This window comes from uncultured Rummeliibacillus sp., assembly GCF_934216135.1.
Classification (GTDB): Bacteria; Bacillota; Bacilli; order Bacillales_A; family Planococcaceae; genus Rummeliibacillus.
Window position 1 is genome coordinate 57,672 of the sequence record NZ_CAKQBI010000012.1, and the last position, 55,150, is coordinate 112,821.

General features: G+C 33.8%; 56 protein-coding genes (1 of these 56 running past the window's edge). 15 read left to right on the forward strand and 41 right to left on the reverse strand.

All coding sequences use genetic code 11. From position 1 onward, the window contains the following. Together Q0977_RS09725 and Q0977_RS09730 are read right to left on the reverse strand one after the other, a co-directional pair. Window positions 1–1,330, reverse strand: partial view of an RNA degradosome polyphosphate kinase gene (locus Q0977_RS09725; protein WP_299513163.1) — the 5' portion only. It extends 782 nt beyond the left edge of the window; the window shows 1,330 of its 2,112 coding nt (coding positions 1–1,330); it begins with the start codon at window positions 1,328–1,330; its stop codon lies off the left edge, out of view. A gap of 3 nt (window positions 1,331–1,333) precedes the next feature. Then, a complete protein-coding gene (locus Q0977_RS09730; RefSeq protein WP_299513166.1) occupies window positions 1,334–2,872 on the reverse strand; it encodes a Ppx/GppA family phosphatase in 1,539 nt (512 codons plus the stop codon). A 144-nt stretch (window positions 2,873–3,016) separates the two neighbouring features. On the opposite strand from Q0977_RS09730, the gene Q0977_RS09735 reads away from it, so the two are divergent. After that, entirely contained in the window at window positions 3,017–3,487 is a 471-nt protein-coding gene (locus tag Q0977_RS09735) for a YkyB family protein (RefSeq protein WP_299513169.1), read from the forward strand. A 67-nt stretch (window positions 3,488–3,554) separates the two neighbouring features. Here the strand turns inward: Q0977_RS09735 and Q0977_RS09740 are convergent, their stop codons facing one another. From Q0977_RS09740 to Q0977_RS09760, 5 genes are all read right to left on the reverse strand, one after another. Further along, window positions 3,555–4,460: a chemotaxis protein gene (locus tag Q0977_RS09740; RefSeq protein ID WP_124217593.1), complete on the reverse strand. Its 906-nt coding sequence runs from the start codon at window positions 4,458–4,460 to the stop codon at window positions 3,555–3,557. Window positions 4,461–4,530: 70 nt separating this feature from the next. Beyond that, window positions 4,531–5,841: an MFS transporter gene (locus Q0977_RS09745; RefSeq protein WP_299513173.1), complete on the reverse strand. Its 1,311-nt coding sequence runs from the start codon at window positions 5,839–5,841 to the stop codon at window positions 4,531–4,533. 262 nt (window positions 5,842–6,103) lie between these two features. Then, on the reverse strand, window positions 6,104–6,964 hold the full coding sequence (locus Q0977_RS09750) for an NAD(P)-dependent oxidoreductase (protein WP_119414694.1): 861 nt from the start codon (window positions 6,962–6,964) through the stop codon (window positions 6,104–6,106). Window positions 6,965–7,251: 287 nt separating this feature from the next. Beyond that, window positions 7,252–7,431 (reverse strand): aspartyl-phosphate phosphatase Spo0E family protein, encoded by a 180-nt coding sequence (locus tag Q0977_RS09755; protein WP_119414693.1) that lies wholly within the window; start codon window positions 7,429–7,431, stop codon window positions 7,252–7,254. Window positions 7,432–7,522: 91 nt separating this feature from the next. Further along, window positions 7,523–7,711: a hypothetical protein gene (locus tag Q0977_RS09760; RefSeq protein ID WP_119414692.1), complete on the reverse strand. Its 189-nt coding sequence runs from the start codon at window positions 7,709–7,711 to the stop codon at window positions 7,523–7,525. Between the two features lie 260 nt (window positions 7,712–7,971). Between Q0977_RS09760 and Q0977_RS09765 the strand changes: the two genes are divergently transcribed. Beyond that, entirely contained in the window at window positions 7,972–8,163 is a 192-nt protein-coding gene (locus Q0977_RS09765) for a DUF2187 family protein (protein WP_119414691.1), read from the forward strand. Window positions 8,164–8,520: 357 nt separating this feature from the next. On the opposite strand, the gene Q0977_RS09770 is transcribed toward Q0977_RS09765, so the two are convergent. Then, the gene (locus Q0977_RS09770) at window positions 8,521–8,967 is read right to left on the reverse strand and encodes a MarR family winged helix-turn-helix transcriptional regulator (protein WP_119414690.1); all 447 of its coding nucleotides are present in this window, start codon (window positions 8,965–8,967) and stop codon (window positions 8,521–8,523) included. 80 nt (window positions 8,968–9,047) lie between these two features. Continuing rightward, entirely contained in the window at window positions 9,048–10,517 is a 1,470-nt protein-coding gene (locus tag Q0977_RS09775; RefSeq protein WP_299513179.1) for a PAS domain-containing sensor histidine kinase, read from the reverse strand. A 268-nt stretch (window positions 10,518–10,785) separates the two neighbouring features. Between Q0977_RS09775 and Q0977_RS09780 the strand changes: the two genes are divergently transcribed. After that, window positions 10,786–12,534 (forward strand): B12-binding domain-containing radical SAM protein, encoded by a 1,749-nt coding sequence (locus Q0977_RS09780; protein WP_299513182.1) that lies wholly within the window; start codon window positions 10,786–10,788, stop codon window positions 12,532–12,534. Window positions 12,535–12,618: 84 nt separating this feature from the next. Here the strand turns inward: Q0977_RS09780 and Q0977_RS09785 are convergent, their stop codons facing one another. Continuing rightward, window positions 12,619–13,968: a TrkH family potassium uptake protein gene (locus Q0977_RS09785; RefSeq protein ID WP_124217589.1), complete on the reverse strand. Its 1,350-nt coding sequence runs from the start codon at window positions 13,966–13,968 to the stop codon at window positions 12,619–12,621. A gap of 231 nt (window positions 13,969–14,199) precedes the next feature. Further along, window positions 14,200–14,994, reverse strand: coding sequence for a TerC family protein (locus Q0977_RS09790; protein ID WP_299513187.1), 795 nt, complete (start codon window positions 14,992–14,994; stop codon window positions 14,200–14,202). Window positions 14,995–15,506: 512 nt separating this feature from the next. Here Q0977_RS09790 and Q0977_RS09795 point away from each other — a divergent pair. Next, entirely contained in the window at window positions 15,507–15,632 is a 126-nt protein-coding gene (locus tag Q0977_RS09795; protein WP_255416296.1) for a hypothetical protein, read from the forward strand. An 89-nt stretch (window positions 15,633–15,721) separates the two neighbouring features. Here Q0977_RS09795 and ahpF read toward each other — a convergent pair whose 3' ends face one another. From ahpF to Q0977_RS09825, 6 genes are all read right to left on the reverse strand, one after another. Then, the gene (ahpF, locus tag Q0977_RS09800) at window positions 15,722–17,278 is read right to left on the reverse strand and encodes an alkyl hydroperoxide reductase subunit F (RefSeq protein ID WP_119414763.1); all 1,557 of its coding nucleotides are present in this window, start codon (window positions 17,276–17,278) and stop codon (window positions 15,722–15,724) included. Window positions 17,279–17,541: 263 nt separating this feature from the next. Continuing rightward, window positions 17,542–18,105 (reverse strand): alkyl hydroperoxide reductase subunit C, encoded by a 564-nt coding sequence (ahpC, locus tag Q0977_RS09805; protein WP_119414685.1) that lies wholly within the window; start codon window positions 18,103–18,105, stop codon window positions 17,542–17,544. A gap of 553 nt (window positions 18,106–18,658) precedes the next feature. Next, window positions 18,659–19,744 (reverse strand): SDR family oxidoreductase, encoded by a 1,086-nt coding sequence (locus tag Q0977_RS09810; protein ID WP_119414684.1) that lies wholly within the window; start codon window positions 19,742–19,744, stop codon window positions 18,659–18,661. A gap of 291 nt (window positions 19,745–20,035) precedes the next feature. Continuing rightward, window positions 20,036–21,610 carry a peptide chain release factor 3 gene (locus tag Q0977_RS09815; protein WP_119414683.1) on the reverse strand — a complete coding sequence of 525 codons (1,575 nt, stop codon included), beginning with the start codon at window positions 21,608–21,610 and terminating at the stop codon, window positions 20,036–20,038. A gap of 434 nt (window positions 21,611–22,044) precedes the next feature. Next, complete coding sequence (locus Q0977_RS09820) at window positions 22,045–23,523, reverse strand: UDP-N-acetylmuramoyl-L-alanyl-D-glutamate--2,6-diaminopimelate ligase (RefSeq protein WP_299513198.1); 1,479 nt, start codon at window positions 23,521–23,523, stop codon at window positions 22,045–22,047. 17 nt (window positions 23,524–23,540) lie between these two features. After that, on the reverse strand, window positions 23,541–24,596 hold the full coding sequence (locus Q0977_RS09825) for a M42 family metallopeptidase (RefSeq protein WP_119414681.1): 1,056 nt from the start codon (window positions 24,594–24,596) through the stop codon (window positions 23,541–23,543). Window positions 24,597–24,701: 105 nt separating this feature from the next. On the opposite strand from Q0977_RS09825, the gene Q0977_RS09830 reads away from it, so the two are divergent. Beyond that, complete coding sequence (locus Q0977_RS09830) at window positions 24,702–26,279, forward strand: nitrogen regulation protein NR(II) (protein ID WP_299513203.1); 1,578 nt, start codon at window positions 24,702–24,704, stop codon at window positions 26,277–26,279. Window positions 26,280–26,320: 41 nt separating this feature from the next. On the opposite strand, the gene Q0977_RS09835 is transcribed toward Q0977_RS09830, so the two are convergent. Continuing rightward, a complete protein-coding gene (locus tag Q0977_RS09835; RefSeq protein ID WP_233548016.1) occupies window positions 26,321–27,712 on the reverse strand; it encodes an aldehyde dehydrogenase in 1,392 nt (463 codons plus the stop codon). Window positions 27,713–27,858: 146 nt separating this feature from the next. On the opposite strand from Q0977_RS09835, the gene Q0977_RS09840 reads away from it, so the two are divergent. Together Q0977_RS09840 and Q0977_RS09845 are read left to right on the forward strand one after the other, a co-directional pair. Beyond that, complete coding sequence (locus tag Q0977_RS09840) at window positions 27,859–28,014, forward strand: hypothetical protein (protein ID WP_164489552.1); 156 nt, start codon at window positions 27,859–27,861, stop codon at window positions 28,012–28,014. Window positions 28,015–28,118: 104 nt separating this feature from the next. Next, window positions 28,119–30,287, forward strand: coding sequence for a YhgE/Pip domain-containing protein (locus tag Q0977_RS09845; RefSeq protein WP_299513209.1), 2,169 nt, complete (start codon window positions 28,119–28,121; stop codon window positions 30,285–30,287). A gap of 892 nt (window positions 30,288–31,179) precedes the next feature. Here Q0977_RS09845 and Q0977_RS09850 read toward each other — a convergent pair. The 5 genes from Q0977_RS09850 to Q0977_RS09870 form a co-directional block, all read right to left on the reverse strand. Further along, the gene (locus Q0977_RS09850) at window positions 31,180–32,178 is read right to left on the reverse strand and encodes an inorganic phosphate transporter (RefSeq protein WP_119414678.1); all 999 of its coding nucleotides are present in this window, start codon (window positions 32,176–32,178) and stop codon (window positions 31,180–31,182) included. Between the two features lie 11 nt (window positions 32,179–32,189). Continuing rightward, window positions 32,190–32,810 (reverse strand): DUF47 domain-containing protein, encoded by a 621-nt coding sequence (locus Q0977_RS09855; protein ID WP_119414677.1) that lies wholly within the window; start codon window positions 32,808–32,810, stop codon window positions 32,190–32,192. Window positions 32,811–33,191: 381 nt separating this feature from the next. Further along, complete coding sequence (locus Q0977_RS09860; RefSeq protein WP_119414676.1) at window positions 33,192–33,767, reverse strand: histidine phosphatase family protein; 576 nt, start codon at window positions 33,765–33,767, stop codon at window positions 33,192–33,194. A gap of 96 nt (window positions 33,768–33,863) precedes the next feature. Further along, a complete protein-coding gene (locus Q0977_RS09865; protein ID WP_119414761.1) occupies window positions 33,864–34,667 on the reverse strand; it encodes a thermonuclease family protein in 804 nt (267 codons plus the stop codon). Between the two features lie 144 nt (window positions 34,668–34,811). After that, window positions 34,812–35,357, reverse strand: coding sequence for a phosphatidylglycerophosphatase A (locus Q0977_RS09870; RefSeq protein ID WP_119414675.1), 546 nt, complete (start codon window positions 35,355–35,357; stop codon window positions 34,812–34,814). Between the two features lie 105 nt (window positions 35,358–35,462). Between Q0977_RS09870 and Q0977_RS09875 the strand changes: the two genes are divergently transcribed. The 3 genes from Q0977_RS09875 to Q0977_RS09885 all read left to right on the forward strand — a co-directional run bounded on the left by Q0977_RS09875 (window position 35,463) and on the right by Q0977_RS09885 (window position 37,220). Next, window positions 35,463–36,185 carry an esterase family protein gene (locus Q0977_RS09875; RefSeq protein ID WP_299513216.1) on the forward strand — a complete coding sequence of 241 codons (723 nt, stop codon included), beginning with the start codon at window positions 35,463–35,465 and terminating at the stop codon, window positions 36,183–36,185. Between the two features lie 87 nt (window positions 36,186–36,272). Then, window positions 36,273–36,791, forward strand: a complete 519-nt coding sequence (locus Q0977_RS09880; RefSeq protein ID WP_124217585.1) for a YjcG family protein — start codon at window positions 36,273–36,275, stop codon at window positions 36,789–36,791. Window positions 36,792–36,794: 3 nt separating this feature from the next. Beyond that, window positions 36,795–37,220, forward strand: coding sequence for a GNAT family N-acetyltransferase (locus Q0977_RS09885; RefSeq protein WP_119414673.1), 426 nt, complete (start codon window positions 36,795–36,797; stop codon window positions 37,218–37,220). Between the two features lie 123 nt (window positions 37,221–37,343). Here the strand turns inward: Q0977_RS09885 and Q0977_RS09890 are convergent, their stop codons facing one another. The 7 genes from Q0977_RS09890 to Q0977_RS09920 form a co-directional block, all read right to left on the reverse strand. After that, window positions 37,344–37,631 carry a hypothetical protein gene (locus Q0977_RS09890; RefSeq protein WP_124217584.1) on the reverse strand — a complete coding sequence of 96 codons (288 nt, stop codon included), beginning with the start codon at window positions 37,629–37,631 and terminating at the stop codon, window positions 37,344–37,346. Window positions 37,632–37,705: 74 nt separating this feature from the next. After that, window positions 37,706–37,951: a stage VI sporulation protein F gene (locus Q0977_RS09895; RefSeq protein ID WP_299513229.1), complete on the reverse strand. Its 246-nt coding sequence runs from the start codon at window positions 37,949–37,951 to the stop codon at window positions 37,706–37,708. A gap of 11 nt (window positions 37,952–37,962) precedes the next feature. Further along, window positions 37,963–38,112, reverse strand: a complete 150-nt coding sequence (locus Q0977_RS09900; protein ID WP_119414670.1) for a YjcZ family sporulation protein — start codon at window positions 38,110–38,112, stop codon at window positions 37,963–37,965. A 65-nt stretch (window positions 38,113–38,177) separates the two neighbouring features. Further along, window positions 38,178–38,543, reverse strand: coding sequence for a stage V sporulation protein AE (spoVAE, locus tag Q0977_RS09905; RefSeq protein WP_119414669.1), 366 nt, complete (start codon window positions 38,541–38,543; stop codon window positions 38,178–38,180). A 9-nt stretch (window positions 38,544–38,552) separates the two neighbouring features. Beyond that, window positions 38,553–39,557 carry a stage V sporulation protein AD gene (locus Q0977_RS09910; protein ID WP_124217583.1) on the reverse strand — a complete coding sequence of 335 codons (1,005 nt, stop codon included), beginning with the start codon at window positions 39,555–39,557 and terminating at the stop codon, window positions 38,553–38,555. After that, the gene (spoVAC, locus tag Q0977_RS09915) at window positions 39,557–40,012 is read right to left on the reverse strand and encodes a stage V sporulation protein AC (RefSeq protein WP_124217582.1); all 456 of its coding nucleotides are present in this window, start codon (window positions 40,010–40,012) and stop codon (window positions 39,557–39,559) included. The genes Q0977_RS09910 and spoVAC overlap by 1 nt, the downstream gene beginning before the upstream one ends. Continuing rightward, window positions 40,012–40,419 (reverse strand): YhcN/YlaJ family sporulation lipoprotein, encoded by a 408-nt coding sequence (locus Q0977_RS09920; RefSeq protein WP_124217581.1) that lies wholly within the window; start codon window positions 40,417–40,419, stop codon window positions 40,012–40,014. The genes spoVAC and Q0977_RS09920 overlap by 1 nt, the downstream gene beginning before the upstream one ends. 132 nt (window positions 40,420–40,551) lie before the next feature. Between Q0977_RS09920 and Q0977_RS09925 the strand changes: the two genes are divergently transcribed. Then, window positions 40,552–41,076 (forward strand): CotY/CotZ family spore coat protein, encoded by a 525-nt coding sequence (locus Q0977_RS09925; protein ID WP_119414665.1) that lies wholly within the window; start codon window positions 40,552–40,554, stop codon window positions 41,074–41,076. 158 nt (window positions 41,077–41,234) lie between these two features. Here the strand turns inward: Q0977_RS09925 and Q0977_RS09930 are convergent, their stop codons facing one another. The 6 genes from Q0977_RS09930 to Q0977_RS09955 form a co-directional block, all read right to left on the reverse strand. After that, the gene (locus Q0977_RS09930; protein ID WP_119414664.1) at window positions 41,235–41,630 is read right to left on the reverse strand and encodes a hypothetical protein; all 396 of its coding nucleotides are present in this window, start codon (window positions 41,628–41,630) and stop codon (window positions 41,235–41,237) included. Between the two features lie 51 nt (window positions 41,631–41,681). Then, the gene (mgtE, locus tag Q0977_RS09935; protein ID WP_119414663.1) at window positions 41,682–43,055 is read right to left on the reverse strand and encodes a magnesium transporter; all 1,374 of its coding nucleotides are present in this window, start codon (window positions 43,053–43,055) and stop codon (window positions 41,682–41,684) included. A gap of 256 nt (window positions 43,056–43,311) precedes the next feature. Continuing rightward, window positions 43,312–44,211, reverse strand: coding sequence for an RluA family pseudouridine synthase (locus Q0977_RS09940; protein WP_119414759.1), 900 nt, complete (start codon window positions 44,209–44,211; stop codon window positions 43,312–43,314). Continuing rightward, a complete protein-coding gene (locus tag Q0977_RS09945; protein WP_119414662.1) occupies window positions 44,211–45,017 on the reverse strand; it encodes an NAD kinase in 807 nt (268 codons plus the stop codon). Before Q0977_RS09945 ends, Q0977_RS09940 begins: the two co-directional genes overlap by 1 nt. After that, window positions 45,014–45,694, reverse strand: coding sequence for a GTP pyrophosphokinase family protein (locus Q0977_RS09950; RefSeq protein ID WP_119414661.1), 681 nt, complete (start codon window positions 45,692–45,694; stop codon window positions 45,014–45,016). Before Q0977_RS09950 ends, Q0977_RS09945 begins: the two co-directional genes overlap by 4 nt. A 21-nt stretch (window positions 45,695–45,715) precedes the next feature. Further along, window positions 45,716–46,105, reverse strand: a complete 390-nt coding sequence (locus Q0977_RS09955; protein ID WP_299513253.1) for a hypothetical protein — start codon at window positions 46,103–46,105, stop codon at window positions 45,716–45,718. A 209-nt stretch (window positions 46,106–46,314) separates the two neighbouring features. On the opposite strand from Q0977_RS09955, the gene Q0977_RS09960 reads away from it, so the two are divergent. The 4 genes from Q0977_RS09960 (at window position 46,315) to Q0977_RS09975 (ending at window position 49,187) form a co-directional block, all read left to right on the forward strand. Next, complete coding sequence (locus Q0977_RS09960; protein WP_299513256.1) at window positions 46,315–46,908, forward strand: CYTH domain-containing protein; 594 nt, start codon at window positions 46,315–46,317, stop codon at window positions 46,906–46,908. Next, window positions 46,909–47,772 (forward strand): lytic transglycosylase domain-containing protein, encoded by an 864-nt coding sequence (locus tag Q0977_RS09965; RefSeq protein ID WP_119414658.1) that lies wholly within the window; start codon window positions 46,909–46,911, stop codon window positions 47,770–47,772. It abuts the gene before it with no gap. Between the two features lie 201 nt (window positions 47,773–47,973). Beyond that, window positions 47,974–48,372 carry a globin gene (locus Q0977_RS09970; RefSeq protein WP_119414657.1) on the forward strand — a complete coding sequence of 133 codons (399 nt, stop codon included), beginning with the start codon at window positions 47,974–47,976 and terminating at the stop codon, window positions 48,370–48,372. Continuing rightward, window positions 48,369–49,187: a DsbA family protein gene (locus Q0977_RS09975; protein ID WP_119414656.1), complete on the forward strand. Its 819-nt coding sequence runs from the start codon at window positions 48,369–48,371 to the stop codon at window positions 49,185–49,187. The genes Q0977_RS09970 and Q0977_RS09975 overlap by 4 nt, the downstream gene beginning before the upstream one ends. 563 nt (window positions 49,188–49,750) lie before the next feature. Here Q0977_RS09975 and pepF read toward each other — a convergent pair. The 5 genes from pepF to Q0977_RS10000 all read right to left on the reverse strand — a co-directional run. Next, entirely contained in the window at window positions 49,751–51,568 is a 1,818-nt protein-coding gene (pepF, locus tag Q0977_RS09980; RefSeq protein WP_299513266.1) for an oligoendopeptidase F, read from the reverse strand. 64 nt (window positions 51,569–51,632) lie between these two features. After that, window positions 51,633–52,841, reverse strand: a complete 1,209-nt coding sequence (locus tag Q0977_RS09985) for a competence protein CoiA (protein ID WP_367269468.1) — start codon at window positions 52,839–52,841, stop codon at window positions 51,633–51,635. Window positions 52,842–52,985: 144 nt separating this feature from the next. Next, a complete protein-coding gene (mecA, locus tag Q0977_RS09990; protein WP_119414653.1) occupies window positions 52,986–53,639 on the reverse strand; it encodes an adaptor protein MecA in 654 nt (217 codons plus the stop codon). Window positions 53,640–54,022: 383 nt separating this feature from the next. Continuing rightward, window positions 54,023–54,418 (reverse strand): transcriptional regulator SpxA, encoded by a 396-nt coding sequence (gene spxA, locus Q0977_RS09995; RefSeq protein ID WP_119414758.1) that lies wholly within the window; start codon window positions 54,416–54,418, stop codon window positions 54,023–54,025. Window positions 54,419–54,935: 517 nt separating this feature from the next. Continuing rightward, window positions 54,936–55,150: hypothetical protein (locus Q0977_RS10000; RefSeq protein ID WP_299513269.1), on the reverse strand; the 215-nt coding region annotated here is incomplete at its 5' end.

The window sequence follows — 55,150 nt, forward strand, 5'->3', positions numbered from 1 at the left end:
TATGCATCCCGTAAATCACTAAACAACCTGCTTGTTCTAATTCTTTCGCCCAATGTACATTATTTTCTTCATCAAATCTTGCTTTCAGCTCAACTAAAACAGTCACTTGTTTACCATTTTCAGCTGCTTGCTTCAAGGCTTGGATAACAGGTGAGTTTCCACTCACTCTATATAAAGTTTGTTTAATCGCAAGAACTGTTGGGTCAACAGAAGCTTCTGTTACAAAGTCGACAATTGGCGCAAATGACTCATATGGATGATGGAAAAACAAATCTTGTGTCAATGCCTTTTCAAATAGATTCTCGTCGGATTGCAAATCTAATGGCGCTTGTGGGATAAAGCTCTCATACTCTAAATACTCTCTTCCTTCACTGATTGCCTTACAAAAAGAGAATAAGAATGTTAAATCTAAAGGGCAATCTACACTATAAACATCTGCTTCCCAATCTTCTAAAACTTTCAACAAATATTGTAAAACATCTTGATTCATCTCGCCTGAACGGACTTCGATTCGGCTAACAGCCCCCCATTTTCTCTTTTTTAACTCTTTTTCAATTTCAACAAGAAGGTCCCGTGCCCCTTCTTCATGAATTGTTAAATCTGCATTTCTTGTCAACCGAAAAGACTGAACAGATTTCACTTTATATCCCAAAAATAGTTTATCGATATTTGAAATAATTACATCTTCTAATAGAACTCCACGAATTTCATCTTTGGCAGTAGGAAGCTGGATAAAGCGTTCTAATACAGATGGTACTTGTACGACTGCTATTTTTTCTCGAAATTCAGGTTCAGCTCCTTCATGCTCTAACTGCACGATTAGATTCATCGTTTTACTTAGTAATGTCGGAAAAGGTCGATATGCATCTACTGCTACAGGTGTTAATACAGGAAAGATAATCTCTTCAAAGTATTCATTCAAAAACAATTCTTGTTCTTTATTTAGTTTCTCTTTTTTCTGTAAGTATACTTTTTCTTTAGGAAGTTGCTTTAATACCAAATCTTTATATACTTCTGTTTGACGAGCAACTAATGCTTGTGTACGTTCTAAAATTAGAGCCAATTGTTCTTTAGGTGTAAGCCCTGACTTATTTTCTGATTTATGAAAACCAGCTCTAACTTGATCTTGCAATCCAGCTACTCTAACCATAAAGAATTCATCTAAATTAGAACTAAAAATAGCTAAAAATTTTAATCGCTCTAATAATGGATTATTTGTATCCTCTGCTTCTTGAAGAACTCGCTCATTGAACGCCAGCCAGCTAAGCTCACGGTTATTATAATATTGTGGTTTTGCAATTTCTGTATAATCTATTTTTGTAGCTTCCATACCTTAACCTTCCCCTTCAATAAAATGTAAGTTAACATCCTCTATAAAAAGTTTATCAATATGTTTTTTCTGCCGGTTTACTTTATAGATTTCTGCTAATGCACTTCCTTTTGTATAGATGAATACATCAATTATTTGTGCATTTCGCCTAATAACTACGTCCTTTACAATTTTCCGTTTAGATGCATTTAGTGCATAGACGAACTTCAGTAGGGACCCTAGTCCTTGAATTTGCTTTAACTCATCTTTTGTAAACCACGACAAGAATGGAGCAGCATATCTTCTAAAGTCCTCTTTGTTTTTATATGAAGCTAATAACGCTAAACGTATCCGATCTTTATGATTTAAACCATCAATTGAACGATTAGACAGTAAATAAAATGTATGTTGGCTCGCTGAATCTGCTTCAATATATTCCCCTAGATAAAATAATTTTGCAGCTTGTTTTAACATCGCCAAGCTTTCATTTGAAAACTGTAAAATACTAAATCGGCAAAATTCTTGATATACTTTTTCGCAAAGTGACGTAAAATATTCATTGTTTTCTTTAGACTTTCCAAATTCTTCCGCCAAAAATTTCACATTGTATTCTGAAACATGATGTTTGTCAAAAGCTTTCGGGTTCTCCTTTATTATTTTTTCGATTACTAGACCTTCTCTAAGACCTTTACGGCTAAACTGAAAAATTGGACTTTCTACAACATCCATCAATGCTTGAAAAACTTCTAGTACCGGCGCAATGATATCCGCTCGATCACTTGATAAACCATCAAGTTGTTTTAACTCTTCGTAACTTAGTCCAGCAATTTTCACTCGAATCTCATCAAAATCCTCTTTTTTCATTTTATATTGATGAATACCAGAAATAGGATAGCCCTTTTTATGTTGGTCTATTTTAGCCATATTACGTGCGCTTCCACCAATTCCAATAACAGGTAGACTAATCCCTTGTAACCACTTTAAAGAAGAAAACTGTTCTTTTGCAAACTGGTAAATGCTATTTCGTTCCTCACTTGATAATGTATCGTCTTTCATAAACTGCTGTTTTAACGATACAGAACCAAAGGGAAAACTATACGAATACATAAGCTCTTTATCTTTATAAAGCGTAACCTCCGTACTCCCTCCCCCCATATCGATCGTAACTGCAGATGGTGTTGATAACGAATACACAACAGCTAAGTAACCATAGAAAGCTTCCCGTTCTTCAGACAATAACCTAATATCAATGCCAATCTCCTTTTTTATCTTCATAAGTATATGAGGTCCATTTGTAGCTTGGCGAACCGCAGCTGTTGCAGTTGCTAGAACATTGGTTATACCATAGTCATGTAACATCATTTTAAATGTATCTAGAACATTTAGTAACTTTTCGATACCATCATTAGATAATTGACCATTGGCCAATAAATAGTTTCTTAATCGAGCAACAACTTTAATATTTTCGATTTCTTTTAATCCACGCTTTACATCATACTTGTACAACACTAGTCTAATTGTATTTGAACCAATATCAATAACAGCTATTTGATCATTTTTCACTAAATCACATCCTTTGTTTTCAACACTCTCTATATACATCGTGGTGTAATATTGGTATCATAGTATATTATAGATTGAATGGTCAGAATCTTCCCACATTCAATATTACTTATTATTTTCTTATAAAAGAAAGGTAGGTTTTCTATGAGTAATCAGCATAAAGATATCGAAATTGCTACTGCTATTTATACGGTAAATAAACATGCAAAAACCGCTCTCGACAATCAACCACTTTACACATTAAAACGCCTAGCTCTAGAGAAAATGATTCATACTGGTCATGCCAAAAAGTTAGGGCTGCATTTTGTAAAAAATCCACGTTATAGTCAACAACAATCCGCTGTAGTGATAAAATGTGCTGATTATTATTTCCACACATTACCGAAAAAAGAAGACTTTAAAAAACTACCACACTTAGGACATCTTGATGACACATATAGAAACCCTCGCAGGAAGATGAGTCTCAATTTAGCTAAGAGCATATTAAAGGATTTTTTAGATTTAGAATGTTCTGAACAATCAACAAATAAATCTAGACTAACACCTAGAAAAATTTACGAAGAAAAAAGGAAACACGAAAGATTTAAAAAAAACAGTTATTTTTACGGGCATTAATGTAATGTTATTACAGAAAAACCGGAATCCGCTAAATGCTGATATCCGGTTTTTCACTTATAACTTATTATAGAATATATTCATCCACTTTTAGTATTAACTCCGCAATCTCTGGTTTACTTATTTGATCTTCAGCACCGACTTCTTCACCTTTATGGCGTAAATCATCTGTAATTAGGCTTGAGAAAATAATGATTGGTAATTTTTTTAAGATTGGATTTGATTTTACTTGTCTTGTTAAGTGATGTCCATCCATTTGTGGCATTTCAATATCTGTCACCATCAACTGTACGTAATCGCTGATATTATCTGTTTTATCGGCAATACTCAATAGATAATCCAATGCATCTTTCCCATTTTCAAAAAACTCAACATTTACATATCCAGCTTCATGCATTGTATCATGCAGTAATTTACGTAAGAGCGGTGAATCTTCTGCAATAATAATTTTCTTTTCTGAGCGCTCTCTTTTCCCCAGTTTCTTTACAGATGCTATATTTATACCTGAATCAGGATTAATATCAACCATAATTTTCTCAAAATCTAACAACAATAACATGAAGTCATCTCGTTTAATGACACCAATCACTTGTGAATTACCGCCTTGATAGATTTCTGTTGGTTTTTCAATTTGGTCCCATGAGAATCTATGAATTTGAGTAACATTATCTACATGAAAAACAACACGTTGTCTATTAAATTCTGCAACAATATATTTTTGTTGCTCGCTGTAGGCTGTATTCACTAATCCCAAAACTTTCTTCATATCCACAACTGGCAATACTTCACCACGTAATTGTATAATACCTTCTACATGTGGGTGTGCATGAGGAATGAACGTTACAGGTATTGGTTGGATAATTTCTTTTACTTTAATAACATTAATTCCAAATTTATTTGAACCAACTTCAAATTCAACAATTTCAAGTTCGTTTGTTCCACTCTCTAGTAAAATCCCCTTATTCTCATTCATTCATTTACCCTCCTGAAAAACTACTACTTTATTACTTTAATTGTATCATAATTGAATGATTGGTCATATATCAATTCGTGACATTCGTCCGAACTCTTGTATGGAATATCAATCCGATTATTGTCATAACGATTAAAGTAGCCAGTGCAATCCTACTTGCAATCGTCCCGCAATCCTTTAGTAATAAAGTCACAGTCCCATAAATAGCTGGTCCGATAATAGAGGACACTTTTCCTGAAAAAGCAAACAGCCCAAAGAATTGTCCTTGTTTATCTTTTGGCGATAATTCTATGATTAATGTTCTGGAAGTAACCCACATTGAGCCTAAAGAAATACCAAACAAACTTCCAGCAATCCAGAACATCCATGGCTCTAGTGCTAGTACAGCAATGCTTAATGCCACGATCATCAAGAGCGATACCCAAGTAACAGCAGGTTTAGCTCCAATTCTTTTCGTTATATAACCAAATAGAAAAGATCCTATTATTGATGAAACTGTAGACACTAAGTATAGTAGTATAAACTCACTAGATGTAAATCCGACTATTGCTGTTGCATAAATAGCCATCATAGCAATGGTTGTAGCAATAGCATCATTTATAAAAAAATAAGCAATCATGAAAGTAAATATCGCTTTATATTGCTTCATATCTTTGAACGTTGCAATAATTTCTCTGTAGCCCTCGAAAAATGAACCACTTTTTCTTTCACTTTTAGCAATTGGATGGTCTTTATTGAAGAAAAAAATAGGCAAAGAAAAAAGCAAATATAAAACGGCTGTTGGTATAAACGCATTGTGAAACTGAGAGTCACCAACATAAAGGTAAATAAGTAGTCCGAATAACGTCCCTAAATAGCCAATTCCTACTCCAAATCCAGAGATTAAAGGCATTTCCTCTTTTGTTCCTAAATCGGGCATCATAGCATCATAAAATACTAGACTAGAGTTGAAAAAGAATTTAGCGATTACAAAACTAACAACTACTAAAAATAAAGTAATAGGAATGCCATCCTTCGATAATCCTAAATTTATGAAACTAAAAACCCCCATCAAAAAGGTGAAAAGGATTGAAATGGAGGCAAATAAAACGATAAATTTCTTTTTCTTACCTGTACGGTCAATCCAAACTCCAAATAGCGGTGAGAAGATTACTAAGAAAAAGCTTGCGATGGCATTCGCATAGGATATAAAAGTACTAGCAACTTGTTGCTTTACTTCATCAGTACCAAGTGTTTCATCCATGTAAAAAGGGAAAAAAATTGTATTAATATTCGAAGAGAAAATGGTGTTTGCAAAATCATAAAACGCCCATGACAAAATAGGTAACGATAAAAACATCGCAATCGTACTACGCGAATTTTGTGATCGAAATTGATTCATCTTCTTTCCTCCTTCTCTCACATTTATAATATTCCATCTATAGATGAAAAATCCTATTTCATCCATATTCTTAACAATGTTTTACACAACTGAATTTCACAATTCTATTTCTTTATTTTTTCTATAATCTATAGAACAAAATCTATTTAAAAAATAAAAAGCCACAAAAGTTTTTACGATAAGTAAAATTTTCGTGGCTTTGTTTTAAGTATTCTTCTAGTAATTGTTCTCTACTAAGGTGACGCTTTCACACTGCTCCAAATTACTTGTAAAAGTCAATTAAAGCTTGCGTGCCATTATTGTCATAACCTCTAGCAGATAATTCATCATACATTTTTTTTGCTAATGCAAGCCCAGGTAGCTCAAGTTTCATTATTTCAGCTTCCTCTAAGGCAATACGCATGTCTTTTATAAAATGCTTTATATAAAATCCAGGTTCTAAATCTCCCTTTACCATCCGTGGTGCTAAATTACTTAATGACCATGATCCTGCAGCACCTGCAGATATGGATTCTAACATGGTATCTATATCTAATCCAGCTTTCTTTCCATATGCTATGGCTTCACAAACCCCTATCATATTCGTTGCAATAGCAATTTGGTTGCACATTTTAGTATGTTGTCCTGCTCCTGCTTGTCCTTGATATACGATATTATTTCCAAATACCTCAAGTAAAGGAATTACTTTTTCAAATACGCTTTTTTCTCCCCCTACCATGATTGATAGCGTACCGTTTTGAGCTCCGATATCCCCTCCAGAGACTGGCGCATCAAGGGCATCTATTTGCAAAGATTTTGCATGATCTGCAATTTTTATCGCTAATGTTGGTTGTGAAGTCGTCATATCAATAACAATTGCTCCAGGCTTAGCCATAGCGAAAATACCTTGATCTCCAAAATATACATCTTCTACATCTTGTGGATATCCGACCATAGTAAAAATCACTTCTGATTCTTTCGCTGCTTCTCCTGCTGTGCTAAACCATTTTGCACCTAACTGGATTAAAGACTCTGCTTTTGCCTTTGTACGAGAATATATATGTACCTCATGACCTGCGGCTAATAAATGCTTAACAATGCTAGCACCCATCACACCTGTACCGATAAAACCAATTGATGACATAAAGAACCCTCCAATGATATAGATACTATAAAAAGAATTTTCTGATTTTTAAAAGTGTTTCCTTTAAAAATTCCCTAACAACATTCATATTATATCATGACTTTTTAGCAAAATTTTTGTTATATGGCAAAAAAAGAGCAGATACAGTCTGTATCTGCTTTAGAAAGGGGGAAATGAGATTGTTACTGTGTTCTTTAGTACTATTCCACCCTTTAAAATATTTATACCTTAATTTGAAGAAATAAATATCTAGTTTTATGGTTAGAACGGTTCAATGTTTTATCACATCAATTTTTTATAGTATAATCATTAAATTTTTTATTATTTTGCATTTGATAATCATTTAATAATTGATCTAGCTTTTTACTTAAGCGGATGGTTTCAACATTTGAAAAACCGTTCTCAATTCCAGAGCGAATCATTTTCTCTCTTGTTTTTTCCAACTTTTTTAAGATGGATTCAGACATACACCATCCTCCTTTCAGTAAAATTCATGTTCATTATTATACTATTATTTCCACTTTTTCGGATATGAAATTTCCGACATTATTCGACATGTTAACTTCTTGCTTCTTTTAAATATACATAAACAATATTGCCATTTTGATGAGCAATTCCTCTAAAGTGTTTGAAATCCTCTCTTTTAACAAGTTCTTCTCTAAGCTCATAAAATTCATGTTTATCAACTCTAATTTCTTGAATTGTACCGTTTTTAAGCTCTTCAAGTTTATTTTTATAATCATTCATAGTAAAGACTTCCTTTTTCCTTTGTTTATTTTTACTGTGCTTATATTATTCCCCTTTTCATTCAGCCATTTTATCCTTTTTATCCTGATTTACGTATGGATATTTATCTGTTTAACCATAAATGTTTAAAATAAAGAACAATCATTCATATAAAATTCAATTTCAAAAATAAAATTCATCTTCTATACATATATTACTTTACTGTTGAACAAATTTAAGGCAAACTGTAAAGTATTAGAAAATGAAAGGGGCTGAATTTTATGAAAATAGCTGAAGTTGGAAATATCATTGAATTTGGTGATGGTCTTCAAGGAATCGTTGAAAAAGTTAATGAAAACTCAGTAATTGTTAATCTTACTTACATGGAGAATTTTAACCAATTCGACATGGAAGAAAGAACTGTAGTAAATCATAAACGCTATAAAATTTTAGCAAACGCTGCCGAAAAATAGCGAAAAAATCTACGTCATACATACTATCTCATCATCAGCTCGATTAAATTCGTAGAGATTATTTATAGCAAAAACCAGTATGCTACCTGTTAAACTAATAGGTAGCTTTTTTTGGTGGATTCTACATACTCCGTTATAAACTAACGAAAAAAATCTAAAATTCATTATCGTATTGCAATTTTTATATTTTTTATTTGTGGACTAAGAAATATAATACCTTATTATTCCTATTATTACCACTTAAAAGAATTTTAAACTTAATTCCTCTTAGTTAACATTTTCATGGAAACCATATAATTACTTTTATAGCTCAATAAAAAACGAGTGATGATTTTATCTTCATCACTCACTTTCATTTTAATACGATAAATCCTTAATGGATAATCCGAGTTTTTTTAATAATTCGATTGCTTGATCCTTTTCTTCGGGAGATAAAGCACTCGTTAAGTTATACAACTGCTGTTCGTGTCTTGGAAAAAGCTCGTCCATAAATTTGCTACCTTCATCTGTAATCTCTGCATATGTAATACGACGATCAGATGGACAAGATATCCGAGCTAAGTATCCACGTTTCTCCAATTTATCTATTACATATGTAATAGAACCACTTGCCAACAATATTTTGCTACCAATTTTTTGAAGTGGTTGTCGACCTTTATGGTAAAGTAATTCCAATACTGCAAATTCAGTTGGGTTTAAGCCATTTTCTTGGAAGAATTGATTCGTACATTCATGAATTGCCTTATTTGCTCTTGAAAGAACAATAAACAATTTTAATGATTGTTTCACTTCTTCTGTTGCCATAATATTCATCCTCTATATTCTTTATGTTAATTAAAAATAATTATAGCGATACATCAGAAGCTTTGTCAAAGAAGCATTCCTCAAACTGGATAATAGAGATTTTTCTGAACTTGTAAATTGCTAAAACTCATTTTTTCTTCAGCTACTTGGCTTTTTTCGTTTTTAACCACAACAGGAAATACGATTTCAAAAGTTGTTCCTTCTCTTTCTTTACTTGTCACGAAAATTTCCCCATTATGTTCCTCTACCGTCTTTACAACAAATGGTAACCCTAAACCCGTACCCTCTGGTTTTGTTGTGTAAAATGGCATGAAAATATTTTGCAATTGTTGCTCAGACATTCCAGTTCCTTCATCTTGAACAGTGATTGTTACTTGTTTTTGATAATCATAGCTACAATTAATCTTAATACTCCCTCCAGTAGGCATTACTTCTATTGCATTTTTTAGTAAATTAATAAATACTTGTTTCATCTTATGTTTGTTTCCTAAGATATGATCTTCACCTAAGTTACTTTCTTCAAACTCTATACGAATATTATGGATTAATGCTTGAGGCTGCATTAACTCTATTGTTTCCTTAAGCAGTTCTCTAATGGAAATAACATTCATTTCATAGTCTCCAGGCTTAGAAAGGTTTAGAAATTCATTTACAATGTTTTCGATTCTTTGAATTTCACTGTCAATAACAGACAAATAGCGTTTATTTTCATCAGTTGCAGTCATTTTCATCAAATCTGTAAAACCTTTTAGCGAAGTCATCGGATTCTTAATCTCGTGTGCGATACTTGCTGCCATCTCACCAATCATTTGGAGTGTTTGCTGATGTTCTATTTGCTTAATCATCATTTTCTTCTCAGTTTCATCACGTAAAATGGTAAGGTGAATATCTGCTAAACAATCATAATTGCTCATTAGTTGGACATAGCGAATGCCTTCTTTTGTTGGTACCTGAATGGTCACTTCAGCTTTCCCAGTATCAAATAATTTCTTGAAAAAGCGTCGAATTTTATTTCTATCCTTTGGAAATAATGTTAGAAGTATCTTTGCGTATTGTCCTATAAATCCTTTACTCGTTATGTTAAGAAGTCTTTCAGCCATTTCATTTATTTCTATGATTTTACCTTCTTTATCTGTTAAGATAAAGCCGTTTCCAGGTTGATCAAATACTCGTTTATATTTTGTTTCGATATCATAATGTTTTTCAATTTTAGAAGGTGCTTCTGAATAATGAAAGCATAGTAAAATCCAATCGTATACATCTGAATAGTAGCTAGTTACTTTCATATCCTCAATTTTGTAGTAAATCGTATCAATTGTCATTTTCTCAGCTATATACGAATGAGTTTTAGCATTTTCAATCATCTTTTTCCATGTTTTAAGGGATTCTATACTAAACCAACTAGTTATATTAACATCTTCTTCGATTTGTAATAGATTTAAAGCTAAGTCATTTGCATACAGTACATGATATCTATGATCCAAAATTACGATTGGTTCTTCACAATCTTCAAACGAAAAATCAAAAGCTTGAAAAATTTCCCTAGTCATGTAGATAATCACCAAGCCCTTCTTTTTTAATCAACATAATATGAATCTTGTCCAAAAACTATGACAATCTTTTTAACTTCATTATAATAATAATGTCTGTATATATATTTGTTCTAATATTCAGATTATTCCACAACTTTCCTTTATTTAGAATAGGAATTTTTACTTATTGTATATTTAAATTGTATCTTATCTATTATTCTAATAGTTTGATGTAAAATATTCAATATATTACCACAATAACTTTTTTGATAGGAGCTTCATTTTCATGAACATTGTACTTGCAACATTAAACGCCAAATATATCCATACAAATCTTGCTATAAGATATTTAAAATCTTACGCCCAGCCTGAATATGACGCTGTTTTAGCTGAATATACGATTAAAGATCCCACTTTCAATATCGTATCAGACCTTTATCAAAAAAAGCCAGATATTATCGGATTTAGTTGTTATATTTGGAATATTGAGGAAACCGTACGTATTATCCATATGATTAAAAAAGTAAGTCCTAACACGAAAATTGTACTAGGGGGTCCAGAGGTATCCTACGATGTACATGACTGGCTTCAAAGAATAAAAGAAATTGATTACATCATTATGGGCGAAGGTGAATTATCATTTAAGCAATTACTTCACTATTTCCACGGTAAACTACCACTTGAGGAAGTACCCGGGATTGCATATATGCGCGATGAAAAAGTCATTATTCATCCAGCTGCACCTAAAATAGATTTGCGTAATTTGCCAAGTCCTTTCCGTTTCGAAGAAGATGTACATCATATTCCAAAACGTATTGCTTATATTGAAACAAGTCGCGGTTGCCCATTTAATTGCCAATTTTGTTTATCTTCCATCGAAGTAGGAGTACGTTACTTTAATCGCGAAAAGATTAAAGATGATATACGCTACCTAATGGAACACGGCGTCAGAACAGTGAAATTTGTCGACCGTACTTTTAATATAAGTAGAAGTTATGCGATGGAGATGTTCCAATTTCTAATAGATGAACATAAGCCAGGAGTAGTATTTCAATTTGAAATTACAGCTGATATTATGAGACCTGAAGTTATTCAGTTTTTAAATGAGAACGCACCAAAAGGTCTATTCCGCTTTGAAATTGGGATCCAGTCGACAAATGATTTAACAAATGATTTAGTAAAGCGTAGACAAAATTTTGCCAAATTATCACGAACTGTGAATATGGTAAAAGAAGGTGGAAAAATCGATCAGCACCTTGATTTGATCGCTGGATTACCTGAAGAAGATTATATGAGTTTCCGCAAAACATTTAACGATGTATTTGCAATGAGACCTGAAGAACTTCAGTTAGGCTTTTTAAAATTATTACGTGGTACTGGTCTTCGTTTACAAGCAAAACAATACGGTTACCAGTATGTCGATATGGCACCATACGAAATTTTTTCTAACAATGTACTATCCTTTGAGGATATCCTTCATATTAAACAAACGGAGGATATTTTAGAAAAGTATTGGAATGATCATCGTATGAATGGAACGATTGAATTTTTAGTTACCGATGTATTTGATACTGCATTTGACTTTTTCCAAGAGTTCGGAACATATTGGGATGAAAAAGGGTGGTCTCGTATTGGACATCAGCTAGAAGATTTGTTCACCCGATTGCTGGACTTTTTAGAACAACGTGGTAATGCACCTATTGATATCGTCACAAATTTGATGCAGCTTGATTATTTGAAGGCTCAACAATTCCAACCTCGTAAAATTTGGTGGCAACATCGAGTACTTGAGGATAATTCGAAACAAATTTTTAAAGCATTACGAGAAAATCCAGAAATTGCTGGAGAACAATTTGCCGAAATGAATCTTTGCGAAAAGGATTTATACAAACACACGCTTCTAACTCCATTTAATATTGATTATGAAGCATATCAAAAAGGGACAATTAAAAAGCAAAAAGGATATTTACTCACTTTCTTCCGTAAAAATGGTTCACCCTACTTTGCTACAATCGAAGCAGCTAAGTTTGAATAATGCTCTAAAATCTTTAGAAATGAACTAGCCGTAAAATGCAAAAGAGGAAAACTCTTAGTTTTAAACTAAAAGTTTTCCTCTTCTTTATCCAATAATAACTCGTTCTTTTGGATAGTGGAAATTCGTTTTTTCAGGTTTACCACCGATGAAGTATAAGAAGGAAATAATGCCGACCCTTCCAACAAACATTAAAATCATCATGACAACTTTTCCAATCCCTGATAGATGCTCTGTTAGCCCAAGAGACATCCCACAAGTACCAAATGCAGATGTAATTTCAAAAAGAATTTGCATTAATGTTGCATGTGGCTCTGATAACGATAAAATCATTGTAGCTAAAACTACTAAGAAAGTTGACAAAATAATGACTACATAAGATCGAAAAACATCAATCACATGAATCTCACGATGGAAAATTTGAATATCCTGCTTATTTCTCGCAAAGTTAATCAAAAATAGAATAGCAATAGCAAAGGTAGTTGTACGAATACCACCACCTACAGAACTAGGTGATGCCCCGATAAACATTAGAGCACTTAAAAATATGTCTGTTGCCTCGTTAAAATCAGTCACATCGATTGTTGTAAGCCCTGCTGAGCGGGCTGAAACAGAATGGAACATTGCTGTAAATAACGCTTCATGCCAACTCATTCCTTTAAACGCATGAAATGACTCTAATAATAAAATAACTAAAAAACCGATTACAAATAATATCGCATAAGTTGAAGTAGTTATTTTTGTAAACAGTGAAAATTTAAAATGTCTGTTTTTATTTGATAAAAAATTTTTCACTTCGATTAATACCGGAAACCCTATGGCCCCTAACGCAATCATAATCATATTAATTAGTTGGACAAAATAGTCATGTCGAAACGGCTTTAAGGAGTTTCCTGTAATATCAAATCCACCATTAGTCGTTGCTGATATTGCTGCAAACACTCCATTGTAGAGCGCTTCTTTAAACGTTCCAAAATATTGTGTAAAGTACAAAGTTAAAATCATTGCACCTACTATTTCAATTGTTAGTAAAATTTTTATAATTTCTTTGATTAAATGTACAACACCTGAAAGATTGTATTGGTTGTGATCTACCATGATTAATTGTCTTTCACGAAGTCCTATTTTTTTCCCAAACAAGAGCCATGTAAAGGTACCTAGTGACATAATCCCTATTGCTCCAAGTTGCATGATTAAAGACAACATAACAATTCCAAATACAGAATAGGTATCTGATATATCAACAACTGTTAACCCTGTAACACTTACTGCACTTACAGCTGTAAACAGGCTATCTAATAGAGATACGTGCACACCTTCTTGATGAACACCTGGTAATATAAGAAGGATAAAAGAAATAGCAATAGCGATGAAATAGTAAGAAACGATCGCTTGGAATGGCGTTGAACGCTTATTTAAATCTTTAGCTGTACCCATAATATCGATCCTTTCACTCTAGAAACCAACATACAAACTATTGTATTGAAAAATCAACAAAAAAGAAAGAGAGTTATAATATTTGTCATATTTCGTCGTATATCTCTTACATATAATTTACCCTATTTTCCATAAAAACATCCTACCCTTGTATTTCAGAATAGGATGTCTTGGAGATATATTTTAAATATAATAACTTGTAAGGTATTTCCTACATGGACAAAAATAGATTTATTTCTCGATTTTTGTGACTTCCTGAAGCTCTTCTTTCTTCTCCTTTTTCTTGTTCCGAACACTAGTAAAGTAACCGCCTAGTGCTAATAACACTAGAATACTCCAGAAGATGCTTTTCCAAAGAGCTGAGTGTGGGAAATGCTCATCTAAAAAACCAACTTTCGGATGTGCCAATGTCATCACCGTTAGTTTAACACCAACCCAACCAACTATAAGAAACGCTGCAGTTTCAAGAGATGGGTAAGATTGTAATAAGCGAACAAACCATTGTGCAGCAAAACGCATAATGATTAAACCAATAATACCGCCTAAGAACATGACAGCAAACTGACCGCCATTAATACCACCTATATGAATACTTCCTAATTCCGGCAATGTTACAGCTAGTGCAACTGCAGCTAACATGGAATCAATTGCAAAAGCTAAATCTGCCAGTTCTACTTTAACAACCGTTGTCCAAAAACCTGATGTTTTTTTCTCTTTCCCGTGCTCTTCTTCCCCATCTTTGTGTTTACGCATATCATAAATATGTTTAAAACTAATAAATAGTAAATAGGCTGCTCCCAGTGCCTGTACCCACCACCAGTTAACTAAAAAGGTGATTAAAAACAATGCTGCAAACCTCAAAACAAAAGCACCTAGTAAACCGTAAAATAACGCTTTTTTCTGTTGTACTTTTGGTAAATGTTTAACCATAACAGCCATAACTACAGCGTTATCTGCAGCTAGTAACCCCTCCAAAATAATGAGTACTAAAAGCACCCAACTATATTCCAAAATAATCGATTCCATCCAATTTCCTCCTTTTCAACAAAAAATAAAAGACCTCTGCCTCTAAAAGGCAAAGGTCTCGCTTAGCAATTGTTAAAGTAATAATTTGCTCTCATACCCGATGACAATTAAGTCATGTAATGACGACTATGAGGTAGGTTTCCCTATAGCTACTCCCCTTTGACAATAACGTCAAAAGTGTATTTGTTTGTAAAACTAGTATATCTAATTAGGATCTAAAAGTAAACTAAATTATTTGTCCAATGATTAGAAAGAATCCTGTCAGTTAGCCTATTCACTAACGCACTTTGCCAAGTATTTGTTGTTTAGACTTCCATTGTATGACTATAAGAATTTGTTTGATTCCTCAATAAAATGTTGTGAACAAACTGTGAAAGTATAAAAAAGGGCTTGCCATTTATAGAAATCCTAGTAGAATAAGAATCATAAAACATGTTATATAACAGATTGGTGAAAAACAGGGGAAATAATTATTGTTTTAATACACAGTAAATAAAAAGGAGAAATGAAATATGTGGGTAGTTACTATTTTTAATAATATCAACGACATTTGTATGTTTGAGTACACTAATAGAGAAGCAGCAATAGCAAAAATCGAAGGCTTAGAAAATGCCATTTTATCTTATACAAATTACTAAAAATCTTTAATTGTCTACTTTAAAGAAAAAACAAAAATGCCCTCAACAGAGATCAACACTCTGGGGGCATTTTTTATCATTAAAAGAGACTAAGCTTGCGCTAGCTCTTTAACATTGGAACGAATTAAATAGTCGGCAGCACCAAGTGCGGCAGTAGCACCAGAGCCAATGGAGATGACAATTTGTTTATAAACTGTATCCGTGCAGTCTCCAGCCGCAAAAACACCTGGCATATTTGTTGCGCCGTGTGCATCTACAATAATTTCATTCATTTTATTAAGTTCTAAAGTACCTTGTAAAAATTCTGTATTAGGTAATAGACCGATTTGAATGAACACACCATCTAATGCAATGTGATGTTCCTCATTTGTTTGACGGTCAACATAAGTTAAACCATTTACCGTTTTATCACCTGTAATTTCCTTTGTTAAAGCATTAGTTAAAATCGTTACATTTGGTAAACTACGTAGTCTTTCTTGTAAAACAGAGTCAGCCTTAAGCTCTGGACTACGTTGTAATAATGTTACATGATTCACAATACCAGCTAAATCGATAGCTGCTTCAACGCCAGAGTTACCTCCACCAACAACTGCCACATCTTTTCCTTTAAATAATGGCCCATCACAGTGTGGACAATATGCTACACCTTTTGTCTTGAATTCTTGTTCTCCTGGTACACCTAGTTGACGATAACGAGCACCTGTTGAAAGGATCACTGTTTTACTTTTTAGGACGCCACCATTTTCTAATGTTACCTCTACTAAATCGCCTTTTGATATTTTTGCTACACGTTGGTCTTTCATGATTTCAACAGGATAAGTGGCTACATGTGCCTCTAAACTTGCTACAAAAGCAGGACCTTCTGTTTCTTTAATGCCAATAATATTTTCGATGGCTAAAGTATCATTTACTTGACCACCAAAACGTTCTGCTACAAGGCCTGTGCGAATCCCTTTACGTGCCGCATAAACAGCTGCGCTTGCTCCAGCAGGACCTCCACCAACAACTAGAACATCAAATGGTTCTTTCTCATTAAATTCAGTTGGGTCAGATGTTGCACCTAATTTATTTAAAATTTCTTCAAGTGACATACGACCACTTTCGAAAAAGTCACCGTCTGCATAAACAGTTGGAACACCCATAATATCTTTTTCCTGTACTTCAGATTGAAATGCGCCGCCCTCAATCATTGTGTGTGATATATTTGGATTTAACACTGACATAATATTCAAAGCTTGAACAACATCTGGACAGTTATGGCATGTAAGGCTGACATATGTTTCAAAATGAACAGGCTTTGTAATAGCTTGAATACGTTTGATTGTTGAATCTTCCACTTTTGGAGCACGACCTGAAACTTGTAAAAGAGCTAAAACGAGTGAATTAAATTCATGTCCAAGTGGTACACCCGCGAATACAACTCCCGATTCCGCAGAACCAGCCTTATTGACGCTAAAGCTTGGTGTGCGCTCTAATTGTACATGTTCAATAGTAATACGAGATGATAATTCAGCAAGCTCGTTAACAAGTTCTAGCATTTGCTTTGAAACTTTATCATCCCCTGCACTCACCTTTAATACTAAATCGCTCTCTAGAAGTGCAAGTAACTGTTTTAATTGACCTTTAATATTCGCATCTAATGCCATGATCATATTGTCGTTCAAATCGTTGTGCTCGTACCTGTTTTGCAACCTACCATCAATGCAAACATACAAGTCACACATAATTTATTCTCGAAACGACAACTTTCTCACCTCTATTTTCTGATTACACAGAGAACCATGTGTCTATTTTCATCCTCTTATAAATAGAGCGACAAATACTTAAAGAAGCCTTAGTATTTGCCGCCTGCTTAGTTATATTGTTATGAAGTTACATAAGTGATTCTGGAAGAATCAAATAAATCGAATTAGATTTTACCTACTAAGTCGATTCCAGGTGTTAAAGTTTCGCCGCCTTCTTTCCATTTAGCTGGGCAAACTTCACCTGGATGATTACGTACATAAGTAGCTGCTTTGATTTTATCGATTAATTGAGAAGCGTTACGACCGATACCATCGTTATTGATTTCCATTGTTTGAACAATGCCGTCTGGATCGATTAAGAATGTAGCACGTTGAGCAAGACCAGCTTCTTCATCTAATACATCGAAGTTACGAGAAATTGTGTGGTTAGGGTCACCAATCATTGTATATTCGATTTTAGAAATTGCTTCTGAATGATCATGCCATGCTTTGTGAGTGAAATGAGTATCTGTTGATACAGAGTAAACTTCAGCACCAAGAGCTTTTAGGTTAGCATATTCATTTTGTAAATCTTCTAATTCAGTTGGGCATACAAAAGTGAAATCTGCTGGATAGAAGCAAAGTACAGCCCATTTACCTTTTAAAGTTTCTTCTGTAACTGTTTTGAAGTCACCATTTTGGAATGCTTCTGCAGTGAATGGTAAAATTTCTTTGTTGACTAATGACATAATCAAATTCCTCCTTAGGCTTTCTTTTATCAATAATTACTTCTTAATTATAATAATTATTGTTTACGTTTACATTATTATACGAAAAAAACTTTCTGTCAACTCTTTTACCTTATACAGTCAACTTTCTTGTTAACACCTCAGAACATTATTTTATCAACATTTTGAATTGACTTACTTATAATTCCACCTTTTTAGCAACACAATATTAAAAAGTAAAAAAAATATACTTTATGTATATAGAATTCCCTAAAATAAAGAATTTTATGTATTAAAAAAGAGCCACCAAATTATTTCTTATTTAAGAAGCCAAAATCTTTTCTTTTTTTCATTTAAATTTAACATTTCTCAAGTTGACGATAAAATTAAGGGAGAATCTGTCTTGAATAAGGAAGAAAAAAGTCCATTAATTTTAGGGTGAGGAATTTCAAATGAAATAAACCATACAAGTTGGATAGGTACAGGAGAACTGCACATAAAAGCCTGAATAATTCAGATCACCATCTGTGGGATTGAAGCAAACTAAAAAACTCCCACTGATGGGAGTTTTATTCTATCTAATTTCAATATGAAAGTCTTTGTTATGTTTATTTTCTTCGTAATATTTTATCATAATGGGAATACTCTTAATAAAGTCTGCACATTCAATACCCGAATTTTTCAACAATTTATTTGCAACAGTTGTATCAAAATTCGCATTCCATGTTAAATAATCGAGTGACTCATACTCAACGCCCAACTTTTTTCGAATAGCATGTATACTTAATGATGCTTGGGCAAGGGATAACGGAATATGCCCCCTAGGTGTTTTACCTGTAATCTCTTTTACAAAAGCACGATACACCTCTTGAACTGGATGCGGATTTGGATCTGTTAAATGTACCGTTTTTCCTTTTGCTTCCTCTATTTCACTTAGATATACAGCTGCACGATAGATATAATCTACAGGAACAACATTAATAAGAGAAGTAGAGTGGCCTATATAAGGTATTATAGGTAGTTTTTTTAAACGATCAATCATATTGACGATAAAATAAGGTCCATCAAATTTAATCGTTTCTCCTGTTTTTGAATTTCCCCAAACAATTCCCGGTCGGATAATTGTTACTGGGAGATTACTTTTCAACTGATCGACTAATAATTCTGCCTCGAACTTTGTTTCTTCATAAAAATTCTTAAAGTTATTTGGACGTATAAGTTCTGTTTCTAATAAGTTTCCTTCACGAGTTCCTGCAACATAAGCTGTACTAAAATAGACATATCGTTTTAGTTTCGGTAGACTCTCTACAAAAAGATTCATCATTTCAGTACCATGTACATTTACTTTCCAGGCTATTGGACGAGGGACCGCCAAATCATAGATTGCAGCTAAATGCCACACAACTTCTACCTGTTCCTGTAACATAATAATTGTTTCATCACTTAAATCTAATTGTGGTAAAGTGATATCCCCCTCAATAATTACAATCTCCTTATCAGGGAATTTTGATAAAATACTTTTTTTCTCTTGTTGAGCTTTTTCTAATTGTGTAGCTAAAACAATGGTATAAACACGATCATAATTGTAATTTTCAAATGCCTCACGAATAATCCTACTTGCAATAAATCCCGGAAATCCTGTAAAAAATGCTGTTGTCATTTATTTACCTTCTTTCTATCTATTGAAATAAGAATGGTATCAATTCAAAATTAATTACTTTTATACCTCTATAGCTTTTCAATATTCTCTTTACTCCACCATAAGTAAAGAGAATATTGAAACTTTAATTCTATAAATCTACTTTTATATAATCATAATAAAAATTATATTTTTTTACAAATATTTCATTAAATAATTCAAAACAAATAGTTGTAATTAAAACACAAAAAGAAGGCCCATAAATGAATAATTCATTCATAGACCTTCTCAAAATTTCAATTAAATTATTTTTTACAATAAACTATATAATTTAATATCAGGGTTTTTATCATGGAACCAACGCATTGCAAATTCATTTTCGAATAAGAATACATAGTTACCAAATCGATCATGGACTAGTGTACTTCGTGGACCTGACATGGATTCTTTAACATCTTCTTCATTTTCAATCCAACGAGCCATTTTATTGCCAATTGGTTCCATACGAACTTCAACATTATATTCGTTTTTCATACGATTTTCGAAAACTTCAAATTGTAATTGTCCGACAGCACCAAGAATGATATCTTCTGTGTGCAATGTCTTATAGTATTGAATAGCCCCTTCTTGTACAAGTTGCTCAATACCTTTATGGAAGTGTTTAGATTTCATAACGTTTTTCGCTGTTACACGGACAAATAATTCTGGTGTAAACTGTGGTAATTTTTCAAATTGGAACGTTTTTTTACCACCTACAATCGTATCACCGATTTGATAGTTACCAGTATCGTATAAACCTATGATATCTCCTGCAACTGCTTCATCTACTGTTTCTCGATCATCTGCTAAAAACTGAGTAGATTGCGTTACTTTGAATGATTTATTTGTACGCGTTAATGTAACATTCATACCACGTTCGAATTTACCTGAAACAATTCGAACAAAAGCAATGCGGTCACGGTGTGCTGGATTCATATTGGCTTGAATTTTAAATACAAAACCTGAAAATTCATCATCTAAAGGTTCTACCAAAGATTCTTCTTCTGTTAAGCGAGGTTGTGGTGTTGGTGCAAATTGCAAATAAGTTTCTAAAAATGTTTGAACACCAAAGTTTGTTAATGCAGAACCGAAGAATACTGGCGTAAGTTCACCTTTAATAATTTTTTCCTTTGAAAAATCATTTCCCGCTTCATCTAATAACATAATATCATCCATTGCTTGCGTGTAATAAGATGATTTTTTCATTTCATGGTCAACAGCAAGCTCACCATTTTCATCTAAAGGTAAGAATCGTTCATCTTCTTCAGTACGGAATTGTTCAATACGTTTGTTATAGCGATCATAAATTCCATAGAATTCTTTCCCCATACCAATAGGCCAGTTCATGGCATAAGCCTGAATTCCTAAAACTTCTTCTAATTCTTCAATCAATTCAAGTGGTTCTTTACCTTGACGGTCTAATTTATTGATAAAAGTAAAAATAGGAATCCCACGCATACTACAAACTTTAAATAATTTTAAGGTTTGTGCTTCAATCCCTTTTGCAGCATCGATAATCATAACCGCGCTATCTACAGCCATTAATGTACGATAAGTATCCTCAGAGAAATCTTGGTGCCCTGGTGTATCCAAAATATTCACTCGACATCCGCTATAATCGAATTGCATAACAGATGATGTTACAGAAATCCCACGTTGTTTCTCAATTTCCATCCAGTCAGATGTTGCAAATTTACCAGTTTTTTTGGCTTTTACAGTACCTGCATCACGAATAGCGCCACCAAAGTATAATAATTTTTCAGTCATTGTCGTTTTACCAGCATCCGGGTGGGAAATGATTGCAAAAGTACGACGTGCTAATATATCTTGTTCAAGTTTCGAACTCATGTTTTTTAACTCCTTTATTCAATCCTTATGTTTATGGGGTGCATAATTAGCCGTTAAAAATTGTAATGCTTTTAGACTTAGTTAATACAAAAGTCTACAATTTCCAACATAGGCTTTAAATTAGAAATCCAAGTTGAACTATTTACACCGGATATCACATTCCTTAATCATGATTATTTTTTAATCGCTATTGAGTCAATATTAAATTATATAAAAACCGAACATTTAATCTTTAAATCAGGTTATTATTTACTCTTTCGAACTGAATATCGATTTATGAAATGCACTCGTTTATCTATTTTGAACAATTATTTTTATCTTCAAAACTTAACTTTTCAATTATAACAAAAAAAGTGGGGATAGTAATACCCCCACTTTATCAATTAGTATATTTTAAATAATTCTTTTTCATAAATATAAGGAAACTGTTCGAATCATTTGGAAATATTAAATTTCACTCTAGCTGCTTCTAACGCAATTTCAGCGTCACTATGAGGATATTTTGTATTCCCAATAATTTGATAATCTTCATGTCCTTTACCAGCAAAGATAATCATATCTCCTGGCTCAGCAACTTCTACTGCATAGCGAACTGCTTCTGCACGGTCACCTATACATTTATATTGATCATGTTGCATACCTTTTTCAAGGTCATTCATAATACTCTCATATTCTTCATAGCGTGGGTCATCAGTTGTTAATATAACATAATCTGCACGTGAAGCCTCTTTTGCCATATCTGGTCGTTTTGATTTATCACGGTTACCACCTGTTCCGATTAAGAAAATCATTTTCTTTTTCTTATAAGGAATCGCTGCAGTTATTGCTTTTTCTATAGCATCTGGTGTATGTGCATAATCGACAAAAATACTAATAGGAAAATCTTTTGGAGAAACTTGTTGCATTCGACCTTTTACCGGTCCCATTGCTTCTAACTGTTCAATAATATCTTTAACAGCATAGCCTTTACAATACAGTGCGGCTGTTGCAGCTAAAGCATTGTAGACATTAAATTCACCAAGTAAATGTAATTGCACAGGGAATGTACCTTCTGGTGTCACCATATCAAAATAAGTCATATGATCATGATATTGACAGTTGATTCCTCTAAAGATTGCTTCTTCGTTTTTAAGACCATATGTCCAAATTGGGAAAGGTGTGATTCCTGCATATTTTTCAGACCAAGGATCATCAGCATTTAAAACTGCATGTTTGTCTTTTTCAAGGTCTTGTCCAAGTTGAGAGAATAATAAGCCCTTCGCATTCCCGTAGTTTTCCATCGTTCCGTGGAAATCTAAATGATCATGTGTTAGGTTAGTGAAGATAGCTACATCAAAGTCTACACCAGCTACTCTTCCTAACACGAGGCCATGTGATGATACTTCCATGACCATTCCTCGACAACCTTCTGCTCTAGCTCTAAAAATCATTTGTTGAGTAGAAAGGGCATCACTTGTAGTATTGCCAGAAGCATACATAATACCATTTAAATTATAACCAGTTGTACCTTTCATAGCAGAGCGAACGCCTAGACCAAGTAGAATAGTTTCGATCATTGTCGCTACACTTGTTTTACCGTTTGTACCAGTTACTCCGAACATCGTAATATCTTTTGATGGATAGTCAAAGAATTTCGCAGCTAATGCTCCGAGCGCTCTATTTGTATCTTTTACAATTACTTGAGCTACATTACCTTGTAAATCTAATTGGCGTTCTGTAACAACAATAATTGCACCATTTTCCACTGCCTTTTGAGCAAAGTCATGACCATCTACCGTATAACCTTTTATACTAACGAAGAGACTTTTCGGTTGAACGCTGCGAGAATCAATGGCTATATCTTTAATATTCTCAGGTAAATTACCAATGATTTTTTTCATCGGTAAACATTGAAGTAATTGTGTTGCTTGCATAATAATTGTTCCTCCTATTATTCATCAATCATTGTTGATGTAACGTACGCAAGCAGTAAAGCAGCTGTATTGCGTAGTGAATCTATATGTGTTCTTTCATAAGCATGAGATGACTCAATGCCAGCACCAAACAATGCATGTCTTACATCATATCCAGCACGAATAGCAGCAGATGCATCTGATCCGTAATATGGGTAGATATCTAATTTGTAATCTATATTATTTGCTTTTGCGAGAGCTACAAGTTGGTGTGTTAACTCATAATGATAAGGGCCACTTGAGTCTTTTGCACAAATTGAAACTGTGTATTCGTCAGTAGCTTGTCCATCTCCAATTGCCCCCATATCAACAGCTATATATTCTACAACTTGATCTGGAATACTTGCATTACCACCATACCCAATTTCCTCGTTATTGGAAATATAGAAATGAGTTGTATATGGTAACTCAATGTTCTCTTTTTTTAGTGTTTTTAGCAATTGAAGCATAAGTGCAGTACTTGCTTTATCATCTAAATGACGAGATTTGACAAATCCTGTTTCAGTTACTTCAAATCGTGGATCAAATGACACAAAATCCCCAACTTCAATTCCTACCGCTCTTGTATCTTCAGCATTAAAGACTTTTTCATCTACACGTACTTCTATATGTTCATCATTTCGAGGTAATTCTCCTGCTTTTTTGTAAACATGTACAGAAGTTTCATGCATTAAGATTGTACCACGTACTTTTTTTCCGGATGCAGTGTGGATTGTGCAATATTCTCCTTCAACTGCATTCCAATTAAAACCACCAATCATCGATAATTTTAACCGTCCGCTAGGTTTAATATCTTTGACAATAGCACCAAGAGTATCTACATGTGCTGTTAGTAAACGATGGCGTTCATCGTTTTTACCTTGGATAGTAGCGATTAATGCACCTTTATTGGTTTGCTTAAATTGTACACCTAATTCTTTTAATAATCCTGATATAAATTTCATAATATCCATTGTATAACCGGATGGACTGGCAGTATTTGCTAACTTTCCAAGTAATTCAACTGTTTCCGCTTCATTAAAAGTGGTTGCCATATAAAAAACCTCCTACTCATTCTTTTCATAATATCAATATATGACATTTTACGACAACGGTAAATCATGTATTATGGTAATAGTATAATAATTAGAGGTGTCTTTATGAAGTACTCCTTAAAGAAAAAAAATCAATATATTCTTCTCATACTGATGACTTTTGTTACCATACATTCAATCATTGGTTTTTTAGGGGTGAAAGATACTATCACACCGTTACCTGATTTTTTTATCATCTTTTGCTTATTAATCATAGTACTTTTTAGCCTAAAAAAAGCTGATAGACTTGTATGTATTCTTTTGACGATAGGATTAAATGGTTATGGATTACTATTCAACTTAGAAACCCATGATCTTACGCATCGTTTAATTATTTTTATTTTACTACTTTTTTTCTTGGCATTATATCAATCATTCTGGTTAAATTTAAGTATCATGGTTGTCACAATGGTGGAATTCTACATACTCTTAAAGTTTCATTATGGTAATTTTTCACATTATTATAATCAATCAGATATTACGATTTTCTTTCTTGTTATCACATTCTTTAGTATCGTCGCAATTGTTCAAAAACTATATTTTCAGAATAAGTTGAAAAGATTAGAAGAAGAAGCAAACACGAAAGAGAAAGAATTATTCTCAAAAGAAGGGTATTTAAAGTTATTTTTCAAATACGCCAAAGACAGTATTGCAGTTTTTGATTTAGATAATCGTGTAATAGAAGTCAACCCTGCTTTTGAAGAACTTTATGGTTGGGCCAGGGAAGAGTGTATTGGGAAAAAGATTTGTATGGTACCTTTTGAAGATTTATATAAGGCAAATGAACGTATTAAACGTATGTACGACGGAGAAAGTTTCCATTTGCTTGAAACGAAAGATATGAAAAAGGACGGTACAATCTTTGATGCTGAGATCACTTTATCCCCTATTTTCGATTCAAAAGGCAAAATTATCGCTACATCTGTTATTACAAGAGATATTTCTTATAAAAAAGAAGCTGAACAAATACGTATTCACTCAGAAAAATTAAAAGTAGCAGGTGAAATTGCAGCAGGTGTTGCTCATGAAATTCGAAATCCATTAACCGTTATATCTGGTTTTGTACAAATGATGAATGAAGATCAAAATTCTCCTTATACATATTATACGAATTTAATCGATTCTGAAATTGATCGTATCAATCTCATAATTAGTGAATTTTTAGTATTATCTAAGCCTTCTTCAATAAGGGCTGTAGACTTCAACATAGATCTAGTACTATCAGATATCGTAACCCTGTATAAACCTGAACTACAGACAAAAAACATTACTTTATCTGTACAACGGATAACGGAAGGACTTATTGTCTCTGGTAATCCAAATCAAATCAAACAAGTTTTTATTAACCTTATAAAAAATGCTTCAGAAGCTATTCAAAGAGATGGTGAAATTACAGTCACAATCGATAAGACAAATGATCACTTTTGTTCAATTAGCATAAAGGATACAGGACAAGGTATGAAAAAAGAAGTCGTGGAACATATCTTTGAACCTTTCTATACAACTAAACCTGATGGAACTGGTCTAGGAATGATGATTATTGAAAAAATCATCAAAGAACATCATGGACATATTGACATTGATAGTTCATTTGGAAAAGGTACCGAAATAAAGTTCTACCTACCTTTACATAAAGAAAATTAAAAAGACTTTCCCTAGTCAATCGACATGGGAAAGTCTTTTTTTTATCGCAAAATCGTTTTTACTAATTTAACCTTTTGTTTATATGGTGGATATAAAAGATTATTGGAAAACTTAGTTGACTTTTTCAATATTGACTTTGGATGGGTAAAACATTCAAAGCTCGCTTTACCATGATAATTATGAACACCAGAAGTTCCAACTCCTCCAAATGGTAGATGCATACTTGCAACATGTGTAATCGTATCATTAATACATCCTCCACCAAATGGTAATTCATCTAAAAAGTATTGGATTGCTTTATCTGTCTCTGAAAAGAAATAAGCTGCCAATGGTTTAGGGTTTTGTCGAATTTGATGAATGACTAAACGTAAATCATCATAAACTAATATAGGCATAATTGGACCAAAAATCTCGTCTTCCATTATTGGACTATCCCATACAATGTCTTCTAACACCGTAGGTTCAATGTACAAATCATCTCGATCAGTATAACCTCCGAACAAAATATGATTTCGTTCTTGATCTAGCAAACCTTTTAAACGATCAAACTGTTTGGTATTAATAATACGACCAAAATCCGGACTCTTCTGGGGATCTTTTCCGTAAAATTTTTGCAAGGTCTTTTTTAAATGGCGTATAAACGGGACTTTTACTGATTCATGGACAAGTACATAATCCGGTGCTACACAAGTTTGACCTGCATTCGTAAATTTCCCCCAGACAATTCTTTTCACAGCTACTTCTATATTCGCTGTTTGATCAACAATTGCAGGACTCTTTCCTCCAAGTTCTAAAGTATATGGAGTCAAACGTTCAGCACAAGCACTTGCCACAATTTTCCCTACAGCAACACTGCCTGTAAAGAAAACAAAATCAAATGATGAATGGATAAGCGCTGTTGTTTCTTCCACTTGACCTTCTACAATTCGAACATATTGTTCTTCAAATGTTTCTTGAATAATTTTTTTAATCACCGCAGTTGTATGAGGAGCCGATTCAGATGGTTTTACAATCGCAGTATTTCCACCAATAATTGCACCGATTAATGGCTCCATGACTAGCTGAAATGGATAATTAAACGGTCCAATAATTAATGTAACACCGTATGGTTCTCTAACAATAAAACTTTTTGCCGGTTGTAAATGAATCGGTGTTGATACTGCTACTGGATGCATCCATTCTTCCAAATACTTTTGCATATAACTAATACTATCTAATACTAATCCAACTTCTGTAGAATATGCTTCAAATTCACTTTTACGTAAATCATCATGAAGCGCTTGCATAATTTCCTTTTCATAATGACTAATCGTAGTCTTCAATTTTTTTAATTGTTCTTTACGAAAATCAATCTTTTTTGTAGCACCAGAAAAAAAATATTTCCGTTGCTCAGATATCATTAACTCTACATCTTGCATAGAAAATTCCGCCATATTCATCCCCCTTAAACGTATAAAAAAGTGCAAGTCACCCATACTATTTTCAGCTACATAGCCAATGATTTGCCAGCACGTACTGTCTTTTTTCAAATTGTACCATTTGTGAATTTTGAATTCTACTCGCGAAGGGAGAACAGACTATGTTAAAAACAGAAACTTGGTGGGAATCACTTTTTACTGGAGATTTATCAGTTGGTATTTCGTTTGAACGACAACAGGAATTAGAAGATGAAGAATTTTTGTATTTGCGACATTTAGATGATATAAATCGTAACGATGAATCTGAATTATTTTAACGACATTCGAATTTAAACTATTATCTCATCCATTAATAAGCGGGTATGTGTGCGGGTTTGCTCGTACACATACTTTTTTACTAGACCCGAGGTGGTACACACTTATGAAAAACATTTGGAGCATCTACTTAAAAGATTTAAGAAGTGTAGGAACAAATTGGGTATCCGCTATTATCATTTCAGGTTTAATAATTCTGCCATCCCTTTATGCATGGCTAAATATCGCTGCATCATGGGATCCATATGGACGAACAAGTCAAATTCCAGTAGGTATAGTCAATGAAGATACAGGAGCTACTGTTCAAGGTCATTCATTTAACGCTGGAAAAGAACTCATTTCTGAGTTAAAGGATAATCATGATATGAATTGGAAATTCTCCAATCAAAAAGAAGCGTTAAAACATCTAAACAATGGTGATTATTTTGCAGTTATTGTCATCCCTCAAAATTTTTCGGCGCATTTAGCAACCGTGATTAACACTCACCCTGAAAAAGCAACTCTTGAATACTATGTCAATGAAAAGATAAATTCTATTGCCCCTAAAATTACGAGTAAGGGGGCCAGTGTCCTTGTCGAAACAATGAGCAGTAAATTTATCGGTACGGTCAATGGCACTATTTTTGATATATTTAATCGAATTGGTGTCGAGTTGCAAAGAGATATACCAGATATTGAAAAATTCAAAGATTTCGTATTTACATTAGAAAAAGATTTACCTACAATTTACGACAAATTAAAAATAGCACAACAAGATGTAGAAAAAGCGAGTGAAATCCTTCAATATGCAAAAGAAAAGGCTCCACAAGTAAACAATTTAACTTCAAAAGGATTATCAACAGTTGATCAAACACTTACTTTTGTCGATCATGCGGAATCACAACTAAACTCGATTAGCCCTCAAGTGAAACAAGATATAGAAACCGTTAAACAAATCTCTACGACCACAAATAACCTTTTAACACGATTAAGTAAAAGTAATCTTACCTTTTCGGATGCAACAGCTATTAAAACACAGTTAAACAAAAATGTTTCAGAAGCAAATGAAAAAATAACAACCATAAATCAACTATTACTTTCTTTAAAACAATATATTACTGATCACAATATAGATTCAAACTCGCAACAATTAGATAATGCGATTGCTCAAACAGAGACCATTCAAACTATTTTACAACAAGCTCAAACACAAGGAACTGAGCTTAATACCTTACTTGATAACAAAGAACAAGAAATAAGCAATTCGCTTGGTCAACTTCAACAGATAGCGTCTAACACATCTATCGGATTAGATCGATTTACAAATATATTTGAACAAACAATTGAACCAACAATACTCTCGCAGATTACAAACGTAAAACAAACTTTGACACAGGCCAAAACTATTCTGTTGGACATTAAAAAAGCAATTCCCGAAGTAGAAAATATACTAAATAACGCAAATAGCTTTGTGAATGATACTAAAAAAGGTATGAATACACTTATCAGCGAATACCCAATAATTTACGATCGAGTGCATCAATTGGCCAATAAAATACGGAACTTCGATAAAGAGATGAATTTAGAAAGTATTATTCAGTTATTAATAAATGATCCCTTGGCAGAAAAATCATTTTTCGAAGAACCTATTAAGATGCATGAAAATCGTATTTTCCCTATCCCCAATTACGGAACTGGTATGGCGCCATTTTATTCAGTATTAGCTATTTGGGTTGGTTGTCTTTTACTGATTTCTTTATTAGCGGTCGACACAAATGAAGACGCACAATACAAAATTCGCGAAGTATACTTTGGAAAACTTCTTACTTTTTGGACCATAGGATTACTTCAAACGGCTATCATTGTATTAGGAGATATTTTCATCTTGCATGTATCTGCACAGTCCCCGGTTTGTTTCTTTTTCTTCAGTTTATTTATAAGCCTTGTTTTTATGTCCATCGTTTATACACTCGTATCTGTTTTTGGCGATGTCGGTAAAGCTCTATCCATTATTTTGCTTGTTTTACAACTTGCGGGTTCAGGTGGGACATACCCTACAGTTTTATTACCAAAGTTTTTTCAAATTATAAATCCGTATCTTCCTTTCACTTATGCGATTTCTTTAACAAGAGAAGCAATAGGGGGAATCACACAACATACAATCATTATTGACTTTATCTTCTTATCAGTACTGTTGATTTTTTGTTTAATATTTGGGAGTATTTTCAAAAAGCAGCTACGTGATTTAACCCGAAAAATGTTACGCAAATCCAGAGAATCTGGTCTATTTCATTAAAAAGCGACTACATCTCCAATTATGTAGCCGCTTTCATTTTTGGATTATTTAATGTTAATATATTGACATTTATGAAATTGAAAATTATGATTGACTAGGATTCTTACATAAGTATAAGTAAGACTCAATAATCTCAGACAAAGGCCTTGCACAATAATTTATTGTGTAAGGCTTTTGTTTTTTAATATTCTGTATCGCCTAAAATACTAAAAACTGCTGTATTTAAAATCATAAAAGCAACGATAGAGATAATTTCAATAGCCATTCTATTTCACTTCCTTGTTATATTCTGTAACTTCATTTGATAAGGCTATCCAGATAAATATATAATTTCCAAATAATTTCTAATTTAATATAAACGAAATTTTCCATCTGAATCATATTATTAAAAAGATAGTCACTTTTAAAACCCATTTAATCATTATAATCAAAAACTATACTTTCCTGCAAAGTTTTTTACTTTTTCATCACTGAATCTAATTGTATTATACTAAAAAGTATATATAAGCTTGCCTTTTTCAAAATAACTTGTATAATAATATATTAGGTGCCAAACCTATGTGAATATTTATTTATAAATATTCACAAAAAAGAACTCCGTAACAGCACGGATTGCTGGGAGTCCTTTTCTTACGAGCAGGCAGATGAGCGCCTGCTTTTTTATTTTGCCTATTATTTACCTTTCGTATTCTTCAATGTATTAATCATCATCAAGTCCTTCTTACATAACAAACTTCTAATTAACTTTGTTCGACTTATTCCTAACAGATACTTTAAATAATTTGATATAAAAGAGTTGCTTACAATCATCCATAAGACTCTTTTTTTGACTTGGTTTTATTTCAAATCAAAAACTGCCTCAACAGTTTTTGACTGTGAGACAGTAATAATTTTAAAATATCAAATTTAAAACAAAGTAACACAATGCGGCTAGTGTTGCAGCTATTGGCATAGTGATGATCCAAGTAAGTACAATTTTACGTGCCACACCCCACTTAACCCCTTTTACGCGTTGAGCAGAACCTACACCCATAATCGCTGAGGAAATAACATGTGTTGTACTAACAGGTAAGTGGATTAATGTAGCTCCAAAGATAACAGAGGCTGAGGCTAAATCTGCTGCTGCACCATTTATCGGTCGCAGCTTCATAATCTTGCCACCAACTGTTTTGATAATCTTATATCCTCCCACAGAAGTTCCTAATCCCATAGCAGTTGCTGCCGCAATACGTACCCAAAGTTGGATATCGTCACCGGCTTGCATTTCAGCAGCTATTAACGCCATTGTAATAATACCCATTGCTTTTTGCGCATCATTAGTACCATGTGTGAATGATTGAATTGCTGCCGTACAAATTTGCAACAACCGAATTCCTTTGTTTGTCCTATAGAGATTTGCATTTCGGAATAATATTTTAAATAGTGACATCATTAAGAAGCCGGCTACAATTGCGATAAAAGGTGAAAGAAGTAGAGCTTCTAATATTTTAATAAATCCACTATAATTTAATATTCCAAATCCTGCAGCTGCAATTGCTGCACCAGCTATAGAACCAATAATAGCGTGGGATGAGCTAGATGGTATTCCAAAATACCAAGTAACCAAATTCCAAATAATAGCGGCTATTAAAGCAGCTAAGATTACAACTGATCCATTAGATAACGCAAAAGGATCTACAATATCCTTTGTTATTGCTTTTGCCACGCCCGTAAAAGTAATAGCACCGATAAAGTTCATAATAGCAGCCATCATTACAGCTGCTTTTGGTGGAAGAGCTCTAGTTGAGACTGATGTTGCAATAGCGTTAGCTGTATCATGGAAACCATTTATAAAATCAAACGCTAGTGCGAAGATTACCACTAATACGGTTAAAATAACTACTGTATCCATTTGCCCGCTCCTTAAGCATTACGCATAATAATTGTTTCCATCGTGTTTGCAACATTTTGACAATCATCTGCAATATCTTCAAGTTGTTCATATATATCTTTAAATTGAATAATTTTAATCGGATCTTTTTCACGCAAGAATAATTGCTTAATAGAAGTACGTAATACTTCATCACATTTACTCTCATAATCTTTTATTAAAATAGCATTCTCGCGCATACTCGTTAAATTTTTATTTTGCAATTTTTCCATTGCTTTTACAACCTCATCAGCACTTTTTACAATATAACTAATAAAAGTATTCATGGAATTATCAGGTTTAGTTAAAGCAAACATGTATATATGTGCAATACATTCTTCCATACCATCAAGAACATCATCCATGCTATTCGCTAAAGCAAGGATATCTTCTCTCTCAATAGGTGTCATAAATGATTTATTGAGCATTACGATCAATTCATGAATAAGTGAGTCACCATCAGTTTCATATCGTTTCATTCGAGTACTAATCTCATGTAAGTCCTCTAAATTTTGAACATGAACATCATTAGCGTAGTGTACTGCCTCTTGAACATTCAATGAAATTTTGTGCAATACCTCAAAAAATGGATCTTCTTTTTTTCGACTAAACATAAATTCCTCCTGAAAAGTTAGTGTCAAAACATGTTGTTTTGAGCGCAAAAATATCTTAACAACAAATTCATAAAAATACTCGAAAATTTACACTAATTAACGCAAGATTTACAATTCTGTAATATAAGCGTTCACAAATTCGCAAAAGAATTTATTTTTTAATAAAAAAACGGATCTTCCATTTCATTTAAATAAAAGTCCTTTACCGTTAAAACATTGATATCAATAGGTTTAATGAACTTCCAACATCTAAAGTCCATGTCAATAGTTATTTCAGTTTTAGATATTCATAATTTTCACAATTACAAAAATACTTATTTACAAATTCACAAAAAAAGAGATGTCAATTTTCGACATCTCCTTTAACTCTCATAGGATAAACTAAATATCCTTTAAATGTTGTATTTCATTATAGTTGTCCAACCACCAATTTCCGTCTTTATTATAAATCAGGCTCACCCCACCATTTGAAAGAAGATCACTTTGAGGGTAGATAGAAGAATTTTTTACCATCGTGAAAAGTGTGTGTATGACTGCACCATGTGTAACTAATATCACTTTTCCTTCAGGATATTGATGTTGAATGGTTTGTAGTCCTTTTGAGATTCTTTGTTTTAAATCTTCAATTGATTCTTGATTTGGATATATTTTATCGGGATAGTTTTTAATCCTTTCCTCGTAAGTCATCCCTTCCGCTACTCCAAAAGTACGTTCAGCGAATTCTTTTAAAGTATAAAAAGGTAGTTGTAATGTTTCGTTTATGATTGCTGCCGTTTGACTCGCCCGATCAAGAGAACTCGTATACATGGCATTACAAGCTTTATTTTCAAAATAGCTTCTACATGCCATTGCTTGTTGTTTTCCTCTTTGATTTAAAGATGTATTTGTTCCACCTTGGAGCCTTCCTTCACAATTCCAATCTGTTTCCCCATGTCTTACTATATAAATTTTAGTCATATGCACACCTCTTTTACTTTGAGTAACATCGTAACATATAAATCTCAATGCAAACTATACATTTTTTTGAAATTTTTCATTTCATTACTTTTCCTTTTACCCTGCAGCTTTTGTAAAACCAGCTTCTTGTGCTTCTTTTTCAGAACAAAACATTTTTTCAGCCTTTACAGCATCATAATTGTTCATACCTGGGAGATGATAGAGCTTTTTACCCTTACTATTAATATTTCCTTTAATGTTACATGTTGCTCCTGATTTCACGTTAGATTGATTTTCTTGAGAGTGGTTATCTGTAGAAGGATGATTTGTTGATATTCCTTTTGACGAATCAGTTCCTGGGCTCCAATTTTTTACTACTGATTTTACAAAGCCTCGATCTGTCACATATCCGTCATATTTCCATATACCTTTTTTCTCTCTTTTTGCTTCTTCTTGAATTTCCTTATACTTTTTTACATACCTTGTGTTAGGTTCATATATGTAACCAACCCGAACAAGACCTTCCCGGATTAATTGTTCTTGAACACTCTTACCATCTGCATAGACATAGGCGAGTAGTCGTCCATACTTATCTTCTTTACCACCTACATCAAACTCTAATGTCACATTCTTGGCATTATTTAAAATCTCACGGTTTCTAGCTTGTGCTTCACGTCCAAATGGCTGCTCCCCTAGTGTCTTATGATACATTTCAGGCGCATCTACTAATAAAAAACGTACTTTTTTCGTCTCACCTTTATATTTTACTTTCATCGTATCGCCATCCATAACACTTACAACTTCCACTTTTTCTTGATTTGAATCATTTTTAGAGTTGGATGTATTACTAATTTTGCAACCTGCTAAAAACACAATTACAAGGCTACATATTACGATCATCCATATTTTCAATTTTTTCACCATCATTCTTATATTTTTTCATGTTGAACCAGCGGAGTACTTGTCCAGTTCAATAAGAGAAATCCGAAACGCTAAAGTATTTCCTAGCGCTTCGGATCTAGCTTAACAATTTGACTTTTAATCTATTAAATAATCATTTTAATATTAAATCTTATCTTTCTCGATTATTGATTCACCTGCTTCTTCTAAATCACGAATACGATGGGCTAATCGAGAGGAAGCTGATGCTGCAATACTTCCGACTAAATCATCTAAGAATGTATGCACACCGTTTTCTCCCTTTGTATCAAGCTGTTGAATAATCCCCATTTTCTTTTTATCTAAATGCCCATAGGTTGTGACAGCAATACTACCATACGTCAATACAGAGCCAATTGCTAATGTTTCATCAACACCAAATAGGCTTTCATCAGATTCGATTAACTGTTGCAATGGTTGAGATAGCATGCCTTTCTCTGCTAATTCATCTAATTCGATTCCTACGAGGAGTGCGTGTTGAACTTCTCTCTTATTTAAAACCCGCTCAACTGACCCAATGCAATGGCTAAGTGTTAAGCCATTGTTATATGGATATTGCATTTCATAAACAATTTCTGCAATATCATTTATCGTTACGCCTCTGCGTTCTAATGCTTCTCTTGCCGCTTTGGCTACCGTATCTGAAGAAACTTTCAATTTTTCGTTGTACATTCGATAAACCTCATTTCCACTATATAATTCAGTCTATCTTCCATTATACCTTTGCTAATTCATATGTTACAATTTCCCTACATACACATTAAAGGAGTGTTCAATGTGGGACAAGGTACCATCACAGATTTAGAATTTTACAGCGAAGCCCTAAAAGAATCGTTGGAACTACTAATATATCTTCCAGCTAATTATTCTCCTTTTTATAAATATTCGGTTTTAATCGCTTCAGACGGAAAAGATTACTTCCAATTAGGTCGAATTAGCCGTGTAGCTGATGAGTATTTAGAAAATGAAGAAATAGAAAATTTAATCATAGTTGGCGTTCCATATAAAAACGTAGAAGATCGCAGAAGAAAATACTTACCTACTGGAGATTTACATGACGCTTATTTGCGTTTTTTAGCACATGAACTTGTTCCGTATATTGACAAAAATTATTCAACATATCAAATTGGCATGAGTCGTGCGCTTATTGGAGATTCTCAGGCAGCAACCGTTTCTTTGTTAGCCGCAATCGCTTACCCTAACATTTTTGGTAAAGTCATTTTGCAATCACCATATGTTGACGATGAAGTGCTGAAAAAAGTTCACAAGATAAAAGATCCGAATGCGTTATCCATATATCATGTCATAGGACTTGGTGAACATAAAGTAGTAACAATGAATAAGTCAATCAAAGACTTCCTTACACCAAATCGGGAACTTCATCAATTATTTCTTAAAAAAAACATTTCAACCTTTTACGAAGAAATTGAGGGGCAGCATTCATGGAAATATTGGCAGTCAGATTTGCGAAGAGCTATTTTGCAAAAATTCGGTCTTTAAAAAGGTTATGTTATTCCTAGAGTAAGTTTTTCTGCTATACTGAAAATTAAATACAATTATTGTTGAACTCCAAGGAGGTCGTTCATGATGAAATATGGTATTGTAGCTTTTCCTTCTAAGCAACTACAAGACTTTGCAAATTCTTACCGAAAAAGATATGACTCTCATTATGCTAAAATCACACCTCATATTACATTAAAAGCTGGTGTAACAGAAGTAGAGGACTCACAGATTGAAAGCATATCAGAATATGTTAAAGAGATTTGTCATCAATTTAGTCCCCTTAAGATTCATGTTACAAAAGTTAGTTCATTTGCACCTGTAAATAACGCAATCTATTTAAAAGTCGAGCCAACCGAAGAGCTTCTGAATTTGCACAATGCATTACATACAGAGAGGTTTGGCGGAAAAGCAGAGTATAAATTCGTTCCTCATATCACCATTGCTCAAGATATGAGTTCCGGAGAACATGACGATATTTACGGACAATTACGTATGACAAAAGTAGATTTTAGCGAAGTCATCAATCGTATTCATTTACTCTATCAACTAGAGGACGGTTCTTGGACTGTTTACGAAACATATCGTCTAACAGGAGAAGCATAGTCTTTGGTATTCGCAAAAATTGTTGAAACGGAAAAAGAACTTCAGGATGCCTTTTTTGTTCGTGAAGAGGTTTTCGTGAAAGAGCAAGGTATTCCTCGACCTTTAGAAAAAGATGAATATGATGATATCGCTACACATTTTGTTGCTTATTTTGATCATCGTCCAATTGCTGCGGGGCGAGTACGCTTTAAAGATCTGACAGCTATCGTTGACCGTGTTTGTGTTATACCACCTTTTCGTAGAAAGCAAATTGGGGTATTAATGATGCAAAGTCTTGAACAGTATATTCAAGGATCGAATATCAAAAAGGTTAAACTTAATGCACAAACTCATGCAATTCCATTTTATGAAAAACAAAATTATTGCATTACTTCTCCAGAATTTTTAGATGCGGGAGTGCCTTACCGTGCAATGGAAAAAGTTCTATAATGTATAAAAAAACTACGATGTACTATGAAAAAAATCATAACACATCGTAGCTTTTTATTTGGAAGAAAGTGTAACTAGCTAGTTTGTACCGTTGTTCGAATGATTGTGTTGTTTAATAGATGTCTATACATAAAAATCAAAATATAATCCTCCACCTACAGTATGCCAAAATACCAAATCATCTGAAGAATTATGAGGGGGTATATTTATCATTTTTTTCTTTAAACGGGGTATTTTTCTCCAATATTCCATGTTCGTATAGCTATGTTGCCGATTCATTTGTGGATTAAGTTGATATTGTAGGTTTACATTTTGAACCGGATGAATATAAGAGAAACGCTCTTTCTTTTGCCATGAACGTATCAAATCTTGGTTTGCTTGGAAATTAGGAATTGGTAAAAGATATCCCATTTGAAATCACTCCCTGTAATATATATTTACCTATATGTGAGAGTAGGAACGTATATTACAGGGGCATGATTAAATTACATCATATTTTGAATTTTTCTTAGGTCTAAGGATTTGCCATTTTTAAGAATAGACGCAACAATTTGTTCTTCAAGCTCTTTTGTTACAGGTTTATTTGCAAGCTTAGCAACTTTTCGAACAATTTTACGAACTTGTCGCTCATCTTGAAAATTCGCGTTTTGAATAGCATTAGCTAGTGCGAAGACTTCTTCCATTGGAACTCCCGTTTTCTCTTCGATTCTTCGAAAGAAAGATGGATTCATCTCAACGCCTCCTAGTAGATAAAGCTAGTGCCAACGATAATTAACAAAATGAACAATACAACGATCAAAATGAAAGTTGAACCGCCATAGCCACCGCTATAGCCACCGCCGTAGCCACCGCTGTTGCCACAACCGTATCCATATCCTCCCCATCCTGACATTGCAATCCCTCCTCTCTTTTCTCCCCTATCTTATGCGGAGTTAAAAAGAAGAATCGGGCTTTTAACTAGGGTTGCTGACCTTTTGAACGGAAAATTAAGGCTCCAATCATTCCAAATAAAATAGCTGCACTAATACCAGAGCTTGTTACTTCAAACATACCTGTTAACACACCAATCCAGCCATGTTTTTCAGCTTCTGCAATAGCTCCGTGCGTTAACGAATTTCCAAATGACGTAATAGGGATTGTAGCTCCTGCACCAGCAAAATCAATTAACGGTTCATAAAGATTAAAGCCATCTAATATTGCACCTGTAACGACTAAAATGCTTAAAGTATGTGCAGGAGTCAGTTTGCCAACATCCATTAGCAATTGTCCTATTACACAGATTAAACCGCCTACGATAAAAGCAATTACTATTGAAACGAACATTTATATTCCTCATTTCATTGAAATTTCAATTGCATGAGCCGTACAAGGAATGCTCTCATTTTGCTGTACGGTCAATGGAGAAAGTAGAGCACCTGTTGCTACAGCAAGTACGCGCTCGATTTTCTTTTCGTTTAATTGTTTTAAAATATAACTATAAAACACTGATGCAGAACAACCGGCACCGCTAGCACCAGCTAAAAAAGCCTCGTCATCTCCATAATATTCTGCTCCTGCATCTCTAATTTTTTGGACATCTTGTTTAGCCATTCCCTGCTTTGTAAGCATTTCTTTCAAAATAGGAAGCCCTACTTTTCCAAGATCTCCCGTCATAACTAAATCATAATCCGCAAGTTTTTGACCTCTACCCTTTAAATGTCGAGTTATTGTATCACATGCCGCCGGTGCCATAGCTGCTCCCATATGAAAGGGATCCGTTTGCTGCAAATCGATAACTTTTCCTATGGTTGCAGCCTCCACAGCTGGACTATTCATCTGCCCTTTTGCGATTAAAACATATCCGGCAGCTGTAACAGTCCATTGAGCTGTACCTGGTTTTTGCCCACCATATTCGACTGGGTAACGAAATTGTCGTTCAACAGAATTATGCTGGCTACCTGCCCCAGCAAGTGCATAGCGACTTCCGCCTAATTCTGTTAAAAGAGAAGCGATAATAACACTCGAAACTGCAGTTGCACAGGCAGAGAAAAGTCCAATATAAGGCACTTGTAAAGTTGCTGCAGCAAAATTTGATGGAGTCATCTGATTTACTAAATCTCCACTCATTAAGAAATCCACATCATTTTGTTTAACATTTGCTTTTTTTAGCGCAATTTGACAGGCTTCTTCTACCATTGTTTGATGCCCTTTTTCATTAGAATCCTCATCGGCTCTTTCATTGTCATAAAGTCTGTCGAAATCTTGCGCGAATACGCTATTCTTTTCGACTGGTCCAGCTACAACACCTGATCCAATAATCGCAGGTTTTGAAGGGAAATATATTACACCTTGATCCATCACCAGTTAGCAACCCCCATTGTTACTAAGATTAGCTTTACAAGAGCCACTAAAAAAGCAGAGACAACTCCAAATACAATAACTGAACCTGCTAATTTGAAGATATTCCCGCCTACGCCTAAGACAAATCCTTCTGTTTTGTGCTCTATTGCCGCAGAAATAACCGCATTACCAAACCCTGTAACAGGTACAGCTGAACCTGCACCAGCAAATTGTCCAATCTTTTTATACAGACCAAATCCTGTTAAAAGCATAGCGATGAAAATCATCGTAGCTACTGTCGGATTCCCTGCAGTTTTCTCTGTAAAATTAAAATAGCTTATATAAATATAAGTTATAAGCTGACCAACCGTGCAAAAAATGCCACCAACAAGAAAAGCTTTTAAACAATTTTTTAAAATTGAAGGTTTCGGTGAAATCGATTGTTGTAAATTATCGTATTGTTTTTGATCCATTACGTTTCCTCCTTCTCAAGCTTTTTAAGATCTTTTATTTTCTTATCTAGCTTTTTTTCACTCAATTGTTTTTTTGCCAATTTATCGGTTTCCATAATAAGTTTCAAGTCTGTACTTACGACTACATTTCTATCGGGTAAAGCCTTTTTAACTTCCTTTTTCCACTTTTTTTCATATTTCTGTTTGTTCCATTTTGAAAATGGTTTTACCTCTATACCAACTATGGCCGAATCCTTTGTGAAAACTGCTGTAACCCTTTTTACGTGTTTATCCTCCTTTAGTATTTGCTCGATCTTCTGTTGTTGTTGCTGATACTCTTCTTTGTTATTGGTTGCCATGAAATCATTTTTTCCATTGTTACAACCAACCAAAATGAGTATTACTAATAGTCCAAACCATTTTTTCATATTTTTTCATCTCACCCTTTTAGTTTTAGTATGTCGATTTTTAGATAAAAATATTCAAACGTGACAACAGCCCGAGCCTATTATTGTCAAACTCATATGGTATAGAGAGCTGAAAAGAGGAGGTGAAAGTTGATGGGTTGTTGTGGAAAAGAAAGTTCAAGTTTTAGTGGTCCAGTACATTCCAAAAACTGCGTATGTGATGTAGTGCGTGCTATTTTAGATATTCAAACACAAGGTGCAAATGATGATTGTGATTGCCCCACTAATTGCTTTTTAGAGCCACTAGGAGGTTTAGTAAACCCTGCTAGAACAAATGCAGATACTCGAGTATTCATGTTATTAGGAAAGGACGGTACGCCATTCAAAGCTTTCTTCAGAGATATTATTGGAAATACAAGTACAGATTGCAGATGCTTCTCTGTATTCTTCCGAGTTGAAGATGTATTCGATAATTGCTGTGCAACTTTAAGAGTATTAGAGCCACTTGACAGAAATGGTGGTGAAGTGGATATTCTTAATGATGACGGAACAAAAGTTGATTTACACAAACTATGTAAAGTAAGAAACTTTAACCGTACAAATAGTTGTATTACTGTAGATTTAACTTGCTTCTGTGGCGTACAATGTATCCGTGATGTAGATTTGGATATTTGCTAAGATTTACAAGGTGAGACAGCGTCGGAATACAGGAGTGGTTGGAACTATCAATCACTCCTTCTTATTATTAGGTAAAAAAAAACGAGTTCAGAAGAATAAATTCTGATACTCGTTTTAATATGCAATTATTATTTAATTGTATACATACTACACTTTTGCTAACTATCTAAAAATGATTTTCCACGCCATAGTAAATCCTTTAAATCTGCAACTGGAATGGCTTGAACATCATCATCAGTTGTTCTAATTAGTACTTGCTGCTTTTCAACATTGAGTTCGTAAACTTCTCCTGGAATTTCTCTGCCATCATTTACGATGAATACAAGAGGTTGGTAGACCTTTTGTTGAAAGGGCCTAGATAAAAACAAAAGCTTCTCTTTTCGTTTTCGCCATTCACCAGTATCTAAAATAGCATTTGTTTCTTCCGTCTCTAGATGTTCTTCCTCAAATTTAACTTCTTCCATATCTACTTCAAATTGAGCATGAGATAATACGTCAATTTCTTTGAAAACTGCAGGTGGGCTCTTCACGAAAAGGAGTGGGCGATTTACCACAATTACACTTCCTTTTTTTATTTTTATACTATGCCCGATTTTCAAAATGTTTCACATTAGATGGTTTATAAACATTGTAGCAATTCCAAGATAAATGACGATACTTGTTATGTCATTCAAAGTTGTGATAAATGGTCCCGACGCAACTGCTGGGTCTATATTCAAACGATGCATCAATAATGGAATAAATGAGCCTGCCAAAGTTGCGACGACAATAGAACAACAGATTGCTACACCAACTAGTATGCCTAATAATAAAGTATGCTGCCAAAAATATACAATACAAAAAGCGACGACACCACACACAAGCCCCATAATCATTCCCGTAACTAATTCACGGAATATTAACTTAAGCTTACTCTGTTCTTCCACATCCCCTGTTGCAATACCTCGAACCGCAACGGCTAATGCCTGTGTTCCGCTATTTCCTGACGTACCACCGATTAATGGGATAAATGCTGCAAGCAATGCTACCTTTTCAAGCGTCCCTGTGAATAAATCTATTAAATTAGCTGTTAGCATTCCTAAAAACAATAGAACAACAAGCCAAGGCAATCGTTTTTTTGCTGCTGCAAATGGATTGGTATCAAAATTATCCATATCAGATACCCCAGCCAGTTTAGAATAGTCTTCCGATGCTTCTTCATCAATAACATCAATAATATCATCGACAGTAATAATCCCTAACATTTCATTTTTAGAATTGATAACTGGAACAGCCAAGAAATTGTAGTCTTTCATAATTTGTGCAACATCTTCCTGGTCATCGGTCACATTTACACTAACGACGCGTTCGTTCATAATTTCATGAATCAGTGTGTCTTCTTCTGCAATAATTAGGTCACGTAATGAGATTACACCTGTCAGATGATTCGTATCATCGACCACAAAAATATAGTAAATCGTTTCCGCTTCAGGTGCTGCATTACGTAGAATAGTCATCGCAGATCTTACGGTAGAGTTTTCAGGAATTGCAACATATTCAGTTGTCATAATCGAACCAGCTGTATATTCTTCATAATGTAACAAGTCTTTTATATCTTGTGCAGATTCGTTATCCATTATTTGAAGGAAATGACTGATTTGATCCTTATCTAATTCATTTAATACATCGACCGCATCATCTGTATACATTTCTGCTATCATTACTGCAGCATAATCCGGTGACATTTCTTCCAAGAAACCTTTATATTCGTTATCATCAAGATCAAGAGCTTCGAAAATCTCAGCCATCTCTTTTGGGGACAAATACTGATAAATAATCTGTCGTATATCAGGTTCCACCTTCTCATAAAACTGTGCCTGATCATACGGATGAAGTGACAAATATTGATCTCTAAAAGTTGTTGGCGAATCAGTTTGTAATAACCCACGTAATTGCTCTTCATCAAATTGTACTTCATCTTTTTTTGCTTCGTCTATCATGCATTGTCCCCTCCTCTCGACGTTTATATTTTTTAGGACACCTTATAATAATAATTCGAACATTACATAAGGACAATTATTTTTTTAAATATATTGTTACAACTTAAATAGTAACATTAGATGTTACTTATACTCAAATAACATTTTCTTCATTCCCTAGGAAATACATTTAAAAGTAAAAACTTTATATTAAATAATAAAAATAGAAAAGGCGTTGTCTACTTTAAGACAACACCCAAATCAGGTTAACCTATAATCATTCGTATATTCGCCTTATATCTTCAGGAAATTCGCTTGTCCATTTTAAAGTCTGACCATTTAGTGGATGTAGCAGTTCGAGTTCTACACAATGCAATGCTTGTCTTGCTACTAACTCTCTTTTACCACCATATAAATCGTCTCCCAATAACGGATGACCAATAGAAGCCATGTGTACTCTAATTTGGTGCGTACGTCCTGTGTGCAAGTTCAATCTTACATGACTTATATCTTCACCATGAATACGATATCGATTGAGTACTTGTACATCTGTATGTGCAAACTTACCGTCTTCTCTTACTTCTCTTTCAATAATGCTTCCGTCTTTTCTCCCAATGGGAGCAATTATTTGAAGAAAGTCTTCAGATATTTCCCCGTGTACGAGCGCTTCATATGTTCGATGAATCTCACGTTTCTTTTGCGCTTCACTCATTAAATGATGGATATGACGATGTTTTGCTATACACATTAGCCCTGATGTATCTCTATCTAATCTAGTAACTACATGCACAGTAGAACGAATTTGTTGCTCTTTTAAATGTGCTGCTACAAAGTTAGCGATGCTACCTGTTGGATGATCATGTGAAGGAATTGTACTTTGATAGGGTGGCTTTTCCAAAATGAGTAATACATCATCCTCGTATTTTATAGCTAATTCTCCACTTTCAGGAAGCAGTCCATCACTGATTTCCTCCATAGGAAAAATAACTGTAACTTCATCTCCTATATTCAAAGGAAAACGTACATTCTGCTCTTTTCCATTCACAAGTAATGCTCCACCTTGAAATTTAATCGCTGTTAACGCTCTTTTTGAAACGCCTATATCAGCCAATGCTTCCCTTAATAATTGTTGCTCTTTTTGTGCAGTAAAGGTTAAACGATATCGTAAATCTTGCATCAATCTTTCAAATCACTATCGATAAAGGAATCATGAACACGTTGCCAGAACGGGAAAGCTTTAAAGCGAGCAAAACGTATCTTTTCTTTGGCAACGCGATATTGAATTGACTTTACATTTTTATGCAACAATTGCACATGATCCACAGTTACCATAAAGTCTTCTGCTTTTACCGGTTTGAGGATACATTTATGATGTGCAGGCAAAACAAGAGAGGAGCCTACCGTTCTGAAAACACGGTTATTAATCGAAGCCATTTCCGTAAGTTGTAATGCTTGCAATGATGGATGTAAGATGGCTCCGCCTAATGCTTTGTTATAAGCTGTACTACCCGAAGGTGTTGATATACAAAGGCCATCTCCACGAAATCTTTCAAATGGGCGACCATTTAGTTCAACATCCATTACGAGTGTAACTTCAGGTGATTTAACAGTGGATTCATTTAAAGCCAGATAGGTATAACAATCATCGCTATTTTGATAGTTAATCTTCACTTCTAATAATGGATATTCAATAACTTTAAACTCACCTTTTGCAATTGAAATGACTAGTTTTTCAATTTCACTTGGTTTCCAATCTGCATAGAAGCCAAGATGACCTGTATGAATTCCGACAAATGCAACTTCAGATAGCATATGGGTATAGCGGTGGAACGCATGTAATAACGTTCCATCACCTCCAATAGATAGTACGATGTCCGGTTTTTCTTCATCAACTTCTAAGCCAAAATCAGTTAAATAGTTCGTAGCACATTCCATTAGTTCGTTAGACAATGGGTCATTGCGGGATTGAATAGCGAATCTCATTGGTACTCTCTGTCCCCTTTCGGATGATTTTGGCGTACTTTAGGTTTTGAAGCTTCTTTATATTCTGTGAAATATTGTTGTGCTTCCCTGATTTCTTCTCGTATTTCAGACATCTCTTCGTCGAGTTTAAATGCTGCTTCTGCCGCACTTTGCAGACGATTTTTTATTTCCTTAGGAAATACACCTTTATATTTATAATTCAATGAATGTTCAATCGATGCCCAGAAATTCATCGCAAGGGTGCGAATTTGAATTTCTGCTAAAATCACTTTTTCTCCTTGAATTGTCCCAACAGGGTATTCAATAATCATATGATAAGACCGATATCCACTCTTTTTAACATTTGTGATATAGTCTTTTTCCTCAATGATATGTAAATCATTTCGTTGTCTTAGTAATTCAATAACAGTTGGTATGTCATCTACAAACTGGCACATAATACGAACCCCTGCAATATCTTGTAATTCATGTGCAAGTGTATCCGATGGCTCAAATACTAATCCTTTTTCTAATGTCTTATCATAAATACTCGCAAGTGGTTTTACTCGTCCAGTGACAAATTCTATAGGTGATGTCGTGTTCGATTTTTCGAATTGCGCACGTATCCCTTTTAATTTTATTTTTAGTTCGTCCACTGCTTGCTTATAGGGCTGTAAAAAGCGATCCCATTGTCCCATGATAAGTCCCCCTAACAAAATTTAGGCTTCACTTAATAGTTCTGCAAAGGTTTCTTCGACTGTACTTGTAAAAACCTCTCCATAATTATAGTTACCTTCAATATTATATATAAGTGATTGTAATTCATCCTGAAAGTTGACCAATTCAATCGCCTCAGTTCCACAGTTTAACATAGGAATTGCTTTTGATTGTAACGTTTCTACTAATAATGGCCAAACTGATTGTGGAAATTTCACATAACTATACTCAGTTTCCTCATCCATTAAATAAATAAATGCCAATTCATCTGAATCAGCAATTATACGACCTGAGGCTTGCCAATTTTTCACTTGGTCTTTTGGATTTTGTAACTCAAAATAGATATGTGAATCTTGAAGTGTTCCTTTTTCGACTATATAAGTTTTACGCAAAGTCAATCTTCCTTTCTGTGAATCTGCTATCTATTTTATCATAGGCTTATTCAAATCTAATCATTTTTTCAGGATATTTGTCATGTATTTTCAATTTAAAGTGAAACTACATATAACAACGATTTACTGACCAATAATACGGACGGGCTGTACATTGCAATTTGTTATAAAATTCCTTTATAATTCATAAATAGAAAGGGTGTCCTAAAATGACCCAACAATTAGAAATTGAATTTAAAAACATGTTAACAAAAGAGGAATTTTCACGTCTTTGCACTACATTTAATCTAACCGATGAAAATTTCCATTCTCAAACAAATCATTATTTTGATACCAAAGATTTTGCGCTAAAAAATTTAAAATCCGGTCTACGAATTCGTGAAGTTCAAGATTGTTTCGAGTGTACATTAAAAGAACCCGCAATTGGGATTGGCTTAACAGAAACAACCGATTTACTTTCAAAAAAAGAAGTTCAATCTATTTTGTCTGGTAATTCTGTCCTTCATGCTCATGAAGTAGAGGGTAGACTACAAGCATTGGCAATAGATCCACACGATTTAAAAATTTTGGGTACACTCCAAACAAAACGTGCCGAAATAAAATATGAAGGCGGTCTATTAGTATTCGACCATTCTCAATATGCCGGAACGGATGATTACGAGTTAGAATATGAGGTTTTAAATGAGGAAACTGGGAAAGTAATTTTTGACCGTTTCCTAGCACTCCATTCGATACCACGTAGACCAGCTGACAAAAAAATTGCTCGTTTTATGAGCGTCGTGAAGAAGAAACGAGGTTTATAGATGGATATTCAATCATTAGCACAACTTCAAGCATTACAGAGCACCAATTCTTATGACACTAGCGCAACAAATAATGCAACTTCCTCAACATCTGACGTATTTGCACAAATGTTGTCGCAATTGACATCATCTAATTCAGCAAGTGCAACGCAAATGCTTGGCTTAACAAATGCTCTTTCAAATAGTAATGATGCAACTAATTTAATGCAACTTTTAAGTAATGGACTAAATGGGAACTTATTTAACAGTGGTTCTTCAAGTAACTATAGCCAGTTACTTGGCAGTGGTAGCTCAGCATACTCAAATTATAGTCAAATCTTAAATAGTTTAAGTAGTGCACCTGCTACTACAAATAATTCGCTTTATTATAATGGTACATCGCCTGTTTATACCCCTTCATCTGTATTGAGTAATTATGTGAACAATTACAACAACCTAACAAGCAGTACTATAAACCCGCAAGTGGGAACGAAAAGTGTATCATCTAATACAAATTATGATGCAATTATAAAAAAAGCATCCGAAACATATGGTATACCTGAAAAGTTGATTAAATCCGTTATTAAACAAGAATCAGGATTTAATAATAATGCAACAAGCTCAGCTGGTGCTGGTGGATTGATGCAACTAATGCCTGCCACAGCCAAATACTTAGGTGTTAGCAACGTATATGATGCCGAGCAAAATATTATGGGAGGCACCAAATATTTAAAGCAACTATCGAACAAATTTAACGGAAACTACAATTTAATGTTAGCTGCCTATAATGCCGGACCTGGTAACGTAACAAAATACGGTGGTATTCCACCATTTAAAGAAACTCAAAATTACGTTAATAATATTATGAGTACATACAAAGCTTAATAACATAATTTTTAAAATTGCCAATAACTTCGCATCTACCCATCCATTATTTTTATTTTTTAGAATGGCTCTAAATGCGACAATTATTGGCTTTTTTCATCATAAAATATGAAATTTAAAATAGAGACCGAGTGATTTGTTTGAGAAAATACATAGAGGTTGCTAAAATAGAATTACAGCTAAAGCAAAGGAGAATCATCTATGACGCAAAAACCTATCATTCCTTATGAGGAAATTGGTAAAGAAAAACTTAATAAATTAATTGATATTTTCTATTCCAAAGTCGCTAAAAATCCGAAGCTAAAGCCTATATTTCCTGAAGATTTAACTGAAACAGCTCGAAAACAAAAGCAATTTCAGACACAATATTTAGGTGGCCCGAATATTTATACAGAAGAGCATGGTCATCCAATGCTAAAAGCACGACATATGCCATTTAAAGTTACACCAGAACGTGCGCAAGCATGGTTAGAGTGTATGTCCGAGGCAATGGATGAGGTAGGTTTAGAAGGTAAATTCCGTGAAATTTATTATAAACGTCTTGTCCTTACAGCGCATCATATGATTAACTCTCCGGATGACGAGGAGGTTTTAGAGTGAACAATATTCACTATCTAGCCGAAAAGCCTGTAGTATCTCCATCTACTACTTTAAGCAAACCCATTGAACTCTATGTTTTCATGGATTTGTTATCTCGTGGTAGTTGGGAACTTCAGTCATTAATTCGTCAATTGCAGATAAGTTACGGTCAATACTTTTCACTTCGAATTGTTTTGAGCACTGAACTCAACTCTTTGAACACAGCTTGCCAACGTATTAATAGTTGTGAGTCTCATGAGGATCTTGTCGATGTTGCTCATCCTGTCCTTCCTTCAATTGCAGTAAAAGCTGCTGAACTACAAGGAAAAAAAGCTGGATATCGCTATATGATGAAACTTCAAGAATACGCTTTGATTGATACAAAGAATGTCTGCCAATGTAGTACATTACAAGAAATTGCTATCGAAACCGGCTTAGATATTGAAGAATTCCAATCTGACTTTCTTTCAATAGAAGCATCCCGTGCTTTCCAAAGTGATTTATGTATTACTCGTGAAATGGAAGTCGAAGAAGTACCGAGTTTTGTATTCTTCAATGAAAATATAGAAGATGCTGGATTAAAAGTTTCTGGTTCTTATTCCTATGAAGTTTATGAAAGAATTTTAGAAGAATTACTTGATGAAAAGTTGGTTTGTCAACAGCCACCTTCAGTAGAAGATCTATTCCATCGCTATCATACTTTAACAACTAAAGAAGTTGCTGCTATTTATAATATCTCTCTGAATACAGCCGAACGCGAACTTAAGAAAAAAATGCTCCAACAAAAACTTGATCGAGTAAACTGTGATGAATTATCGCTCTGGCGTTTAAAATAAATCATTAAATTCCAAGGTTGATATAGCTCAACCCAATAATTAAGGGAAATTGCACTATGCAATTTCCCTTTGGTGTTTTATATATCATAAACTATACGATATTAGAAGTTCTTCTTCTCACGTATAGTTACTATGTCATCTTTCGATAAAAAACAAAAGAAGCACCTCTACGGGAGATGCTTCTTTTCACAAAGGGGATGGGAGAAATGTTCACGTTCAAACAAAGGGGTGTATGTTTGTTTGTGATTTATTTCACATCTACACTTTAGCATGAATATACTCTTATATCAACGTTTCAAGCTTATATTCACAAAGTTGTCATATAGTAAGCGATTACAATGGAAATTCAATTTTTTTATGTATAAAATGTCATGTAATTGTCAATTAATATAAGTCATAGGTCGAACTACTTATTTCGAGACTCATATTTAAGCCACAACCTATGTGCCGAGGATGCATTGGTCCATCACGGAGCAGCATTATTATACATTGTAAATATTTAGTATAGAAGAAGGGGTGCCCACAAGTTTTCGACTTATGGAACACCCCTCATATAAATTTTCTTATTCAGCTAATAGTTTTTCAAGTTCATCTAGATTACGTTCAAATACTTTACAAGCTTCAACGATTGGAGAAGCAGATTCCATATCTACCCCAGCTGCTTTCAACACATTAATAGGATAATCCGAGCAACCAGCTTTTAAGAACTTATTAATATAACGTTCTACAGCTGTATTACCTTCAGAAAGGATTTGTGAACTTAGAGCAATTGCTGCGCTCTTACCTGTTGCGTATTGATATACATAATAATTGTAGTAGAAGTGAGGAATACGTGCCCATTCTAAGCCGATTTCATCGTCTACTACCATATCTTCGCCAAAGTATAGCTTATTTAAATCATAGTACACTTTAGTCATACTTTCAGCAGTAAGTGCTTCCCCTTTTTGATCCATCTCATGAATGATATGTTCAAACTCAGCAAACATTGTTTGACGAATAATTGTACCGCGGAATCCTTCCAACCAATGATTCAAAATGTAAATTCTTGTTTTAGGATCATCAATTGTTTTTAACAAATAATCATTTAATAACTCTTCGTTACAAGTAGAAGCTACTTCTGCAACAAAAATAGAATAATCGCCGTAGACAAACGGTTGGTTATTTCGAGTATAGTAACTGTGAACGCTATGTCCAAATTCATGAACAAGCGTGAAGAGATTATCTAAGTTATTTTGCCAGTTCAATAATATATATGGATTTGTACCATATGAACCTGATGAATAAGCGCCACTACGTTTTCCTTTACTTTCTAATACGTCTACCCAGCGGTCTTCAAGTGCCTTTTTAATAATCCCTACATAATCATCACCCATTACACTTAAAGCTTTTAACATATGACCTTTTGCTTCTTCATATGTCATATCAATTTTAGATTCTGGTACAAGTGGTGTATAAACATCCCACATATGCAATTCATCAACACCAAGAATTTTCTTGCGCAATGAAATATAACGATGCATTAAAGGTAAATATTGATGAATCGTTTCAATTAGTTGATCGTACACTTTTTCAGGAATACTATTTGCTGACATCGCAGCTTGACGAGCAGAATCATAATGACGGATACGAGCACTAACATTATGTGCTTTAACATTTCCTGATAGTGTAGCAGCAAATGTATTTTTGAAACTGCCATAAGTACCATACATTGCATGGAATGCTTCTTCACGTACAGAACGATCTTTACTTTCTAGGAAGTGAACATAGTTTCCGTGTGTTAATGGTACTTCGTTACCATCTTCGTCTTTAATATTTGGGAACTCTAAATCTGCATTATTTAACATACTAAATGTGTTAGATGAAGCACTTGTCACTTCTGACATTTGAGACAGTAATGCTTCTTGTTCAGCTGGTAAGATGTGAGGTCTTTCTTTATTGATTTCTTCAATTTCTTGTTTATATAATTGAAGCTCTTCATTTTCTTTTAAGTAACTATTTATAACAGCTTCGTCTAATGATAAAATTTCAGGTGTTAAGAATGATAGACTTGTTGAGATTTGAGCATATAATGTTTGGGCACGGCTATCCATTGCTTGATAAGTAGAATTAGTTGTATCTTGGTCATTACGCATATGAGAATATGCATAGAGCTTGCCTAATTTAAGATATACATCGTCGCGGAAACGAAGTACTTTTAACAAAGCTTCCGCACCATCTTTGATCGTACCTTGAAAAGTAGCAGCTTCTTTACCTAGTTCGCTAATTTCTTTATAGGCTTTTTCCCATTCAGCATCTGTTTCGAAAATATCTTCTAATTTCCAAGTAAGTTCAGTTGGTACCTCCTCTCTTGTTAATACTTTTGTTTGTTGATTTTCAGCCATAATATGACCTCCCAAATTTAATTTGTTCCTATAAAATGAGTACTCTCATATTTTCTCAATTTTCTTAACGCTTTGCAAGAAATTGGGCATATAGAAGCTTTAATAGTATTTTTTCATTGAATTTACTTTGCATACATGTTATCCCTAAATTTTTTAGTATAAAATTGTAATTTTTCACTGATTGCTCAGCCTCATGATTCAAAAATAATGTAGGATATCTTTTACTAAATTCGTAAATCGTTCTCGTGGAAAGAAAAGTGAACTGTTCTCCCTTCTCTACTAGAAACATGAGCCAAAGTAATTGCCATTCTGCATCCACTACAGAAAAATGGATATTCTTTGCAACAGGGATTCCTATAAACAAAGGCAACTTTTCAGCTTGAATACGGAGAAAATAACATGCGCGTAAAAATGGATCCTGTACACCCTTTTTACTCAGCAATAACCGTCGGCTCAAAAATAGTTTTCTTTCTTGCTTCCATAATTGCCAATAGATTTGAAAATCAGATTCCGATAGTTGTTTCGCAGTTAAAAAAGGGAAATGTTGTGCATCTAATGATAAATGCTGTACGTTGCCTATAAAACGATATCCTCCAAGTGGGACTAAATGAGAAAAATAAACAAAAGACTCAGCTTCGGGATTAAAAGTCATCATATGTGCATCGTCTTGGGTATATGTGATAAACCGCTGTTTAAATGGGGAAATTTTAAGTAGTTGTATACCATTTCGATAAGGTTGTTTGTCTTTTGGGGTTTGTAAAATCCAAATAGGAATTATATCTTCTTTCAAATAGCCTTCTGTACGAGATTCCATTTTGGGGATAGGAATCGTACTACATTGAAACTCAACTGCATATTTCATGGCGTTATATTCAATTAGCAAATCTGGGCGTTGTGCTAATTCTTTTAAATAAGGTTCAAGTTGAACGTTCAAGTTCAGTTTTCGAAACTTTTCGTATAATAACTGCTTTCCTAATAAATGTGTAGTTGTTTCACCTTCTGAAAACAACCCTTTACACTTACTGTTCTTTTGATGAGCAAAATGTGGGATTACAACTTGTCCTATTCTCATCAGTAATGGCTCCTGACACTGCGGACAATAAAACTTCTCTCTCCTCCTCAATTCTATTAATTCGTCATATTCTATATTTCTAGTTAATGTGATCATCCGTTTTTGATCATTAATCGCTGTTAAAATATAATCACCCCCTCTATTAAATTTTATGAATAATCTCTCTATTTTGCAATAGTGTATAAGAATGCACTTTTTGATTAAAAAAAGAAGCTATTTGAAAATGAATTAATCCATTTTCTAATAGCTTCTATTGTATTTATACTGCAGAAACTCATTGGTTATATTTGCATACCGATAAACAAGTATTGTTATTCTTTTTACCCATTGAGTTCAATTTTTCATTTAAAAATATTTTCGGACATTTTCAAAGCAATTTTCTTCCATTATTACTTTTCCATACTCTTCTAATACATGGATTGTCTTATCTGCTTCATCTGCAAATTCTGAAATAACACTTAGATAATTCTCTAAATCTCCCATTAAACAATCTTCATCAAATTCGACATGCAAGTAAAACTTTCCGTCCATTTCATATAAAGAATTGTCAAAATCGGCCTCTTTCGGCATTCTGTAGGCTATATCAATAATATCATCAAATTGGTTTAGTTCGAACGTATAGCCATCGAAGATTTCATCTGATTCACCAAAAAATTCATTAAACTCATCTGGTTTTATGTCCACACCACTAAAGGCATTTTCAAAAAACTTTCTTTTATCTTCTAAATTTGAAGGCAGGTCTAGTAATCCATCCGAGTTCAATTTGGCAGTAGTGACTGTTAATTCAAGTCCGTTTTCTTTTGCTACAACTTGAATCCATAATGGACCGTCCATTTCAAAATCTATATCGTCATTAATCTCTTCCATCATTACCCAGAAGAGTTCTTCGCCTTTTTCTCGGTTATACCATATTTCATCTTTCGTGAAACCGCGTTCTTCAATGTCAAGATAAGAAATGAAGAGTTTTAGTGTATTCTCATTAATGCGTTCCATATCCATATTACACAACTCCCTCCGGTCACTACTTCTAAAAAAGATTTGTCTGTTAGCCAGATTCTTGAAGGTGTACCATATAAACAGCGTCTCTTACTATTGTATGACGAGATGACGAAAAATGAAAAGAATAAATCTTAGGAAATAACAATAGTATATGAAATATAATAGAGTATGTTGATAAAAGCTTCAGAAAAATTAATGTTACTTATTTCATATTACCATACTGCTATAAAATATAAGTTGACACAGAGGTAATTTTCTTCATCCTAAACATACTTTTCAGCTATGTTCAACTTCAAAATTGATCAGACTAAATAAAAAAGCTAAAACCCCAGCCTTTTCGGGAGCTCTAGCTTAGCTTGTACATATATTCTCCAACTATACGATTAGTTCACCATTTTTTGGGCTTCTTGTAATTGGTAAGCACGTACTTTCCTTGGTAAGAAACGTCTAATTTCATCCTCGTTATAACCAACTTGAAGACGTTTTTCATCTAAAATAATTGGACGACGCAATAGCCCTGGATTTTCTTGAATTAATTCATATAATTTTTGTAATGGAAGAGATTCTAAATCCACTTTTAGCTTTTGGAAAATTTTAGAACGAGTAGAGATAATTTCGTCTGTTCCATCTTCAGTCATTCGTAAGATTTCTTTAATTTCACTAATACTTAGAGGCTCAGCAAAAATGTTACGTTCTTTATAAGGAATCTCATGTTCTTCCAACCACGCTTTTGCTTTTCTACATGAAGTACAACTTGGTGATGTAAATAATGTAACCATCATATCAAACACACCCTTTCAAATAGTAAGTAATTATATAAACATTTATCTATTTTTAAATTAGAATTACTCTAATAAAGAAGTCTAACATCATTATACAACATATTTTCTCATTTGGATATACACAAAAAAGAAATAATTTCAATTGATTTATGTCTTTTATTTCTATAACAATAAGCATTTTATATTATTTATCAGGCTCAATTCTCACTTACAATATTACTATAGCCAAAAACATTAAACTTTAATCACTGAGAAAAAAATAAAATTATTCTCATTTAGAAACACGAAATTGAAAATAGATAATCTTCTAAATATACATACGATTCATTTCGAAAAAAGGTTTCATTTTTTTGATTTTTTATAATGTTTAGGTGGACAAATCAATATAAAAAATGAAAAGAGGCTGAGACAAAAGAGCTTTAGCTAATTAAAAATCCGAACAATAATGTGAAATTCTATTTAGTGCTTCACATTTGTTCGGATTTTCTTTTTAATATTTTTAACCTTTAATAACTCATCGTAATATTATTTTCTGTGTTCCGTTCCAGATGGCGCTTTCCGCGGGCTTGGCTTCAATCTCCTCGTCACTAAAAACCGTGTGCTCCTGCATCGCTTCGCTAGCTTCGTCGCAGAAAATCCCTTTTGCAAAGACGAGGGCACTGAAAAACTTGCGTTTTTTAGTTGTGTAAATGAAATTCAATACAAAAAAAGCCAATTGCCGTCTTATTT

Bases quoted from the DNA above. Each gene is read 5' to 3' on its own strand.
- spoVAE (WP_119414669.1), bottom strand. From the start codon at position 38,543: ATGTTCGTTTCAATAGTAATTGCTTTTATCGTAGGCGGTTTAATCTGT.
- Q0977_RS09825 (WP_119414681.1), bottom strand. From the start codon at position 24,596: ATGGCAACCACTTTTAATGAAGCGGAAACAGTTGAATTACTTGGAAAG.
- Q0977_RS09850 (WP_119414678.1), bottom strand. From the start codon at position 32,178: ATGGATACAGTAGTTATTTTAACCGTATTAGTGGTAATCTTCGCACTA.
- Q0977_RS09960 (WP_299513256.1), top strand. From the start codon at position 46,315: ATGACCCAACAATTAGAAATTGAATTTAAAAACATGTTAACAAAAGAG.
- Q0977_RS09950 (WP_119414661.1), bottom strand. From the start codon at position 45,694: ATGGGACAATGGGATCGCTTTTTACAGCCCTATAAGCAAGCAGTGGAC.
- Q0977_RS09835 (WP_233548016.1), bottom strand. From the start codon at position 27,712: ATGGCGGAATTTTCTATGCAAGATGTAGAGTTAATGATATCTGAGCAA.
- Q0977_RS09965 (WP_119414658.1), top strand. From the start codon at position 46,909: ATGGATATTCAATCATTAGCACAACTTCAAGCATTACAGAGCACCAAT.
- Q0977_RS09770 (WP_119414690.1), bottom strand. From the start codon at position 8,967: ATGGCAACAGAAGAAGTGAAACAATCATTAAAATTGTTTATTGTTCTT.
- Q0977_RS09750 (WP_119414694.1), bottom strand. From the start codon at position 6,964: ATGTCATCAATTGGTTTTATCGGTACAGGTGTGATGGGTGCTAGCATT.
- ahpF (WP_119414763.1), bottom strand. From the start codon at position 17,278: ATGGCATTAGATGCGAATATTAAAGGTCAATTAAAACAGTTACTTGCA.
- Q0977_RS09815 (WP_119414683.1), bottom strand. From the start codon at position 21,610: ATGAGTTCGAAACTTGAACAAGATATATTAGCACGTCGTACTTTTGCA.
- Q0977_RS09840 (WP_164489552.1), top strand. From the start codon at position 27,859: ATGTTAAAAACAGAAACTTGGTGGGAATCACTTTTTACTGGAGATTTA.
- mgtE (WP_119414663.1), bottom strand. From the start codon at position 43,055: ATGATAGACGAAGCAAAAAAAGATGAAGTACAATTTGATGAAGAGCAA.
- Q0977_RS09910 (WP_124217583.1), bottom strand. From the start codon at position 39,557: ATGGATCAAGGTGTAATATATTTCCCTTCAAAACCTGCGATTATTGGA.
- spxA (WP_119414758.1), bottom strand. From the start codon at position 54,418: ATGGTTACATTATTTACATCACCAAGTTGTACTTCATGTAGAAAAGCA.
- Q0977_RS09830 (WP_299513203.1), top strand. From the start codon at position 24,702: ATGAAGTACTCCTTAAAGAAAAAAAATCAATATATTCTTCTCATACTG.
- Q0977_RS09860 (WP_119414676.1), bottom strand. From the start codon at position 33,767: ATGACTAAAATTTATATAGTAAGACATGGGGAAACAGATTGGAATTGT.
- Q0977_RS09880 (WP_124217585.1), top strand. From the start codon at position 36,273: ATGAAATATGGTATTGTAGCTTTTCCTTCTAAGCAACTACAAGACTTT.
- Q0977_RS09895 (WP_299513229.1), bottom strand. From the start codon at position 37,951: ATGAATCCATCTTTCTTTCGAAGAATCGAAGAGAAAACGGGAGTTCCA.
- Q0977_RS09745 (WP_299513173.1), bottom strand. From the start codon at position 5,841: ATGAATCAATTTCGATCACAAAATTCGCGTAGTACGATTGCGATGTTT.
- Q0977_RS09740 (WP_124217593.1), bottom strand. From the start codon at position 4,460: ATGAATGAGAATAAGGGGATTTTACTAGAGAGTGGAACAAACGAACTT.
- Q0977_RS09810 (WP_119414684.1), bottom strand. From the start codon at position 19,744: ATGACAACAGCATTTTTTACAGGATTTCCGGGATTTATTGCAAGTAGG.
- ahpC (WP_119414685.1), bottom strand. From the start codon at position 18,105: ATGTCATTAGTCAACAAAGAAATTTTACCATTCACTGCAGAAGCATTC.
- Q0977_RS09780 (WP_299513182.1), top strand. From the start codon at position 10,786: ATGAACATTGTACTTGCAACATTAAACGCCAAATATATCCATACAAAT.
- Q0977_RS09765 (WP_119414691.1), top strand. From the start codon at position 7,972: ATGAAAATAGCTGAAGTTGGAAATATCATTGAATTTGGTGATGGTCTT.
- mecA (WP_119414653.1), bottom strand. From the start codon at position 53,639: ATGGATATGGAACGCATTAATGAGAATACACTAAAACTCTTCATTTCT.
- Q0977_RS09760 (WP_119414692.1), bottom strand. From the start codon at position 7,711: ATGAATGATTATAAAAATAAACTTGAAGAGCTTAAAAACGGTACAATT.
- Q0977_RS09785 (WP_124217589.1), bottom strand. From the start codon at position 13,968: ATGGGTACAGCTAAAGATTTAAATAAGCGTTCAACGCCATTCCAAGCG.
- Q0977_RS09900 (WP_119414670.1), bottom strand. From the start codon at position 38,112: ATGTCAGGATGGGGAGGATATGGATACGGTTGTGGCAACAGCGGTGGC.
- Q0977_RS09940 (WP_119414759.1), bottom strand. From the start codon at position 44,211: ATGCAAGATTTACGATATCGTTTAACCTTTACTGCACAAAAAGAGCAA.
- Q0977_RS09775 (WP_299513179.1), bottom strand. From the start codon at position 10,517: ATGACTAGGGAAATTTTTCAAGCTTTTGATTTTTCGTTTGAAGATTGT.
- Q0977_RS09920 (WP_124217581.1), bottom strand. From the start codon at position 40,419: ATGAAAAAATGGTTTGGACTATTAGTAATACTCATTTTGGTTGGTTGT.
- Q0977_RS09855 (WP_119414677.1), bottom strand. From the start codon at position 32,810: ATGTTTAGTCGAAAAAAAGAAGATCCATTTTTTGAGGTATTGCACAAA.
- Q0977_RS09790 (WP_299513187.1), bottom strand. From the start codon at position 14,994: ATGGAATCGATTATTTTGGAATATAGTTGGGTGCTTTTAGTACTCATT.
- Q0977_RS09845 (WP_299513209.1), top strand. From the start codon at position 28,119: ATGAAAAACATTTGGAGCATCTACTTAAAAGATTTAAGAAGTGTAGGA.
- Q0977_RS09870 (WP_119414675.1), bottom strand. From the start codon at position 35,357: ATGTACAACGAAAAATTGAAAGTTTCTTCAGATACGGTAGCCAAAGCG.
- spoVAC (WP_124217582.1), bottom strand. From the start codon at position 40,012: ATGGATCAAAAACAATACGATAATTTACAACAATCGATTTCACCGAAA.
- Q0977_RS09755 (WP_119414693.1), bottom strand. From the start codon at position 7,431: ATGTCTGAATCCATCTTAAAAAAGTTGGAAAAAACAAGAGAGAAAATG.
- Q0977_RS09795 (WP_255416296.1), top strand. From the start codon at position 15,507: ATGTGGGTAGTTACTATTTTTAATAATATCAACGACATTTGTATGTTT.
- Q0977_RS09890 (WP_124217584.1), bottom strand. From the start codon at position 37,631: ATGGGATATCTTTTACCAATTCCTAATTTCCAAGCAAACCAAGATTTG.
- pepF (WP_299513266.1), bottom strand. From the start codon at position 51,568: ATGGCTGAAAATCAACAAACAAAAGTATTAACAAGAGAGGAGGTACCA.
- Q0977_RS09735 (WP_299513169.1), top strand. From the start codon at position 3,017: ATGAGTAATCAGCATAAAGATATCGAAATTGCTACTGCTATTTATACG.
- Q0977_RS09970 (WP_119414657.1), top strand. From the start codon at position 47,974: ATGACGCAAAAACCTATCATTCCTTATGAGGAAATTGGTAAAGAAAAA.
- Q0977_RS09945 (WP_119414662.1), bottom strand. From the start codon at position 45,017: ATGAGATTCGCTATTCAATCCCGCAATGACCCATTGTCTAACGAACTA.
- Q0977_RS09925 (WP_119414665.1), top strand. From the start codon at position 40,552: ATGGGTTGTTGTGGAAAAGAAAGTTCAAGTTTTAGTGGTCCAGTACAT.
- Q0977_RS09820 (WP_299513198.1), bottom strand. From the start codon at position 23,523: ATGCAAGCAACACAATTACTTCAATGTTTACCGATGAAAAAAATCATT.